This window comes from Bradyrhizobium sp. WSM2254, from assembly GCF_000472645.1.
Classification (GTDB): domain Bacteria; phylum Pseudomonadota; class Alphaproteobacteria; order Rhizobiales; family Xanthobacteraceae; genus Bradyrhizobium; species Bradyrhizobium niftali.
On sequence record NZ_KI421446.1, the window covers coordinates 263,916 to 320,074 of the forward strand.

54 protein-coding genes and 1 tRNA gene (1 of these 55 only partly in view) are annotated in these 56,159 nt (G+C 65.1%); 29 read left to right on the forward strand and 26 right to left on the reverse strand.

Going from position 1 to position 56,159, the window contains the following annotated elements; translation table 11 throughout:
• Positions 1-59: 59 nt before the first annotated feature.
• A complete protein-coding gene (locus A3M7_RS0142025; RefSeq protein ID WP_027549269.1) occupies positions 60-632 on the forward strand; it encodes a hypothetical protein in 573 nt (190 codons plus the stop codon).
• Positions 633-668: 36 nt separating this feature from the next.
• On the opposite strand, the gene A3M7_RS0142030 is transcribed toward A3M7_RS0142025, so the two are convergent.
• Entirely contained in the window at positions 669-2,534 is a 1,866-nt protein-coding gene (locus tag A3M7_RS0142030; protein WP_027549270.1) for an alkaline phosphatase family protein, read from the reverse strand.
• Between the two features lie 712 nt (positions 2,535-3,246).
• Between A3M7_RS0142030 and A3M7_RS0142035 the strand changes: the two genes are divergently transcribed.
• Positions 3,247-4,233, forward strand: a complete 987-nt coding sequence (locus tag A3M7_RS0142035; protein WP_027549271.1) for an ABC transporter substrate-binding protein — start codon at positions 3,247-3,249, stop codon at positions 4,231-4,233.
• 249 nt (positions 4,234-4,482) lie between these two features.
• On the opposite strand, the gene A3M7_RS0142040 is transcribed toward A3M7_RS0142035, so the two are convergent.
• From A3M7_RS0142040 to A3M7_RS0142055, 4 genes are read right to left on the reverse strand one after another with little or no spacing between them, the layout of a single operon-like run.
• Positions 4,483-4,800 carry a response regulator transcription factor gene (locus A3M7_RS0142040; RefSeq protein WP_027549272.1) on the reverse strand — a complete coding sequence of 106 codons (318 nt, stop codon included), beginning with the start codon at positions 4,798-4,800 and terminating at the stop codon, positions 4,483-4,485.
• 51 nt (positions 4,801-4,851) lie between these two features.
• Entirely contained in the window at positions 4,852-6,075 is a 1,224-nt protein-coding gene (locus A3M7_RS0142045; RefSeq protein WP_027549273.1) for an ABC transporter permease, read from the reverse strand.
• Positions 6,072-6,797 carry an ABC transporter ATP-binding protein gene (locus tag A3M7_RS0142050; protein ID WP_027549274.1) on the reverse strand — a complete coding sequence of 242 codons (726 nt, stop codon included), beginning with the start codon at positions 6,795-6,797 and terminating at the stop codon, positions 6,072-6,074. Before A3M7_RS0142050 ends, A3M7_RS0142045 begins: the two co-directional genes overlap by 4 nt.
• A complete protein-coding gene (locus A3M7_RS0142055) occupies positions 6,794-8,224 on the reverse strand; it encodes an efflux RND transporter periplasmic adaptor subunit (RefSeq protein ID WP_027549275.1) in 1,431 nt (476 codons plus the stop codon). The genes A3M7_RS0142050 and A3M7_RS0142055 overlap by 4 nt, the downstream gene beginning before the upstream one ends.
• Positions 8,225-8,822: 598 nt before the next feature.
• Between A3M7_RS0142055 and A3M7_RS0142060 the strand changes: the two genes are divergently transcribed.
• From A3M7_RS0142060 to A3M7_RS0142095, 7 genes are all read left to right on the forward strand, one after another.
• A complete protein-coding gene (locus tag A3M7_RS0142060) occupies positions 8,823-9,482 on the forward strand; it encodes a response regulator transcription factor (RefSeq protein ID WP_027549276.1) in 660 nt (219 codons plus the stop codon).
• Positions 9,483-9,648: 166 nt separating this feature from the next.
• Positions 9,649-10,050: a hypothetical protein gene (locus tag A3M7_RS0142070; RefSeq protein ID WP_027549277.1), complete on the forward strand. Its 402-nt coding sequence runs from the start codon at positions 9,649-9,651 to the stop codon at positions 10,048-10,050.
• 118 nt (positions 10,051-10,168) lie between these two features.
• Positions 10,169-10,561, forward strand: a complete 393-nt coding sequence (locus tag A3M7_RS0142075; protein WP_027549278.1) for a curlin — start codon at positions 10,169-10,171, stop codon at positions 10,559-10,561.
• 26 nt (positions 10,562-10,587) lie between these two features.
• Positions 10,588-11,010, forward strand: a complete 423-nt coding sequence (locus A3M7_RS0142080) for a curlin (RefSeq protein WP_245284455.1) — start codon at positions 10,588-10,590, stop codon at positions 11,008-11,010.
• Between the two features lie 65 nt (positions 11,011-11,075).
• A complete protein-coding gene (locus A3M7_RS0142085) occupies positions 11,076-11,516 on the forward strand; it encodes a curlin (RefSeq protein ID WP_305728055.1) in 441 nt (146 codons plus the stop codon).
• 12 nt (positions 11,517-11,528) lie between these two features.
• Positions 11,529-11,813: a hypothetical protein gene (locus A3M7_RS0142090; protein WP_027549281.1), complete on the forward strand. Its 285-nt coding sequence runs from the start codon at positions 11,529-11,531 to the stop codon at positions 11,811-11,813.
• Between the two features lie 205 nt (positions 11,814-12,018).
• A complete protein-coding gene (locus tag A3M7_RS0142095) occupies positions 12,019-12,477 on the forward strand; it encodes a hypothetical protein (RefSeq protein WP_027549282.1) in 459 nt (152 codons plus the stop codon).
• Between the two features lie 86 nt (positions 12,478-12,563).
• Here A3M7_RS0142095 and A3M7_RS0142100 read toward each other — a convergent pair whose 3' ends face one another.
• Positions 12,564-13,406, reverse strand: a complete 843-nt coding sequence (locus A3M7_RS0142100; RefSeq protein WP_027549283.1) for a GNAT family N-acetyltransferase — start codon at positions 13,404-13,406, stop codon at positions 12,564-12,566.
• 100 nt (positions 13,407-13,506) lie between these two features.
• Between A3M7_RS0142100 and A3M7_RS0142105 the strand changes: the two genes are divergently transcribed.
• Together A3M7_RS0142105 and A3M7_RS0142110 are read left to right on the forward strand one after the other, a co-directional pair.
• Positions 13,507-14,211, forward strand: a complete 705-nt coding sequence (locus A3M7_RS0142105) for an SDR family oxidoreductase (protein ID WP_027549284.1) — start codon at positions 13,507-13,509, stop codon at positions 14,209-14,211.
• 272 nt (positions 14,212-14,483) lie between these two features.
• The gene (locus tag A3M7_RS0142110) at positions 14,484-15,320 is read left to right on the forward strand and encodes an outer membrane protein (protein ID WP_027549285.1); all 837 of its coding nucleotides are present in this window, start codon (positions 14,484-14,486) and stop codon (positions 15,318-15,320) included.
• Positions 15,321-15,391: 71 nt separating this feature from the next.
• Here the strand turns inward: A3M7_RS0142110 and A3M7_RS0142115 are convergent, their stop codons facing one another.
• Positions 15,392-16,447, reverse strand: a complete 1,056-nt coding sequence (locus A3M7_RS0142115; protein WP_027549286.1) for a serine hydrolase — start codon at positions 16,445-16,447, stop codon at positions 15,392-15,394.
• A gap of 323 nt (positions 16,448-16,770) precedes the next feature.
• On the opposite strand from A3M7_RS0142115, the gene A3M7_RS0142120 reads away from it, so the two are divergent.
• The 3 genes from A3M7_RS0142120 to A3M7_RS0142130 all read left to right on the forward strand — a co-directional run bounded on the left by A3M7_RS0142120 (position 16,771) and on the right by A3M7_RS0142130 (position 18,718).
• Positions 16,771-17,178, forward strand: coding sequence for a helix-turn-helix transcriptional regulator (locus tag A3M7_RS0142120; protein WP_027549287.1), 408 nt, complete (start codon positions 16,771-16,773; stop codon positions 17,176-17,178).
• Positions 17,178-17,669: an SRPBCC family protein gene (locus tag A3M7_RS0142125; protein WP_027549288.1), complete on the forward strand. Its 492-nt coding sequence runs from the start codon at positions 17,178-17,180 to the stop codon at positions 17,667-17,669. The genes A3M7_RS0142120 and A3M7_RS0142125 overlap by 1 nt, the downstream gene beginning before the upstream one ends.
• Positions 17,670-17,875: 206 nt before the next feature.
• A complete protein-coding gene (locus A3M7_RS0142130; protein ID WP_027549289.1) occupies positions 17,876-18,718 on the forward strand; it encodes a hypothetical protein in 843 nt (280 codons plus the stop codon).
• A 3-nt stretch (positions 18,719-18,721) separates the two neighbouring features.
• On the opposite strand, the gene A3M7_RS0142135 is transcribed toward A3M7_RS0142130, so the two are convergent.
• From A3M7_RS0142135 to A3M7_RS0142150, 4 genes are all read right to left on the reverse strand, one after another.
• A complete protein-coding gene (locus tag A3M7_RS0142135) occupies positions 18,722-19,933 on the reverse strand; it encodes an ABC transporter substrate-binding protein (RefSeq protein WP_027549290.1) in 1,212 nt (403 codons plus the stop codon).
• 46 nt (positions 19,934-19,979) lie between these two features.
• Entirely contained in the window at positions 19,980-20,831 is an 852-nt protein-coding gene (locus A3M7_RS0142140) for a fumarylacetoacetate hydrolase family protein (RefSeq protein ID WP_027549291.1), read from the reverse strand.
• Between the two features lie 26 nt (positions 20,832-20,857).
• Positions 20,858-22,366, reverse strand: coding sequence for a bifunctional 3-(3-hydroxy-phenyl)propionate/3-hydroxycinnamic acid hydroxylase (locus A3M7_RS0142145; protein WP_027549292.1), 1,509 nt, complete (start codon positions 22,364-22,366; stop codon positions 20,858-20,860).
• Positions 22,367-22,441: 75 nt separating this feature from the next.
• Entirely contained in the window at positions 22,442-23,233 is a 792-nt protein-coding gene (locus A3M7_RS0142150; RefSeq protein ID WP_027549293.1) for a DNA-binding transcriptional regulator, read from the reverse strand.
• Between the two features lie 146 nt (positions 23,234-23,379).
• Between A3M7_RS0142150 and A3M7_RS0142155 the strand changes: the two genes are divergently transcribed.
• Entirely contained in the window at positions 23,380-24,363 is a 984-nt protein-coding gene (locus A3M7_RS0142155) for a VOC family protein (RefSeq protein ID WP_027549294.1), read from the forward strand.
• 31 nt (positions 24,364-24,394) lie between these two features.
• Here the strand turns inward: A3M7_RS0142155 and A3M7_RS0142160 are convergent, their stop codons facing one another.
• Together A3M7_RS0142160 and A3M7_RS0142165 are read right to left on the reverse strand one after the other, a co-directional pair.
• A complete protein-coding gene (locus A3M7_RS0142160) occupies positions 24,395-25,057 on the reverse strand; it encodes a response regulator transcription factor (RefSeq protein WP_027549295.1) in 663 nt (220 codons plus the stop codon).
• Positions 25,054-26,436, reverse strand: coding sequence for a HAMP domain-containing sensor histidine kinase (locus A3M7_RS0142165; protein WP_027549296.1), 1,383 nt, complete (start codon positions 26,434-26,436; stop codon positions 25,054-25,056). Before A3M7_RS0142165 ends, A3M7_RS0142160 begins: the two co-directional genes overlap by 4 nt.
• Before the next feature lie 191 nt (positions 26,437-26,627).
• Between A3M7_RS0142165 and A3M7_RS0142170 the strand changes: the two genes are divergently transcribed.
• Positions 26,628-27,491, forward strand: a complete 864-nt coding sequence (locus A3M7_RS0142170; protein WP_027549297.1) for a DUF3280 domain-containing protein — start codon at positions 26,628-26,630, stop codon at positions 27,489-27,491.
• 70 nt (positions 27,492-27,561) lie between these two features.
• Here A3M7_RS0142170 and A3M7_RS0142175 read toward each other — a convergent pair whose 3' ends face one another.
• Genes A3M7_RS0142175 through A3M7_RS0142185 form a run of 3 tightly spaced genes read right to left on the reverse strand, consistent with a single transcriptional unit; the run spans position 27,562 to position 30,601 of the window.
• Positions 27,562-28,593, reverse strand: coding sequence for an L-idonate 5-dehydrogenase (locus A3M7_RS0142175; protein WP_027549298.1), 1,032 nt, complete (start codon positions 28,591-28,593; stop codon positions 27,562-27,564).
• A gap of 28 nt (positions 28,594-28,621) precedes the next feature.
• Positions 28,622-29,389 (reverse strand): SDR family oxidoreductase, encoded by a 768-nt coding sequence (locus A3M7_RS0142180; RefSeq protein WP_027549299.1) that lies wholly within the window; start codon positions 29,387-29,389, stop codon positions 28,622-28,624.
• A gap of 12 nt (positions 29,390-29,401) precedes the next feature.
• Entirely contained in the window at positions 29,402-30,601 is a 1,200-nt protein-coding gene (locus A3M7_RS0142185) for a mandelate racemase/muconate lactonizing enzyme family protein (protein WP_027549300.1), read from the reverse strand.
• A gap of 174 nt (positions 30,602-30,775) precedes the next feature.
• Between A3M7_RS0142185 and A3M7_RS0142190 the strand changes: the two genes are divergently transcribed.
• Both A3M7_RS0142190 and A3M7_RS0142195 read left to right on the forward strand, forming a co-directional pair.
• Entirely contained in the window at positions 30,776-31,543 is a 768-nt protein-coding gene (locus A3M7_RS0142190) for a GntR family transcriptional regulator (RefSeq protein ID WP_027549301.1), read from the forward strand.
• A 24-nt stretch (positions 31,544-31,567) separates the two neighbouring features.
• A complete protein-coding gene (locus tag A3M7_RS0142195; RefSeq protein ID WP_027549302.1) occupies positions 31,568-32,932 on the forward strand; it encodes an MFS transporter in 1,365 nt (454 codons plus the stop codon).
• A gap of 50 nt (positions 32,933-32,982) precedes the next feature.
• Here the strand turns inward: A3M7_RS0142195 and A3M7_RS0142200 are convergent, their stop codons facing one another.
• From A3M7_RS0142200 to A3M7_RS0142220, 5 genes are all read right to left on the reverse strand, one after another.
• The gene (locus A3M7_RS0142200; protein WP_027549303.1) at positions 32,983-33,219 is read right to left on the reverse strand and encodes a hypothetical protein; all 237 of its coding nucleotides are present in this window, start codon (positions 33,217-33,219) and stop codon (positions 32,983-32,985) included.
• Between the two features lie 124 nt (positions 33,220-33,343).
• A complete protein-coding gene (locus A3M7_RS0142205; RefSeq protein WP_027549304.1) occupies positions 33,344-34,594 on the reverse strand; it encodes an arsenic transporter in 1,251 nt (416 codons plus the stop codon).
• Between the two features lie 33 nt (positions 34,595-34,627).
• Positions 34,628-35,896: an MFS transporter gene (locus tag A3M7_RS0142210; protein WP_027549305.1), complete on the reverse strand. Its 1,269-nt coding sequence runs from the start codon at positions 35,894-35,896 to the stop codon at positions 34,628-34,630.
• Between the two features lie 5 nt (positions 35,897-35,901).
• Positions 35,902-36,342 (reverse strand): EamA family transporter, encoded by a 441-nt coding sequence (locus tag A3M7_RS0142215; RefSeq protein ID WP_027549306.1) that lies wholly within the window; start codon positions 36,340-36,342, stop codon positions 35,902-35,904.
• A 226-nt stretch (positions 36,343-36,568) separates the two neighbouring features.
• A complete protein-coding gene (locus tag A3M7_RS0142220; RefSeq protein WP_027549307.1) occupies positions 36,569-39,046 on the reverse strand; it encodes a PAS domain S-box protein in 2,478 nt (825 codons plus the stop codon).
• A gap of 221 nt (positions 39,047-39,267) precedes the next feature.
• Between A3M7_RS0142220 and A3M7_RS0142225 the strand changes: the two genes are divergently transcribed.
• The 4 genes from A3M7_RS0142225 (at position 39,268) to A3M7_RS0142240 (ending at position 43,884) form a co-directional block, all read left to right on the forward strand.
• Positions 39,268-40,350: a putative zinc-binding metallopeptidase gene (locus tag A3M7_RS0142225; protein ID WP_027549308.1), complete on the forward strand. Its 1,083-nt coding sequence runs from the start codon at positions 39,268-39,270 to the stop codon at positions 40,348-40,350.
• 197 nt (positions 40,351-40,547) lie between these two features.
• The gene (locus A3M7_RS0142230) at positions 40,548-42,563 is read left to right on the forward strand and encodes an acetyl/propionyl/methylcrotonyl-CoA carboxylase subunit alpha (protein ID WP_027549309.1); all 2,016 of its coding nucleotides are present in this window, start codon (positions 40,548-40,550) and stop codon (positions 42,561-42,563) included.
• A gap of 158 nt (positions 42,564-42,721) precedes the next feature.
• The gene (locus A3M7_RS0142235) at positions 42,722-43,588 is read left to right on the forward strand and encodes an oxaloacetate decarboxylase (RefSeq protein WP_027549310.1); all 867 of its coding nucleotides are present in this window, start codon (positions 42,722-42,724) and stop codon (positions 43,586-43,588) included.
• On the forward strand, positions 43,585-43,884 hold the full coding sequence (locus A3M7_RS0142240; RefSeq protein ID WP_027549311.1) for an acylphosphatase: 300 nt from the start codon (positions 43,585-43,587) through the stop codon (positions 43,882-43,884). Before A3M7_RS0142235 ends, A3M7_RS0142240 begins: the two co-directional genes overlap by 4 nt.
• A gap of 50 nt (positions 43,885-43,934) precedes the next feature.
• On the opposite strand, the gene A3M7_RS0142245 is transcribed toward A3M7_RS0142240, so the two are convergent.
• Positions 43,935-45,455, reverse strand: coding sequence for a PAS domain-containing sensor histidine kinase (locus tag A3M7_RS0142245; RefSeq protein WP_027549312.1), 1,521 nt, complete (start codon positions 45,453-45,455; stop codon positions 43,935-43,937).
• 153 nt (positions 45,456-45,608) lie between these two features.
• On the opposite strand from A3M7_RS0142245, the gene A3M7_RS0142250 reads away from it, so the two are divergent.
• From A3M7_RS0142250 to A3M7_RS0142260, 3 genes are read left to right on the forward strand one after another with little or no spacing between them, the layout of a single operon-like run.
• Positions 45,609-46,166, forward strand: coding sequence for a GbsR/MarR family transcriptional regulator (locus tag A3M7_RS0142250; protein WP_027549313.1), 558 nt, complete (start codon positions 45,609-45,611; stop codon positions 46,164-46,166).
• Between the two features lie 16 nt (positions 46,167-46,182).
• Complete coding sequence (locus A3M7_RS0142255; protein ID WP_027549314.1) at positions 46,183-46,848, forward strand: DUF4166 domain-containing protein; 666 nt, start codon at positions 46,183-46,185, stop codon at positions 46,846-46,848.
• A complete protein-coding gene (locus A3M7_RS0142260; RefSeq protein WP_027549315.1) occupies positions 46,845-48,281 on the forward strand; it encodes a TIGR01777 family oxidoreductase in 1,437 nt (478 codons plus the stop codon). The genes A3M7_RS0142255 and A3M7_RS0142260 overlap by 4 nt, the downstream gene beginning before the upstream one ends.
• A gap of 12 nt (positions 48,282-48,293) precedes the next feature.
• Here the strand turns inward: A3M7_RS0142260 and A3M7_RS0142265 are convergent, their stop codons facing one another.
• Positions 48,294-49,145: a LysR substrate-binding domain-containing protein gene (locus tag A3M7_RS0142265; protein ID WP_027549316.1), complete on the reverse strand. Its 852-nt coding sequence runs from the start codon at positions 49,143-49,145 to the stop codon at positions 48,294-48,296.
• A 113-nt stretch (positions 49,146-49,258) separates the two neighbouring features.
• Here A3M7_RS0142265 and A3M7_RS0142270 point away from each other — a divergent pair, with 113 nt between their 5' ends.
• On the forward strand, positions 49,259-49,681 hold the full coding sequence (locus A3M7_RS0142270) for a 4-oxalocrotonate tautomerase family protein (RefSeq protein ID WP_027549317.1): 423 nt from the start codon (positions 49,259-49,261) through the stop codon (positions 49,679-49,681).
• A 347-nt stretch (positions 49,682-50,028) separates the two neighbouring features.
• Here the strand turns inward: A3M7_RS0142270 and A3M7_RS0142275 are convergent, their stop codons facing one another.
• Both A3M7_RS0142275 and lipB read right to left on the reverse strand, forming a co-directional pair.
• Positions 50,029-52,665 carry an autotransporter domain-containing protein gene (locus A3M7_RS0142275; RefSeq protein ID WP_245284457.1) on the reverse strand — a complete coding sequence of 879 codons (2,637 nt, stop codon included), beginning with the start codon at positions 52,663-52,665 and terminating at the stop codon, positions 50,029-50,031.
• A 463-nt stretch (positions 52,666-53,128) separates the two neighbouring features.
• Positions 53,129-53,878, reverse strand: a complete 750-nt coding sequence (gene lipB, locus A3M7_RS0142285; RefSeq protein ID WP_027549320.1) for a lipoyl(octanoyl) transferase LipB — start codon at positions 53,876-53,878, stop codon at positions 53,129-53,131.
• 67 nt (positions 53,879-53,945) lie between these two features.
• On the opposite strand from lipB, the gene A3M7_RS0142290 reads away from it, so the two are divergent.
• Together A3M7_RS0142290 and A3M7_RS0142295 are read left to right on the forward strand one after the other, a co-directional pair.
• A complete protein-coding gene (locus A3M7_RS0142290; protein WP_011088012.1) occupies positions 53,946-54,188 on the forward strand; it encodes a FliM/FliN family flagellar motor switch protein in 243 nt (80 codons plus the stop codon).
• 191 nt (positions 54,189-54,379) lie between these two features.
• Positions 54,380-54,464, forward strand: a tRNA-Leu gene (locus tag A3M7_RS0142295).
• A gap of 370 nt (positions 54,465-54,834) precedes the next feature.
• Here the strand turns inward: A3M7_RS0142295 and A3M7_RS0142300 are convergent.
• Entirely contained in the window at positions 54,835-55,743 is a 909-nt protein-coding gene (locus A3M7_RS0142300; RefSeq protein ID WP_245284458.1) for a LysR substrate-binding domain-containing protein, read from the reverse strand.
• A 164-nt stretch (positions 55,744-55,907) separates the two neighbouring features.
• On the opposite strand from A3M7_RS0142300, the gene A3M7_RS45755 reads away from it, so the two are divergent.
• Positions 55,908-56,159, forward strand: the beginning of a protein-coding gene (locus A3M7_RS45755; protein ID WP_084303007.1) for a YcnI family protein. Its footprint extends 372 nt past the window's final position; the window shows 252 of its 624 coding nt (coding positions 1-252); its start codon is at positions 55,908-55,910; its stop codon lies off the right edge, out of view.

Below are 56,159 nucleotides of genomic sequence, written 5' to 3' on the forward strand. Positions count from 1 at the left end.
CCACCCCTTTACGCCCGCATGAAAATGCTGGTCGATCAGAAGAAATCTGGAAGTGAACTATGTCTGCCGCAGTGCCGAAGTCTGTTGAGTTGCCGTCCCTCGAACCGTCCTGCCGCGATACCGCGGCTCATGCTCTCTCCGTCGTGCGCGACGGCGTGATCACGGGCGAAGGCCCGACCACCAAGGGCCGGGTGCACTTTTCGCGTTCGCTCGATGCCGATGACACCGCCTGGTGCACGCGCATCCTGACCGCCACCGCCGTCAACGACCAGCCGGTCAGCCGCGCCGAAGCCGAGGCGCTGTTCGAGATCAACGAGGCCGCGACCGAGCGCGCCGATGGCGGCCGGTTCGACGACCTGCTTGCCAAGGCCGTGGCTCACTACGCCGCAAGCGCCTCGGGTCTGAAGGTGCCGCCGCGCAGCGTCGCGCTGTCGGCCGACACCGAGATCGAGAGCTGGGCGCCGTCCTATGCCTCCAAGGTCAACAGCGAGATGCTGGAGTGGATCGCCGGCCAGATGCGCGGCAAGCGCCAGACCAACCGTCGCCTGATGGCGATGGTGGCGACCTTCCTGGGCGCCACCGCGCTGCCTCTGGCGGGCCAATTGCCGAACGTGTTCGACATCGGCATGTAGATTTGCGTCTCTTGAGAGCGCGAAGGAGCGGCGGGGCTATTTCCCCGCCGTTTTTTGTTTGCCGGTGTCCGGCTCGAGGCCGAGCGTGCGGCCCGGGAAGCCGGCGGCATCGAAATAACGCTGGCTGCCGACGCGCTGGACGTTGAGCACGGTCTGAAGACCGTTCTCGGACATCTTCGACTTCTCGACGCCCTTGAATGCCTTCGGCACGATGCCGTTGGGCAGGGCCTCCGACATCACGCGGCCGATCAGGCCGCCATTGTGTGCGCCGCGCAGGCCCATCAGCTGGGCGGCGGTCATGCCGACGTCGGCATTGCTGACCGGGATCACGTCGGCATAGCCGGCTTTGAAGTCCGGACCGATCGCCGCCATGAAGTTCATGGTGTCGCCGCGGCTGAAGCTGCCATGCATGCCCTGGCCCTGGCGCAGCACGGTGTCGGCGACCTGCACCGAGCAGTTGGTCGGCGCCTCGCCGCAATCGCTGGCATAGGAGCGGAAGTTGACGACGATCGCGGGCGTCGGCGTCGCCGCCTTGCCGCGCAGATTGATGCGCGACAGCGGCAGCGTGCCGGGGAAGCGGCCGAGCGAGTCGTCGACGAACAGGCCGGAGACGTAGTCCTGCTCGAGCAGGGCCTTGATCGTTTTCGCCGCCAGCTTCTTGTCATTGCTCGGCAGATAGACCAGGTCCGAGCCGCCATTGGTCGCGACGACGAGATCGGGCTTCTCGGGATCCTTGCCGAGCACGCCGTTGCCGGCCTTGGGATGCTTGTTGCCGTCGATCTTCGCGTTCTTGTCGTTGGGGTCGAACAGCGGCAGGTCGAGCGCCTTGGCAAGGTCGAGCGCCAAAAAGCCCATCGGCAGGAAGTCCTTCGGCGTATCGTCATAGCTGACCTTGGCCGAGGGGCTGGTCTTGCTTTCCTTGGAGATCGTCGAGAAGCCGTGGTCGGCGGAGACGATGATGTTGGTCGAGGCGGCGAGCCCGAGCTCGTCGAGCGCCTTGCGGAGCTGGGCGAGGTTGTTGTCGGCATTCTTGATGCCGGCCATCGAGGTCGGCCCGTTGATGCCGGGCAGGATCTGGTTGAGGCTGTCGCCGGTGTTGTGCTGGCTGCCATCAGGATCGCGCGACCAGAACACCAGGACGAACGGCTTGTTGCGCGCCTTGAACATCGGCAGCACCACCTTGGCGGCGACGTCGGCGAAATAGGCCTGCTGCGCGACGTTGGCGACGGTGGTGCCGGGCGTCTTGGCATCGCCGGCCTTGCTGTTGTCGCCGCGCGGGGGCGTGGCGAGCGGCAGGCCGGCCTTGGTCAGCGCCGCCTTCACCTCGTCCGACAGCGCCACGCCGTTCTTGCCGCCGGTGGAGTCGTCGAACACGACCGAATGCTGGCCGGGCTTTTCGGGCTTGTCGGTGTGGTCGAACTGGTAGGTCGGACCGACCTTGCCGATCGCCGCCGTGCTCAGCCCCTTGTCGCGGGCCATCTTCAGAATGGTCTCTTCGTTGAGATAGTCGCCCTTGAAATGCTCGTCGATGTCGCCGAGCACGGCGTCGTTCTCGATGAAGGGGACCACGGTGTCGCCGGCGGGGACCGAGGTGTAGTTGGTCCAGATCGTGTTGGAGAACACGCCGGTGTCGCCGAGATAGTGGCCGGTCGACATCGCCGAGCCGTTGGCCATCGTGAAGGTCGGGAACAGGGAGTGCGGGTTCTTGAAGTTGACGCCCTTGTCGCGGACCTCGGCCATCGCGGGGGCCGTTTCAGGGGTGACCTTCAGCGCGCGCAGCCCGTCGGGGATGAACAGGATGAGGTTGCGGGGGGTGTTGTTTTGGGCGGAGGCAAGTCCAGTGGAAAGTCCAGTGGACAAGACGGTCAGTCCGGCGGACAGCAACACCAGTGAACGGCGCATCAGATCTCTCCTAACGGTGAGGCGGCATGGCCGCAACCGCGGCCCCGGCCTTCGTTTAGTTTCGCTGCATGACGGTTTTGTTACAAGACCCGTCGCCGATGCAAGAGGGCTGGGGATGGTGACGGCAATTGTCACTCCCGTGTCCCGGACGCGCTGCAACGCCCTTAGCGTTGCTGCGCAGAGCCGGGACCCAGGAGGGCGCACAAGCCGCAGTTGCATCATGGGCCCCGGCTCTGCAGCGCACCGCCGAACTGGACGATGCTTCGCATCGCCAAGCAAGCGCTGCGCTGCGTCCGGGGCACGAGATCGAGGGTTCGGTGTACAACTGCATCAACCCTGTCATTGCGAGCGCAGCGAAGCAATCCAGAATCCTCTGCGGAAAGACTCTGGATTGCTTCGCTGCGCTCGCAATGACGGAGTGTGAAGCGTCGCGCCCAATTTCAAATGTCGCCGTGCGCAGGTTCAAATGTCACCCCGCACGCTGCGGCGGTTCCAGGGCTATGAACTAAGGCGTGTATTCATAAAGGCGCAAACGCCAGCTTTTGGGATCTAAGCAGAAATTTTCTGCTCAATCAGCGTCTTGCCGGTTTTGACCCAATTTGGACATTGGGTTGCAGCGCCCAGGATCGACTGGCAGTCCTTTCTCACCCCACCGCCTCGTCGGAAAGTGTTAGGCTTGAGGCGTCGACGAGTTTTTCCCTGAGGGGGATGTATGCGACGCCGCGAGTTCATCACGCTTTTTGGTGGTACGGCAGCGGCGTGGTCGGCTACCGCGCGGGCGCAGCGACCAAAAGGGCGGCTTTACCGCGTTGGATATCTGTCGATGGGGACTGGGGAGCGCCTCTATTCCATGAAGGCGTTCGAAGAGGGCCTCCGCAAGCTCGGCTACCAACTTGGCGAGAATGTCGCCATCGAGTACCGCTTCGCCGACGGCGAGGTAGAACGACTGCCCGCGCTTGCGGCAGACTTCGTCCGGCTTCGTGTGGACATTATCGTCACCGGGTTCAATCCGCTCACGGAAGCGGCGATGAAGGCGACCACGACCATCCCGATCGTCATGACTACCGGCCTTGATCCGGTTCGCGCCGGGCTTGTCGCTAGTCTGGCGCGCCCCGGCGGGAATGTTACCGGGCTAGCCGTGGATGCGGGCGGCGAGATTTTGGCCAAGCGGTTTGAGATGCTGAAGGAAGCGCTGCCGGGCATCTCGCGTGTGGGTATTCTGTTTAATCCGGACGTTGCGGCTACTCGGACCCGGCTGACTGCGATGATGGAAATCGCCCCGACACTGGGGTTGACGACTATCCCCGCCGAAGCCCGTGGCTTGGACTCACTTGAACAGGCGTTTGCGCTGATGGTTCGGGAGCGCGTGCAGGCGTGCGTCATGCAGGGAGATAGTGTGTTATTCAACCACCGCAGCCAGATTGCAGAAATGGCCTTGAAGAATCGGCTGCCAGCCGTCTCTACCCAGAGAGAGTTGGCAGAGGCGGGCTTCCTTCTGACTTATGGGGCCGATGTTGGAGATCTCTATCGTCGAGCCGCCGCTTTCGTCGACAAGATTTTCAAAGGTGCGAAGCCGGCCGACCTGCCGATCGAACAACCGATCAAGTTCGAACTGGCGATCAATCTGAAGACCGCAAAGGCGCTTGGCGTCATCGTGCCGCCGCTGCTGCTCGCGCGTGCGGACGAGGTGATCGAATAAGGCTTGTCGCTTTGGCTTGTGGCCCTTCTCGAACCTCGTGCAATGTCCGCCCCAGCCAAACCGCGGCGCAAGTAAATTGTACCAGGCCATAGCAGACGATCGCGATACGCCCGTCTTCCCTGGGTCGGAGTGAATAATGTCTAACCAAATTCAAAATTCGAATAAATAGAATTATTTTGATGCTGGTCGCTTGACCCCGGTCTTGGGTGTCTTGCCCGACGGGCTGCCAAGGGATTGTGGCCGGGGCGGTTAGTCCGGCGCCGTCGGCACCCGCGGAGCCTGGGCGAGGGCCGGTGCCGGCTTGACGGCCGCCGGGTTGGCTACGCTCCTGGCCCGATCGGGCCGCAGCGAAAGCGGGACTGTCTTGAGCGCATAGATGATCGCGATCTGGGTCCGGTTCTGGAGGCGGTATTTGCGCATGATGTTGCCGATATGCGCCCGAACCGTGTTCTCCGAGATCTTGAGCTCGTAGGCGATGTTCTTGTTCTGCATGCCCCGCGCGATCAACATCATCAGCTCACGCTCACGCGGCGTCGGTGTAATCGAATCCTTCGGATCCGGGCTCATGACTGGCTCCTCGCTGGTCTTCTGGTTGATGCGGCCGCCCCCGGCATCTTCTCACTCCGTCTTGAGCGCCTCGATCGGGCTGAGTCTGGACGCCTTGTGGGCGGGGTAGAAGCCGAAGATCAGGCCGGTCGCGATCGAGAAGACGAGGGCAAGGCCGATCGCCTCGCCGTCGATCGAGGTGATCCATCCGGCCATGCGGGCGACGGTCATCGAGAGCGTGATGCCGCCGGCAACGCCGATGGCGCCGCCGAGCAGGCAGAGGACGAGCGCCTCGCAGAGAAACTGGAGGCGGATGTCCCGCATCCGCCCGCCAAGCGCGCGGCGAATCCCGATCTCCCGCGTGCGCTCGGTGACCGAGACGATCATGACATTCATGATGCTGATGCCGCCGACGAGCAGCGAGACCGAGGCGATGGCGACGAGCAGGAGCGCCACGGTGCGGATCGCGCCCTGCTGCGCTTCCATGGCGGCGGCCGGATCCTGGACCTTGAAGTCGTCCTCCTGGCCGGCGGGGATACGGTGGCGCTGCCGCAGCAGGCTTTCGATCTCCGATCGCGCGCCCGCCATCTGACCGTCCGCGGCCACCTTGGCAATGATGTAGGCGACCGAATCCCGGTTGATGTTGCTCGCGCTGCCGAGGAAGCGCAGCTTGGCCGTGCTGAGCGGCACGAAGGCGACGTCGTCCTGCGCCGGGCCCTTGCGATCGAGCACGCCGATCACTTCGAGCGGCACCTTCATGATCCTGATCTGCGCGCCGATCGGGTCGTCGCCCGGCGCGAACAGCTCGCGCGCGACCGTGCTGCCGAGGATCACGACCTTGCCGGCGCCGGCCTCCTCGGTGCCGGAGAAATAACGTCCGGCCGCGAGCTGCCAGTCGCGCACCATGAAGTGACCGGTCGTGGTGCCGTTGATGGTCGTATTCCAGTTCTTGCTCTCGTGGATGACCTGCGCCGTTCCGGCGATCGAACCGGCGGCGGCCTGGATCTCCGGAATCTGCTCGAGGATGGCCTGCACGTCGCTCTCGGTCATCGTCAGCTTGCTGCCGTCCTTGAGGCGCACGCCGCCCTGATAGACCGCGCCCGGCGTGATCATCAGCACGTTGGCGCCGATCGAGCGGATCTGCTCCTGGAGGCGAAGCTGCGCGCCGGACCCGATCGCGAACACCGTCACGATCGAGGCGACGCCGATCACGATGCCGAGCATGGTGAGGAAGCTGCGCAATGGGTTGAGGCGCAGGGCGTGCAGGGCGATCTGGAAACCCTGGAGCATCGTCATGACACCGCGCTCCGTTTCGGCAGCAGCGGAACCAGCGTCTCGTCGCTGACGAGCTCGCCGTCGTGCAGGCGGATCGTGCGCCGGCACTGCGTCGCGATGCCGGGGTCATGCGTGATCATCACGATGGTCTGGCCGGTCCGGTTGAGCGCGGCGAACAGCGCCAGGATCTCGGCGCCGGTGCGGCTGTCGAGCGCGCCGGTCGGCTCGTCGGCGAGCACGATCAGCGGGGAGGCGATCAGCGCACGCGCGATCGCGACGCGCTGCTGCTCGCCGCCCGAGAGCTGCCGCGGAAAATGATGGGCCCGGTGCAGCATGCCGACGGCCTGAAGGCTCTGTTCGGCGCGCGCCAGGCGCGCCTTGCGGCTGATGCCGCCATAAACCAGCGGCAGTGCGACGTTCTCGATCGCATTATGGCGCGCCAGCAGGTTGTAGGACTGGAACACGAAGCCGATGCTGCGGGCGCGCAAGGACGACCGGCGATCTTCCGAGAGCTCGGCGACATTCGCTCCCTCGAGATGGACCTCGCCCTCGCTCGGCAGGTCGAGCAGCCCGATCATGTTCATCAGCGTCGACTTGCCGGAGCCCGACGGTCCCATCACGGCGACGATCTCGCCCGGCGCGATGTCGAAGCTGACGTTGCGCACCGCCGCCACCGCGACCCCGTCGGTGCGATAGGTCCTGGATACGGACCGGAGACTGATGAGGGGATGGGGGGCAGTCATGATCCGAACCTGATTCCGAAAAACTCCATGCCCGCCGGCCGGATGGCCTGGCCGACGGCGACCTGGCTGCCTTCGACGAGGTCGCCGCTCTTGAGTGCGACCTGTTCGGTGCCGGCCGCGCCGACCGTCACCGCAACGCGCTGGAGCGAGCCGCCGGCAGTGCGCACCCACACGCCGCTGTGCGCGGTGGTCGGTTCCGGACGCGCGCCGGACGGCTGGAAACGCAGTGCGGCGAGCGGCACCTTCAGCACGTCGTCCTGCCGCTCGATCACGATCTTCACCAGGGCCGTCATGCCAGGCAGCAGGGCGCCGTCGAGATTGGAGGTCGACAGCACGACGGTGTAGGTGACGACGTGCTGCTGGTTCTGCGGCGCCTTGCGCACCTGCCGCACCACCGCCTCGAAGCGGCGGTCGGGGTAGGCATCCACCGTGAAATAGGCGCGCTGGCCGGAGGCGATGCGCCCGATATCGGCCTCGTCGACCTGGGCGTGAATCTCCATGTCTTCCAGGCGATGGGCGACCACGAAGGTGGTGCGCGACTCGAGGCCAACCGCGAGCGTCTGGCCCTCGTTGACGAACCTGCCGACGACGACGCCGTCGATCGGCGAGCGGATCACGGTGCGGTCGAGATCGGCCTGGGCCGCGGCGAGAACGGCCGCTTTCTCCGGCACCGCCATTCGGGCCTGTTGCAGCTCGGCTTCGATCCGGCGGACGTCGGCCTGCGCGCCTTCCACGGAGTAGGCGTTGAGCGACATGAGGACCTCGGCCTCGCGCTCCTGGGCCAGACGGGCCGTGAACTCGGTCTGTGCGTCGTCGACCGTCGTCGTCGCCACCACGTTTTGCGACTGGAGCGCCTGCTTGCGCTGCAAGGTCTTCTGTGCCGAGCTCTTGACCGCCTGGGCGCTCTCGAGCTTGGCGGCGAGCACGTCGCGGCTACCCTTTGCGTTCTGCAGATCGATCCTGGCGCGATCGAGCTTGGCGCGCGCGATGTCGACCAGGGAATTGGAGACCGCCAGGGAAGCCTTGGCTTCGTCGACCTTGGCCGCGAAGCTGCGCGGATCGATCAGGGCAAGCGGCTGGTCCTTGCTGACGGTGTCGTTGAAGTCGACATAGACCCGGGCGAGCTGCCCCGACAGCTGGGAGCCGACCTCGATCGTCTTGACCGGCTGTAGCGCGCCGGTCACGGTGATCGTCTGCTCGATGCTGCCGCGCTGGATCGCGGCATAGCGGAACATCGGCGTATCCGACCCGAAGGCCGAAGCTTCGCGCCTGCCGGGTACGAGCAGCCGTTTCGTCGAGTCATAGGCGTGAGCCGCCGTGTCTGCCGCGCTCCCGGCGGCGCCGGCGACGACGGCCGGCTCTGTGGCGAAGGCCGCGGCGAGGGCGCATGCAGCACCGAGCAAGGCAATAATTGGCACAAATCGCATATCAAAAACCCGCCTGCTTGAAATGGCTTCGTTGCCGGTGCGGAGCGAGATCGCGCTATGGTTGTAAATTGTCAAAATCGATATCGATACGTCAGTATGTCGTCGCGGCCGGGGCGTCGGTCGGGCGTGCTGAACGATCCAGAAGTAAAATGCGCGGGCGCGACCTTTCGTGATTTGCGTGAAGTGCATACCCGGCGTATTCCAGAGGTTGCGCGCGGTATCGAACTCGATAGCTGACTGAACGTCTCGTGTGGTTTGGCCCAACTGGCCGGCCGCCGGTGTTCGAGTTGGCGCATGAGTGGCGACACCATGACGCAGTTGGGCGATAGCTCGGTCGAGACGCCGAATTGCCGCATCCTCGATATGGCGTCTCGCGGTGACGCCGCCATCGGCGGCATCGAGACCTTTCCATCACGAAGCCCGATATGTGAACGCCTTCACTCGTCTCGGCCGGGTGTTGGCCTTAAGACGTCGAACCGACGGGCAGACGCGACTCGACCGGTTCTCGCCGGTGCATTCAAGAACCTTGTTATCGCTTGCAAGAACAATGGATGGCTCGTTGCTGGATCATCGAGGCCAGGTCCGGGAGTTTGATGCAATGGATTCAAATCAAGCTACAGTTTATGTCGTTGACGACGAAATCGAGATACGAAGCGCGATCGGCAGACTTTGCGAGGAGACGGGACATCAGGTGAGGCTGTTTGCCTCGACGGACGAATTCCTCAGGGAGAGCCTTTCCGACGGACCCTCATGCCTCGTGCTCGACGTCCGCTTTCCCGGCACGTCGCCGACCGGACTGGAGCTTCAGCGCAAGCTCGCCGAATCGGGCGTGCCGATTCCGATCGTTTTCATCAGCGGCCACTCCGACGTCCGTGTCTCGGTCGAGGCGATGAAGCGCGGCGCGGTCGAGTTTCTGCCAAAACCCTTTCGCGAACAGGAGATCCTCGATGCGATCAGGCATGGCATTGAGCGCGACCGCAGGCGGATGGAGCGCGAACGCGCCGTGCGCGAGGCCCGGCAGCGCGTCGAGGCGCTGACGTCGAGGGAGCGCGAGATCATGCTGCTGATGGCCGAGGGGCTTGTCGCCAAGCAGATCGCGGCGAGGCTTGGCGTGAGCGAAGTGACGGTGAAGGTCCATCGCGCCCGGATGATGCGAAAGATGGAGCTGCGGTCGCCGATCGAGGTGGCGCGGCTAATCGACAGCATGGGACGCGAAGCCGAGACGACGCGCGCCAGTGCGGGACAGCCGCAAATCTGAGGTTGCGAGTGGCGACATGCCGCGCAACGTCTAGTCCGTACCGATTAGCATGAACTGCAGTCTGTCGCGATTGCCGCGATCGGTTCAGAGTTATCCCACGATGTCGGTCGCATTCAGGACCAGCATCCGAAACCAGTCAGACAACTTGGCCAGAAAGGGATACTCCATGCGCAAATTGTTTTTTGCTTCCGTTGCCGTGCTCGCTCTGTCTTCCGCGGCCCAGGCCGCCAACACGTCCACCACGGTGCAGCTCGGCATCGTGAACTCCTCGAGCGTCACGCAGAACGGCCTCACCAACGACAGCTCGTCGACGACCCAGGTCGGCATCCTGAACGGTGCGTCCACCATGCAGGGCACCAGCTCGCCGTCGCTCAACAACACCAGCACCGTGAACCAGATCGGCGTGCAGAACTCGGCGACCACCGGCCAGGTGGCCTTCATTAACAACGGCAGCTCGATCACCCAGAATTCGTTCGGGCCGGCCGCACTCCAGAACAACTCCGCCAGCGTCGGCCAGCTCAGCGGCTTCGGCATCAACACGAGCACCGTCTCGCAGACGGCGCACTGAACCATCTCGTCGACCGGACGCGTCACAGCGCGGCGCGTCCGGCCCATTCTCGAAAGCACCGCCATCGGGCGGGCCGACCAGTCAGGGATCGCTCGCCTATTCTCGCGGAGGACATGACATGCGGATCACCTATCTCGTTGTGACGGCCATCGCGCTCAGTGCGCTCTCTGCCGTCGATGCAAAGGCCGGCAACTCGGCCAGCGTGCTGCAGTTCGGCACGACCAACAGCTCCTTCATCTCGCAGACCGGCTCAACCAGCAACAACGCCACGACGTTGCAATTCGGCGCGACCAATACGGCGACCACCTTGCAGATGGGCTCGCTGCTCACCGTCAACACCGCGGTGACCGGGCAGGGCGGCACCACCGCGACGGCGTCCAACACGGCGCTGACCGGCCAGGTCGGCGGCGCCAATTCGAGCCTGATCGGCCAGATCGGCGCGAACAATGTGGCCGGCGTCGGGCAGCTCGGAATCCTGAACGGCTCGACGATTCTCCAGCAGACACCGTGAGCAATTCGGAAGTGGTGAGGCACGTCATGAAACGTCTCTTGAAACGTCTCTTGGGAAGCGCGGGTGCCGCAACGCTCGCCCTCGGCTGCGCCGGCGCCGGATCGGCCGGCGCCCAGACCGCCGACATCAAGACCATCGTGTCGGTCGGCGGACCGCCGGTCGTGCTGAACCAGAACAGTCAGCTCAACATGGCGGGCGTGTTCATGATCGGCGGCAGCACCAGCGCGACCGTTGTGCAGCACGGCACCAACAATGCCACGGGCGTCCTGCAATTCGGCGGGACGAATTCGGCGTCGATCGGGCAGGTCGGGATGAACAATTTCGCCTTCGTCGGCCAGACCGGCCAATCGGCGACCAGTCTCGTGTCACAGCTCGGCGCCATGAACACGGGCACGGTGGCGCAATTCAGCAAGGTCAACACTTCGACGATCGTCCAGACCGGTCCGTAAGGACGCGCGAACTCATCGGCGTCGGGAACCAGCGGGGAAGCGCGATGCGGTGCGGCAGAGAGGCCTTGAAGCGGGTTCTGGCTGTGGCGGCGTTGCTTGTCGCCGTCGGCACGGCGACGCAGGCGCCGGCCGGATCGGTCCAGCGCAGCGTGACCAACCGGAACGTGAGCATCGAGACGATCGTGCAATTCGGCAACGACGTTCAACCTGTCACGATCGAGGAGAACAGCCGCATCAACATCGCGCGGGTGATCCAGATCGGCGGAACGGGAACGGTGGATGCGACCATCATCCAGAACGGCACGCGCAACTATGCTAATGTGATCCAGGTGGGCGGCACCACCAACGCTGCGATCGGTCAGTCCGGCCTCAGCAACACCGCCGACATCACCCAGATCGGCAATTCCACCAACGCGCTCCTGCTTCAGATCGGCGACATGAACTCGGGAGCGGTAAGGCAGTTCGGACGTTTCAACTGGCTGGCGATCTTTCAGTTCGGCCGATGATGGAGGTATGACATGAGGTTGCTCCTGCTCGCATCCGGAATAGGATTCATGAGCGTGGTTGCGATGGCGCCGGCCGGGGCCGGCGATGGCCATACCACGGTGGTCCAGGACGAAAACGGGACGGCGGCGATCACGCAAAGCGGCGATCCCGCGCAGGCCGAGGTCAGGATCGAGAAAGAGCCCGGGCGCACCACCGTGTACCGGCGCAGCGGCGGAAACACCGCGATCGTGACGCAGGGCACCGGCAATGCGCAGGACTTGCTCGATTGGCTGCGCAAGCACCAGCAAGACCACTGACACATCCGCTGTCGCAAGAAGGCCCGTCGTCCGTGACAGGACGACGGGCCTCGTTGCAAAGGCGGAATTCCGGGCGTTCTGCCGCACCGGGTTCCCCGTTAATCCCGTGTCTTAACCAATAATTAATTATACGTTTGCGGGTGGGCGACAGCCCGGCCTAGCGTGCGGTGGGGAGCCGCCGAAGCCAAACGAGTTGGTGCGTATCATGATGTCCAGATCACATGGCAGATCATATGGGGCGCTGTTCGCCTCGCTCAGCGCAGCCGCGCTACTCCTTTCGTCCAGCGACGGTTTTTCAAGGCCCGGCGGCGCCGCTCCGCATGGGTTCACTGCGGCGCCGCCGACTGCGGCAATGCGTCCGCCGATCGCGCCGGGTGCGCGGTTCCGCGGCCGCAACACGCCGTGGGTCTATTGGCCGGGCGGAGGCGGGTTCTTTTACGACGGCGCAGGCTATAGCCAGCCCTTCGCCGATGCCGGACAACCGCTCTCCACCGACGTGCGCTACACCTACACTTATGACGTTCCCTGGGACTGGACGCATCGCTTCCCGCCCAACGTGGTGCCGTCCGATCGGCCCTATGTGCCGAGCTGCCCGACGGAGCAGGTGACGGTGCCCGGCCGCGGCGGCGGCGATCACACCGTCAACATCATGCGCTGCTACTGAGCAGCGCGTTGCTTTTTGAGCATGATCTCTTCGGAAAACCGCTTCACGCTTTGCGCTAACGCGGCCCTTCGGGTCCGGATCATGCTCTAACCCAGCTCGAAGCTGGTCACGCCGAAGACACGGTCGAGCCGCAGCGGCGGGATCGGCCCCGTGTACATTCGCGCCGTCTCGAACACCGGCCTGAGGCCGAGCTGTTCCGCGAGCGCGATGGCCTCGCGATTGACGGCGGGGACATCGAGGAAGACTTCGCCACCGTCCGCGCTCGCCAGCAAGGCCTGCACGACCGCTTCGGCCGCCGCGCGATCGTCGGCGACGAGCGGGCCGATCTTGCGGCCGGTCCGGCACGGGCGGACCACGCCCCATGCGGCGAGCTTGCCGTCACGCAGCAGCGCGCGGCCGACATGGCCCGATGTCTTGATCCAGGTGCGCAGGAAGCCGCTGCGCCTGGCGGGGAAGACCGTTGCGTCGTCGGCTTCGACGAGCGCGAACGGGATCGTGTCGAGCGCGACGACGTCGGCGGGCGGCCCCGGCGGCGCGGCGACGGTGCCGCCGTAGCGGATATTGGCGTAGGCAAGCTGGAAGCCGGACTTTTTGTAGTTGTCCTGCTGCGCCACGACGCCGTCGAGGCCGATCACGCGGGGACGCGCATGCGCGATCGCCGCGTTCCAGATGCGCAGGCCGTGGCCTGAACCGCGGAGGTCCGCGCGCACGATGTAGAAGCCGAGAAAGGCGAAGCGGTCATCGTAATTGACGCAGGAGACGGTCGCGACCGGCTCGCCGCCGATCTCGCCGACGAAGAAGCCTTGCGCGTCGGGGATGGCGAAACAGGCGGCATCGGACAGGCCCGGATTCCAGCCCTCGGCTGCGGCCCAGTCGACGGCGATGGAGATCTCCTCGGGGCGCAAATTGCGGATCTGCAAATCGCTCATGGCGGATGCCTTCGACGGTGGACCTGCCGGCAAGTCTGGCGGTAGAAGGCCTCATGATAGGCCGGGCCCGCGGCCCGCCTCAAGACAGGGATGATCAGTCATGGCAACAGAGAAAGTCGCACTCGTCACCGCCGGCGGCAGCGGCATGGGGGCAGGGGCCGCGCGGCGGCTCGCGGCCGACGGCTTTCGCGTCGCGATCCTGTCGTCCTCCGGCAAGGGCGAGGCGCTGGCAGCCGAGCTCGGCGGGCTTGGCGTCACCGGCTCCAACAAGTCGAATGACGATCTGAAGCGCCTCGTCGACGGCGCGATGGCGAGGTGGGGGCGCATCGACGTGCTCGTCAACAGCGCGGGCCATGGACCCCGCGCGCCGATCACGGAGATTACCGACGAGCAGTGGCACACCGGACTCGATACGTATCTCCTCAACGTGATCCGGCCGACCCGGCTGGTGATGCCGGTGACGCAGGCGCAGAAGAGCGGCGCCATCATCAACATCTCGACCGCCTGGGCATTCGAGCCGAGCGCGATGTTTCCAACCTCGGCGGTGTTCCGCGCAGGCCTTGCCGCCTTCACCAAGATCTTCACCGACACCCATGCCGCCGACAACATCCGCATGAACAACGTGCTGCCGGGCTGGATCGACAGCCTGCCGCAGCTGGATACGCGCCGCGACAGCGTCCCGATGAAGCGCTACGGCACGGTCGAGGAGATCGCGGCGACGATCTCGTTCCTGGCGTCCGACGGCGCGGCCTACATCACCGGCCAGAACATCCGAGTGGACGGTGGGCTGACGCGCTCGGTCTGACGCCGGCAGATTCGCATCGCGTTCGCGCGGGCCTTGTCGTGATGCGACACGGCCGCGCGCTGTGCGCCGCCGATGAAGGACGAGGCGTGGCCGCTGGGTCACACTCCTCATCCGCTCGCGCGACGTGGGGCGCACACTACGTCACAGTCCCTATGAACTTCGTCGCAGCCCAAGACGGCATGGGGCCGGCAGCCTATGCCCGATCTGCGCCGGATGCCTCTCGCCCGCGCGCATTCGAAACGCGAGCTGATCGCGTGGGCATGGAGACTGGAATGAAGACGTTTTTGCTGGCGGTCGCTTCGGTTGTTTTGGGCACCGCATCGGTGCAGGCGGCCGACCTCGCGGCGCAGTACACCAAGGCGCCGATGATGGCGCCGGCCTACAACTGGACCGGATTTTACGTCGGCGGCAATGTCGGCGGGCAGTGGGGCAGCTCCGATCCCAGCACCTCGACCGTGTTTACTCCGGCTGGCTATTTCAACGCCAGCAGCGTCCCCGCCGTCAACACGGTCGGTGCCCAGGGCATCAACAGCTCCAGCGTGACCGGCGGCTTCACCGCCGGCTACAACTGGCAGGTCAACCATGCCGTGCTCGGCCTCGAAGGCGACATCAACTATTTCGGCTTCAAGGGTAGTGCCTCGGGCACGGCCCTGTATCCCTGCTGCGCACCGGACACCTTCACCGTCAATTCGTCGGTCTCGGCTGACTGGCTCGCCACCATCCGCGGCCGCCTCGGTTTCCTGGCGGCTCCGACCTGGCTGATCTACGGCACCGGTGGTGCCGCGATCTCCGAGGTGAAGGGCAACTTCACGTTCACCGACACCTTCCTCGGTGGTGCGGCCGAATCCCGAACGATCCGCGACACGCGTATCGGCTGGACCGCAGGCGTCGGCACCGAATATGCCTTCGGCGGCGGCTGGTCGCTCAAGGCCGAATATCTCTACGTCGATCTGGGCCGCGCTACGGCAACCAGCACCAACCTGGTCGGCTCCGCCGGCACGTTGCCTTTCCCGAGCAGCGTCTTCACCCACTCGGTGGACATCAAGTCGAACATCGTGCGTGTCGGCGTGAACTACAAGTTCGGCGGACCGGTCGTCGCCAGATACTGAGCTTCATCCCGTTCCGGATCTGGCGTGGAAAGCCCCGGCTCAGCCGGGGCTTTCTGTTTCGAGGGCCGGCTTCAGTGCGAGGCCACGAGCTTCGCCAGCGCCGGCAGGATCCTGTAGCGCGCGATCTCGTGCGGATATTCGCCGCGATTGGCCAGCAGCACGATGCCGATCCGCCGCGCCGGCACCAGGCCGAGATAGCCGGAGGCGTTGTTCAGGCCGCCCGGCTTGTCGACGACGGTGGCCTCGGGAAGATGCACCGTCTCCCAGGCCATGCCTTGCCCGAATTTCTCGTCGACGCGGAAGGCCTCGTGCTGGGTCATCCGCAGCGCCTCGCGCAAGTGCGGATCGACCGAGCGGCCATCGACGCAGGCCGCAACGAAGGTCGAAAGATCCCGCGGCGAAGAGAACACCTGGCCAGTGCCGGGAAAGTCAAAATAGCTCTGCTGGTTGCCGCGCGGCCCGATCGCCATGCCCTGATCCGAATAGCCCTGGACGACCCGCTGCATCCACGCTGCATCCATGACGGGGCGATTGTCCTCGCCGCGTTCGGGCACCGAGGTTGCGGTCATGCCCAGCGGCTTGAAGATGCGCTGTTCGAACTGGGTTGCGATCGGCGTGCCGTAACAGCGTTCGAGCACGAGCTGGAGCAGCACGTAGCCGGCATGGCTGTAGATGCGCTGCCTGCCGGGCGCTTCGCCAGCCCGCGGTCTCCAGGCGTTGAGCATCTCGATGAACTGTGCGCGCGAGAACTGCTCGTTGGGCCAGGGCGGATGGTCGGTCGGCAGCAGCAGTCCCGACGTGTGCGTGACGAGCTCGCCGACGGTGACGCGGCGGATGCTGTCGCCGGTGAGCTCGGGCAGGTATTTCGGCAGGGGATCGTCGATCCGCAGCTCGCCGCGAAGCGTGCCGAGCGCGACCAGCGTCGCCTCGAACGGCTTGCGCAGCGAGGCTAGGTTAAACAGCGTGTCCGATGTGACCGGCCGTCGCGTCGTGTCGTCGGCAAAGCCGTAGTTGAAAAACTCGACATGGCGGCCGGCATAGAGCGCGGCGGCGAGGCCGCCCGGTTGGTCCGGCGTCGCGGTCGGCGCCAGCTCGTTGGCGACGATGTCGCGCATCTGCGCGATCATGTCGGAATCCGCGGCCGCCTTGCGCGGGCTGATGAGGCTGATTGCGAGCGGAAGCAGGGCCGCCTTGGCGAAACCACGCCGGCTGATCGAAAGAGGTCGTGAGGTGACAAGTGGGGACACGCGCTTGATGAACAGATTGCCGTCGCCCCCGGCGTCAGTCGTACCTGCAAACCGCGTCCCGCCTCAATTCACAATCGCGCGCTGGAAGTTCCGCAGCGGACCTTCCAGCCGCCGATCCGCGTGCGGCCGCGCCGACGGATTTTACTTAGCTTGCCGGCTAACAATCGTTGACGTGGGTTCGCGGCGGGTCTATAGTTAGCTTCATGGCTAACCAATTGTCTCGACTGGACCAGATTTTTTCCGCGCTCGCCGACCCGACACGGCGGGCGATCGTGATGCGGCTATGCGCCGGCGAGGCCTCGGTCGGCGAGCTCGCCGAGCCGTTCGAGATGGCGCTGCCGAGTTTCATGAAGCACATCCACGTGCTGGAGCTGAGCGGACTGGTGCAGTCGGAGAAGTCCGGCCGTGTACGCACCTGCCGCCTCAGCCCCGAGGCGCTCGTCGGTGCGGAAGACTGGTTCCAGCACCAGCGCGCGATCTGGGAGGCGCGTCTCGACCGGTTCGAGGCCTATGTGATGAAGCTCAAGAAGGAGAGGGCGGCTGCCAGGCAGCCGTCCAGAACGACCGACAAGACAACCAACAAGCCAAGCAAACGGAAAGGTACTGAGTGATGACGAATGCTGCCAACGCCGCCCTGTCGCAATGGTCGATCGACCGCGAGATCGTGATGTCGCGCGTGATCGACGCACCGCGTGATCTGGTGTTCGAGGCGTGGTCCGATCCGAAGCACCTGCCGCAATGGTTCGGGCCGAAGGGATTCAAGATCGAGACCTTCGAGATCGACGTGCGCGTCGGCGGCGTCTGGCGCTTCAACATGATCGGTCCTGACGGCACCGTCTATCCGAACCGCATGCGCTTCCGCCGCATCGAGCGGCCGTCGCTGATGGAGATGGATCACGGCGTCGACCAGGACGACGATCCCAGCATGTTCCGCTTCACCCTCACCTTTGCCGAGCAGAGCAACGGCAAGACCGTGCTGATGATGCGGCAACTGGCCTCGAGCACCGAGCAGCGCGACCACATGATCGGCTTCGGCGCGGTCGAATACGGCTACCAGACGCTTGATAAGCTCGCGGCCTATGTGAGCGGGCTGAAGAAATAGAACGCCGGCGTGATACCGGGGGCCTCGAAGGAGCGCCCCCGGAATCAAACTCGGAAAACGCCCGGAGACGCCGTCGCCTTCGCGAATATGACAACGCGCGGGCCAATTATGACAGCGGCGCCACGCAGATTCTTGTCGCGCCGTGCTGCAGATTTATGACAGAATTGCTACCGTTGAATGTCAAGATGACTACAGCGGAGCGATTCATGTTGCAGTGGCAGGCGCGGTCAAATCCCCTCGCGTGGTGGTGGGGGTCGCTCACGCTCGTCAGCAGCGCCAACATTCTCGTCTGGTTCATGCTGTATCGCGAGTTCTATCCGACCGTTGCCGGCAGCGCCGGCGGCGGTTCGGATATCGGGCTGATGTTCCTGCTGTGCGCCGGCTATGTGTTCGGCTGCGCGTTCCGATCGTTCCTGCCGCGCGCCGACGTGCAGCGCATCTGTCTGTTCGACACCTGGCTCTCCAGCGTGTTCGTCGGCCGCACCGTCGCGACCGTGGCCGAACTGTGCTTCGTCGCGCAATGGGCGATCATCCTGCATCAGCTAGGTCACATGACGGGGGCGGAGACCGCGGTGAACATCGCGCTTGTGATCGTGCCCATCATCATCATCGCGGAGTGCTTCTCGTGGTACGCGGTCGTCACCACCAACTTCCTCTACAACGCGATCGAGAACTCGCTGTGGGCGGTGACGTTTTTCCTCGCCGGCATTGCGCTGTGTCGCCTCATGCCGGAATTCCAGGGCGTGGTGCGCTGGGCACTGATCGCCGGCATCGTCGGCATCGCCTGCTTCCTCGCCTTCCTCGTCACCGTCGATGTGCCGATGTATCTCAGCCGCTGGCGGGCTGGGCATGAAGAGGGCAACAGGCTGCTCGGCTTCCTCGAAGGCCTGCATGACGTCGCGACGCGGTGGGTGGTGACCCACGACATCGCGCACTGGAAGGGCGAGCTGACCTGGATGTTCCTGTATTTCAGCGCGGCGGTGTGGTCGAGCCTGGCGCTCTGCGCGCTCTATGCGATGGAAGGCTATCTCACGCGTTATCTCGCCTGAGCGTTACTTGCCGACCAGGCTGCACTTGCTGCGGTCGAGCGGGCGGAAGGCCTGGTCGGGCGGGATCGTCGCGACCAGCTTGACGAAATCCCACGGGCCTTTTGACTCTTCCGGCGTTTTGACCTGGACCAGATAGAGATCGTGCACCATGCGCTGGTCCTCGCGGATGCGGCCGTTGGTGGTGTAGGCATCCGACACCGGCGTCGCCTTCATCTTGGCCATCACGATCGCGCTGTCGTCCGAGTCGGTGTCCTTGATGGCCTGCAGATAGTGGCGTACGGCGGAATAGACCCCTGCCTGGATCTGCGAGGGCATCGCCTTGCGGCGCGCATGGAACGCATCGGAAAATTTCCGCGCCGCCGGCGAGACGTCCTCGAAGAACGAGGTCACGATAAGGTCGCCGCGTGTCGCCTTCAGGCCGACCGCTTCGATATCGACATTCTGGAACGACATCGGCACGATCTTCATGCCCTGCGCGGCGAGCCCGAATTCTTCGGCCTGCTTGATCGCGGTGGCGTTGTCGCCGGCGACGTTGATTGCGAGAATCTTTGCACCCGAGGACTGCGCCTGCAGCAGGAACGAGCTGTAGTCGGGCGTGCCGAGTTGGGCTTTCACGCTGCCGGCAACCTTGCCGCCGAGCTCGGTGATGCGGGCGCGCGCGGTCGCCTCGATCGAATGGCCGAAGGCGTAGTCGCCGGTGATGAAGAACCACGGCTCCTTGCTGGTCTGCATGATGCCGGAAACCACGGCGGTCGCGGTGGAGTAGGCGTCTTGGGTCCACTGCACGCTGGTTGGCGCGCAGGCCTCATCGGTGAGCTGGTTGGCGCCTGCGCCGGAGACGAGGAAGATCCTGCCGTTGCCGCGTACGAGCTCCTGCACCGCGAGCGCCGCGCCCGAGCTGCCACCGTCCGCGATCGCCTGCACGCCGTCGCTGAACCACTTTCGCGCGAGTGAGGCTGCGAGGTCCGGCTTGTTCTGGTGGTCCGCCTGCAGGATCTCGATGGGCTTGCCATTGATCTTGCCACCGAACTCCTCCGCAGCCATGCGCGCTGCCTCGGCCGAGCCCGGGCCCATGGCAGTGGCGAAGATCCCGTTCATGTCGGTGAGGACGCCGATCCGGATGGCTTCGCCCTTGATTTCGGCGCGTGCGGCGGTGCCTGCGAGCGCCAGCATGATCAGCAGGATGGCGGTGGAGGTCGTGCGGTGAATGGCCATGGCGTTTCCTGATTTGTTATCGTTTTGATTTGATCGAAGGCAGAGCTCACTCCGGTTCGGCGATGACCTTGTTGCGCAAGGTTCCGATGCCGGAGATCTCGACCTCGACGGTGTCGCCGGGGCGCATCCACAAAGGCGGGGTGCGCTTTGCGCCGACGCCGCCGGGCGTGCCCGTGACGATGACGTCGCCGGGGACCAGCGGGCAGATCGTCGAGATGTAGGCGATCAGCCCGGGGATGGCGGTGATCAGGAGATCGGTGGTGGTGTCCTGTACCACCGTGCCGTTGAGCCGGGTCCGCAAGGTCAACTTTGACGGATCGGGGATCTCGTCAGCCGTCACCAGCCACGGGCCGAAGCTGCCGCTCTCTGCAAAGGTCTTGCCGGAAAGGAACTGGCTGGTGTGGCGCTGCCAGTCGCGGATACTGCCTTCGTTGTAGCAGGAATAGCCGGCAATGTGGTCGAGCGCGCGGTGCGCGGGGATGTGGCGGCCTTCCTTGCCGATGACGAGCGCAAGTTCACCCTCATAGTCGAAATCGTCGCTGACTTTCGGCTTCACGATCGGCTGGAGATGGCCAACCTGGCTACAGGGAAAGCGCACGAACAGCGCCGGCTTCTCGGTGACGGTACGGCCGGTTTCGGCGACATGGTCGCGATAGTTCAGGCCGACGCAGATGATCTTGCCCGGATCAGGGATGACGGGTGCGAAGCTGATCTTGTCGAGGGCATGATCGGGCGTCATGGACGCGACGAGCTTTGCCGCCTCGGCAACGCGATCGGCTTCGAGCAGCTGCCTCAGTGTCCTGAGGCCTGCCATGCGTGCGCCGAGATCGACCACGCCGTCGTCCTTGACGGCCCCGAAGGAGGCGCGACCGTCGGCGATGAAAGAGAGCAGCTTCATGAGATATCCTTGGAAAGCGGGTTCGGTCAGGCCGCGGACGGCACGTGAGTTGGAGGAGTGACGGCGGCGACGAGCCGTTCGAGCTCGGAGTCGTTGCGAGCGGTGCCGCGCAAATAGCGGTCGGGACGGACCAGCGCGGCGATGATGCCGTGCTCACGCAGCCAGTGCCCGACGCCTTCGGCATCGTCGCCGGTCAGGATCGCGATCCCGGCCTGCGACAGGGTGAGCCGCGATGGCAGCGCGGCCGCGGTCTCGACGAGCAACACATGGTTATACCCGGTCCGGTCGTCGCTGCTGCGCCCGTCGCGCAACTCGAACTGCGGTGCGAGATGCCCGGCCAATGGCAGGCCGTCGAGCGCAAGCCCGGGGCCTAGCAGGGGCTTTTTCACCTCGAGCTTGACCGGCGCATTCGCGCGGGCTTCGCCGACCGCCAGGCCCGCTTCGATCGCCTTGGTGTTGATGACACCGCCAAGGCGGATGGCGAGCGCGATGAACTCGCGCACATGCGGTTGGCGCTCGCTCTGATAGGTGTCGAGCAATTCAGGCGCGGCGCCGTCGCGGATGATCGCGCCGAGTTTCCAGGCGAGGTTGGCCGCATCACGGATGCCGGCGCACATGCCCTGTCCGAGGAAGGGCGGGGTCTGGTGTGCGGAATCGCCCGCGAGCAGCAGCCGTTCGCTCCGCCATTGCTGTGCGATGACGGAATGAAACGTGTAGACTGCGGCGCGCTCGATCTCGGCGTCGTCGGGCGTGATCCAGCGCGACAGCAGCTCCCAGACCTTGGCCGGCTGCGCCACATCTTGCGAATCCTCGTCCGGAAGGATCGCGATCTCCCAGCGCCGCCGGGTGCCGGTGCCTCGGACATAGGTCGCCGGCCGCCGGGGATCGCAGTGCTGGATGCTGTAGTCGCCGAGGTCGCCGCGGTCGCGCTTGAGCAGCACGTCGATCACCAGCCAGCGCTCGTGAAAGCCGAGATCGTCCATGCCGGAGCCGATGAAGCGACGCACCAGAGAGCGGGCACCGTCGCAACCGATAACATAGCCGGCGCGGACCTCGCTGAGCTGTCCGTTGGAGAGATCCTCGTAGCGGACGCGCACGCCGGTCTCGTCCTGATCCAGTGCGAACACGTCGCAGCGGCTGCGCAAGGTGACGTGCGGCCAGCGCGCAAGGCCGCTGATCAGCACGTCCTCCAGATCAGGCTGGTGGAAGCGGTAGCTGAGATTCCAGCCCATCGGCGTGAGCGTCTGCGGGCGCGACCAGTCCAGCAGCATCCTACCGCCGGCGTCGAGAAAGAGCATCCCGGGGCTGAGGATGACATGCGGCAGGATCGCGTCGGCGAGGCCGATGGTCTGGAACACGCGCATGCATTCGTCGTCGAAATGCACCGCGCGGGGCAGGTGATAGGTCCGCGCCTCGCGGTCCAGCACTAGCGTCCGGACGCCGCACAGGCCGAGCAGATTGGCAAGTGTCGCGCCGACCGGGCCACGGCCGACGATCACGACATCAAACTCTTCGGGGGTGGATTTATCCTGCATGGGGCTATCTCTTCCCCAAGCCGCGCCGCGGCATCAATGCCGCTGCGCCAAGTGTCCGCCCAGCGGACGGACCCGCTAGACCTCGACCGGGATGGCCGACGCCGTCTCCCGAAGCTGTCCTGCAAACTGCGCCGCCGCCTCTTCGATCCCGAGAGCCGAGCGAATCCAGATGATGGAGATACAGCCGAATACGACGCCGTTCCGAACGATGGGCACGGCAATCGAGGCGGTCTTGGGGTTGTATTCGCCCTCGCTGCGGATCGCGTAGCCGCGCGCGGCGGTCTCCGCGATCATGCGGTCGAGGCGGGCTTCGTCGAGGAAGGGGCGATCGTCGGCCTCGTCGATGCGGCGGAGATGATTGACGATCAGGTCGCGCTCGCGCACAGGACAGGCGGCGAGATAGGCGCGGCCCGCGGACGTCCGCAGCATCGGCAGGCGCTTTCCGATCATGCCGCGGTCGATCGAGAGCGGACTGCGGGAATGCGTGGTTTCCTGTACCACCATCGCCGCGTTCTCGTATGTCGAGAGATCGACCGGCCAGACCAGGTTCTTGCTCAGTTGAGCCAGATAGGGCGCCGCCACCTGGCAGATCACCACGCCGGGATCGTAGCCGTCGCCGAGACTGAGCGCGCGCCGGGTCACGCGAAAGCGGTCGTCGCTGGCGCTGCGGGCGACATAGCCGAGTTCCTCCAGCGTCTCGAGCAGCCGGTAGACGGTCGGGCGAGGCAGGTCGAGTGCGCGGGCAACGTCGCCCGCGCGGATGCCGCCGGACCGGTTGACCTCGTGCAGCACGTCCAGACCACGCTTGAAGGCGCGGACGCCCTCCGACTGCCGAGGCGCTCCGGTCCGCGTCCGCTCCTTGGACACTTCGCATTTCCTCCCTTGTGCCGCTTCGCTCCGCGACTATCGTCATTGCAAACGCGAAGCGATCGCGGACGCTACCGTAGGATCGTGCGCGGCCGGTATCAAGTTCGCCGCAGTGCGGCGGGTGCGATGCCCTCGGGAGGACGTCGATGGAAATCACCGCGCTTGGTTATGTCGGGATCAATTCGTCGCAGATCGACCAGTGGAGCCGGCTGGCGACAACGCTGCTCGGCATGCAGCAGGTCGATCGCGGCGGCAAGATGCGGGCCTTCCGCATGGACGACCGCAAGCAGCGGCTGATCGTCGACGGCAGCAGCGATGCCGGGCTGGCGGTGATGGGCTGGGAAGTTCCCACACCCGCGGAGCTCGACGGGCTTGCCGGCCGGCTGGAGGGCCACGGCGTAAGAGTGACGTGCGGATCGCGCGCACTCGTCGACGAACGGCATGTGGCCGAGCTGATCACGTTCGCGGACCCTGCCGGCAACCGGCTTGAGGCCTTCTGCAAGCCCGAGCTTGCGACCGAGCCGTTCAAGCCGGGGCGGCCGATCTCGGGCTTTCGCACCGGCGCGCTCGGCATGGGGCACGTGGTGCTGAACGTCGAGGACGTCGAGCCGCTGTTGCCGTTTTACCGCGACGTGCTCGGCTTCCACGTCTCCGATTTCGGGCTCAAGCCCTATGGGCTCTATTTCTTCCACGTCAATGGCCGCCACCACAGCTTTGCGATGGTTGGTTCGGGACGCAGGGCGCTGCATCATTTCATGGTCGAGCTCGGGAGCCTCGACGACGTCGGGCAGGGCTATGACCTCGCGCAGCTGGATGACGGCCGTATTGCCTATACGCTGGGGCGACACACCAACGACCACATGACCTCGTTCTACGTGAATACGCCATCGGGCTTCTTCATCGAATATGGCTGGGGCGGTCGCATCATCGATCCCGAGACTTGGCAGCCGCACGAGACCTTTGACGGCCCGTCGTTATGGGGCCACGAGCGGCTCAACATGCCGGAGGAGCAGCGCAAGCGCTTGCGGGACATGAGGCTGGACGCAGCGGCCCGCGGCGTGCGCGTCGCCGACCCGCGTGTGCCGCCGCTGAACTGCGCATGGCTGGACGCAGTGGTCGCGCGCGAATGATCGACGGCCAAGCGGGATGGCGCGGGCTGCTTCAGGCCTCGCCGAGATCGACCTGCGTCAAAATTCCCTGGCGCAGTGCCAGGCGGACCAGCTCGATGTCGGAGTCGACGCCGAGCTTGTCCTTGATCAGTGAATGCAGGTTCGCCACCGTCTTCGGACTGACGTGGAGCGTCTCGGCGATCTCCTCCGTCGTGTTCTCGGCCAGCAGCAGCCGCAGCACCTCGAACTCGCGTGGCGTGAGGACGTCGGCGGCCGAGCTCTCGCCGCTGATGCGGCTCAGTGCGAGCTCGTGGTCGATGTCGGGACTGATGGCGATCTTGCCGGCGAGCACGTCCATCACCGCGCGCACCAGCGTTTCCGGCGGGCTCATCTTGGTGACATAGCCCCTCGCACCGGCGCGGATCGCCTGCACGGCGAAGCCCGCATTCTGGTGCATGGTGAAGACGAGGATTCTTGCGCCCTTGTCCCACTGCCTGATCCGCCTGACAGCCTCGATGCCGCCGATGCCAGGCATGCTCAAATCCATGATGACGAGGTCGGGTGCCTCGGACTTGAACAGACGGTAGGCCTCCGCGCCGTCGGCGGCTTCGGCGACGACGCGCAGGCCCGGTTGCTTCTGGAGCACCGAGCGATAGCCCTCGCGGACGACGGAATGGTCGTCGACCAGCAGAATGGTCGCGTCGGCCGCGCTCATGCCGCGTGCTCCAGCACCGGCCGATCGGCAGCGACAGGGATGGTGACGCGCAGCGCAGTGCCGCCATGCGGGCCGGCCTCGAAGCTCAGTCGGCCACGCAGGGCCGCGACGCGCTCGCGCATGCCGAGCAGGCCCATTCCGGATTTCGCGGCGGGGTCGCTCGACCGTCCGTCGTCGTCGATCGCAAGTACGATCTCGTCGGTACGCATCGTCAGTTCCAGGCTCACCTTGGTTGCGCCGGCATGCTTGGCGGCGTTGGTGAGGGCCTCCTGCACGATGCGATAGAGGCTGGCGCTGATCGCGGCCGGAAGGGTCTCGAAGGCGCCGTCGAACCGGATCGCAAAACGCGTCTCGCCGCGGCTGCGTCCGTTCCAGCCGGCGACCAGGCCTTCCAGGCTGGCAACCAGCCCGAGCTCTTCGACATCGGGCGGACGCAACCTGAACAGCGTGCCGCGCAGCATCTCCATCATGCCGGTAGCGGTCCGTGCGATGCCGTCGCATTCGGACAGCAGGGAAGGGCAGTCCTGCACGGCGGTCTGGCGGGCGGATGAGGCGAGCGCGCGGATGGCGGCCAGCGACTGGCCGAACTCGTCGTGCAGCTCGCGCGCGAGATGGCGGCGCTCCTCGTCCTGGAGCGCGATCAGCTTTCGCGTCAGCTCGCTGCGCTCGGCAAGCGCGGTGTCGAGGCTTTCGGCGAGATGGTTGAAGACGTCGCGGATGGCGGAAAGCTCGGCGAGATCGAACGGCGGCAGCCGTGCGGCGAGGTCGCCGGCTGCGATCCGCTCGAGGCCGGTGCGAATCATTCGGGTGGGGCGGAGCGCCCGCGCCAGTGCCGCATAGACCAGTGCGCAGAGCAGCGGCAGTGCGATCGCAAGCGCGATCATCAGGCGGCCGGCCTCGTGCCAGGCCTCCGCCGTCTGCACGGCCGGATCGACCGAGACCACGGTCTCGCCGAGCTTCGCTCCGCGTACGATCACTGGCCGCGCCGCCTCGCGGCCGGGGTCGAACAAGCTGCGATAGAAGGCCGCGAAGACCTGCGGCGGCGGGTTTGCCGGGGTAGGCGCGCCACTACAGAACCGCTGGAGTATGTCGCCGCTCGTGCCACGGAATGCCAGACACAGGCCGGGCGTCATCACGTAGGCCGATACGGGGTCAAGATTGGGGAAGTCCGAGCGCGGGCTTGCCACCCACTGGACCTTGCCCTGTTGCAGCTCCAGCGATTTCGCCACGATGGCGGCGATACCGTCGATGCGCGCGTGCGCCTCGCGGTCAGCCGTGACAAGGAAATAGGCTGATATCGCGGCGAAGCAGGCGGCCGATATTGCGGCCACGCGCAACGTCAGACGGACCTTGAGATCGGATCTCGGGCGGTTCCACATCGGCGGGCACCTGGCGCGAACGGGTTTGTTGCCTCCGCATTAAATGGCAGAACGCAAGCGGCGGAAAGCGCTGCACTCTACCGCACTGCAACGTCGTGAAATTTTCCCGGCACTCGCCGGGACGGACACGGGTGCATGGCCTGCGGCGACCATCCAGTTTTTCGGGCCGCTGCGTCACACGAGGCCTGCTCATGCACCTGTCCCGGTTGATCTTCGCCTTTCTCCTTATCGTCCTTCCGGCGGCCTATTCGCCGGCCGGTGCCGAGGCCGCCATCGGCGTTGCCATGGACGACTTCAGCTACACCGATACGTCGGCCGAGCCGGCCAACCAGACCGCCGCCCATGAGCGGCGGCTGTCGGCGTTCATGGCCGCGCTCAGGCGCGATATCAGTGCGGACGGTCGCTACCGGCCAGTGCCGTCGACGCAGGACGGCTCGGCCTTCAAGGTGATCGGCGGCATTCAGAAGATGAGCACGCTGGTGCAATGGGCCAAGGTCGCCGTGATCGACGTCGGCGCCAAGAAGATCGTGATGGACAAGCTCTACACCTTCCGCGGCGACAATGATGAATCATGGGAGCGCGCCGAGATCTTCGTGTCGCGTGAGGTCATGGCCGCGCTCGGCACACAAGCGCCGGTCGCGCTGGCGGTGTTCGATTTCGAGCTCGAGGACATGACCGCGGCGTCGGTGGGCGCCTCGGCCAGTTCGGATGCGTCGTACCTGGCTGAGGTCACCGGCAGCGTGCGCGAGGCGCTGGGCCAATCAGGTCGCTACCGCATCGTCGATGTCAGCGGCGAGGCGGTGAAGGCGCGTGCCTTGCGGGACTGTGGCGGCTGCGAGGCGGCGATTGCGCAAAAGCTCGGCGCCGACCAATCGCTGATCGGCGTGGTGCGGCGGGTCAGCCGCACCGAGTACACGCTCGGCTTCCAGGTCCGCGATGCCAGAACCGGCACCGTGGTGTCACGCGGCGACAGCGGCCTGCGCATGGGCGCGGACTATTCCTGGAAGCGCGGGGCGGTGCGGCTGGTCAGTGACCGTCTGATCGAGAGCCAATAGCGCCAACCATGACCTTGATTTTGAGCATGATCTTATCGGAAAACCGCAGCACACTTTTCCGGATCATGCTCTAGAACGTCAGCTGCACCTTCATCGACTGCGCGCGGTCGCTGGCAAGCTCGAAGGCGGCGACCGCGTTCTCGAACGGCATGGTGGCCGTAATCAGCGGCTTGACGTCGATCAGGCCTTCGCCCATCAGCCGCACTGCGAGCTCGAACTCGGGATCGAAGCGGAAGGTGCCGCGCAGCTGCAATTCCTTGGCGACGATGGAATTGATCGGCAGCGTCATCTCGCCGCCGAGGCCGAGCTGCACCAGCGTGGCGCCGGGCCTCAGCACGTCGAGTGCGATGCGCAGCGCGGCCTGGTTGCCGGAAGCCTCGAACAGCGTGTCGAACACGCCCTTGCCGGCGCGCCAAGGATCGAGCGCGGTGGCATGGGTCGCGACGTTGATGGCGTGGGTGGCGCCGAGCTTCTTGGCGACCGCGAGCGGCGCGTCGGCGACATCGGTCACCACGATCTCGGCGGCGCCGCCGAAACGCGAGACCAGGATCATGAGTGCACCGATCGGGCCGCAGCCGGTGATCAGCACGCGCTTGCCGAGCAGGGGGCCGGCCTGCTTGCCGGCATGAAGGCATACCGCGAGCGGTTCGGCGACCGCGGCCTCGGCCAGCGACAGCTTGTCCGCGATCGGCACGGCCTGCGTCGCATCGACCGTGAGGAACTCACGGAAACCGCCCTGCACATGGGGAAAGCGCATCGCGCTGCCGAGGAAGCGCATGTCGAGGCACTGGTTGCGCATGCCTTCCTGGCAATGCAGGCACTGGCCGCACGGCTTGCTCGGATTGACCGCGACGCGCGTGCCCGGCTTCACGCTGGTCACGCCGTCACCGACGGCTGCGACCACGCCGGCGATCTCATGGCCCAGCGCCATCGGCTGCTGGATGCGCACGACGCCGAAGCCGCCGTGATGATAGTAATGCAGGTCGGAGCCACAGATGCCGCCATTGGCGATCTTGACGCGGACCTCGCCCGGGCCGGGTGCCGGATCGGGGTAGCTGTCGATCCGCAGGTCTTTCGGGGCGTGAATGACGACGGCGCGCATGGGCTCGCTCCTCAATATGCTTCGCGGGTCACATCGCGGCGATCATGCCGCCATCGACATAGATGATCTGGCCGTTGACGTAAGTGGAGGCGTCCGACGCCAGGAAGATCGCCGCGCCGACCAGCTCGTCCGGCCGACCCCAGCGCTTCGAGGGAATGCGGCCCATCAGCCAGTTGTTGAAATCGGTGTTGTTGACCAGGGCCTCGTTCATGTCGGTGAGCATGTAGCCGGGGCCGATCGCATTGGCCTGGATGCCGTGCTGGGCCCATTCCACCGCCATCGAGCGGGTCAGGTTCTTGATGCCGCCCTTGGCGGCGGTGTAGGGCGCGATGGTGGGACGCGCGAGCTCGCTGCCGAGCGAGCCGATATTGATGATCTTGCCGTGCTTGCGCGGGATCATGCGCTTGGCCGCCTCGCGGCCGATCACGAAGGCGCTGGTGAGGTTGGTCTCGATCACCTTGCGCCATTCGTCGGTGGTGAACTCGACCAGCGGCTTGCGGTGCTGGATGCCGGCATTGTTGACGACGATATCGACGGCAATGCCTTGCCTGTCGAAGTCATTGAAGGCGGCAACGATCGCCGGCTCGTCCGTCACGTTGAAGGCTGCGCCCTCGGCCTGATGCCCGGCGGCGCGAAACTCGGCGACGGCCTGCTCGACGCGCTTGGGATCGACGCCGTTGATGATCAGCCTGGCGCCGGCCTTGGCCATGCCTTCGGCAATGGCGCGGCCAAGCCCGCGGGAGGAGCCGGTCACGAGCGCGGTGTGGCCGGAAAGGTCGAAAAGGGCGGTGCTCATCTCAAGAAATCCTCAGACGTTGGAACGGCGCACGGTGAGATCGCTGCGGTCGAATACCGCAGGCAGGAGGTCGACGCCAAGGCCGGGGCCTTCCATCGGGAAGACATAGCCGTCCTTGATAACAGGCATTGTGGTGACGAGCTCATTGTACCAGCCCTTGTAGAAGGCGCGCACCGATTCCTGGATCAGCGTGTTGGGCTGGCTGAACGACATGTGGATGGCGGCGATGAAGCCGATCGGGCCGATGCAATCATGAGGAGCAAACGGCCGGTGATAGGTCTCCGCCATCGCCGCGATCTTGCGGCCTTCGGTGAGGCCGCCGGTCCAGCACAGATCCGCCATCACCACATGCATGGCGTCGCGGTCGAGCATGTCCTTGTAGGGGAAGCGCGAGCCCAGCGTCTCGCTGGCACAGACCCAGACGTCGGTCGAGCGCGCATATTCGGCGAGCGCCTGCGGCGAGTTCATGCGGATCGGGTCTTCGTACCAGGTCGGCTTGTAGGGTTCGAGCGCGCGCGCGATCTGCTTGGCGGTCGGCAGGTTCCAGAGCGAATGGAGCTCGACCATGATCTCCATCTTGTCGCCGACGGCTTTCCGGATCTTCTCGAACGGTTCGATCGCCCGCTTCATCTGCGCCGCGGTGATGTAGAGACCCTTGTTCTCCTGGGCAGCGGGATCGAACGGCCAGATCTTCATCGCTGAGATGCCGCTCTCCAGAAGGCTTTCGGCGAGCGCGTCGGCGTGGTGCATGAAACCGTCGAGATCCTCATAGGGACCCCTGGAGGCGCCGAGATTCCAGTTTGCGACCGGGCTGATATTGGTGGAGCGGACATATTGCGTGCCGGCGCAGGTGTTGTAGATGCGCTGCTTGTCGCGGCAGAGGCCGCCAAGCATCTGGTGCACCGGCTGATTGCAGACCTTGCCGAACAGGTCCCATAGCGCGATGTCGATCGCGGATGCCGCGCGATACTCGACGCCGGTCGAGGACTGCGCCATCGGCAGGTTCAGCATGTCGCGATGGATGGCTTCGATGTGCAGGGGATTGCGGCCGAGCAGGCGGCCGGCAAACGTATCGTGGATCTGCGCTTCGACCGCGCCCGCGCCATAGAAGGTTTCGCCGAGACCGATCATGCCCGTGTCGGTGTGGACGCGCACCCAGATGACGTTGGAAAATTCCTCGGTGCGCAGCGTCTCGATCGACGTGATCTTCACGGCAACAATCCTCCCATCACAGACGCCTCGCGCCTCAAGTCTCATTTCGCACTGCAACATGTTGCAGGTCGCGCGGAAGTCTTACGCCTGCTTGTAATATATCACAACATGTTTTAAGGGTCCCACAAATAGGGCGCCACCCAGCAATGAGAGCGCGGCTGACAGGAGGACGACATGGCACGGCGCAAGCGCGCGCTCGAGGTGGTGAGAAACGAGGACGACGGCGAGGGCAAGCCCTCCCGGCGCAACCGGCTCAACTTCTTCGAGCTGGCCTATCAGAAGATCGAAGAGCTCCTCGTCCACTGCGAGCTCAAGCCCGGACAATTCATGACGATGCTGGAATTGCAGCAGATCACCGGCTTCGGGCGCACACCGGTGCACCACGCCGTCAATCGTCTGTCCGCCGACACGCTCATCATCATCCGTCCGCGCCACGGCCTGCACATCGCGCCGATCGATCTTGCGCGCGAGCGGATGCTGCTGGCCTTGCGCCGTGACATGGAGCGCTTTGTCGTCCGCCTCGCGGCGGATCGCGCCAGCCTGTCGCATCGCAATCAGGCGCTGCACATCGAGCGCCTGCTGCGCGAGCGCCGCGCCAGCCTGACCCTCGACGAGTTCAACCACATCGACCGCCGCATCGACGCGCTGGTGCTGGAGGCGGCCGGCGAGCCGTTCCTGGTGCACACGCTGCGGCCGCTGCACACGCTGTACCGCCGCATCGGCTACATCCACCACCGCTTCATGCCGGGCCAGGCCGATCTTTCCGGCACGATCGACCATCATCTCGCCATTCTCGCAGCCGTCGCCGGCCGCCGCGTCGATGACGCCGTGAAGGCGAGCGATGCGCTGATCGACTACATGGGCGAGATGTTCACGGGCATGGAGGCGGGGATCGACCCGCGCCTGCTCGACTGCAGCATCGAGCCGCTGCTCGGCGCGTAAAGAGTTCTGAAGAAAGGAAGAAGAATGTCGACGATGGCGATGCCACAACCGACCGCGAGCGAAGCCGCGGTCCGCTACCTGATCACGAACTACAGTCCCAAGGGTAACAAGGTCGGCTGGCTGATGATGGCCTCGATCCTGGTCGAAGCCTGGGATCTCTATTCGATCGCCTTCGTGCTGATCTTCATCAAGGAGCAATACAATCCCGATCCGCTGATGCTGGGCCTCGCCGCGGCCGGCACGCAGGGCGGCGCCCTCATCGGCGCGTTGCTCGGCGGCTGGCTCTCCGACAAGATCGGCCGCCGCGTCATGTTCCTGGTGACGATGGTGCTGTTCATCGTGCTGGCGCTGGCGCAGGCCTTCGTGCCGAACGTCACCTGGCTCATCGTGATCCGCTTCCTGCTCGGCATTCCGCTCGGCTCGGATATTTCGACCGGCTACACCTACATCATGGAATCCATGGCCAAGGGTGAGCGCGAGGTCATGGGCAACCGCTGGCAGTTCATGTTCGCGGTCGGCGAGGTCCTCACCATCGGCGTCATCGTGATCTTCCTCCTGATCGACATGCAGCACGAGATGCTGTGGCGGGTGACGCTCGGCCTCGGCGCGGTGCCGGCGCTGATCATTCTGATCATGCGTCACGACGTGCCGGAGACGGCGGTGTGGCTGGTGCAGAAGGGACGCTACCGCGAGGCCAAGCAGGTCGCGCGCGAGATGTTCAACGACAATCTCGACATGCTGCCGAACCATGACGTGGAGGTGCCGAAGGTCTCGACCCGTGCCTTCCTCGCCGACCTCAAGCAGGATCCGATCCGCTGGCGAGCGACTGTCTACGGCTGGATCGCCTGCTTTGCGCAAGGCAGCGAGTTCTCGACCTTTGCGTTCTACCTGCCGGTGCTCTTTGTCATGGTCGGCGTGTCGAGCGTGCTCGGCATCAACCTGGTGACGATGGCGCTGTTCTGCTTCGCCGCCTTGTCCGGCTGGGTCGGTCCGCTCCTGACGCCGAAGATCGGCCACCGCGGCATCGCGATCGCCGGTTTCAGCATCGTGCTGGCCTCGCTGCTGGTCGCGGCTTTCGCGCTCTACACCGACAACAAGATCCTGCTGCCGTTTGCAGCGGCCGCCATGTTGTGGGGCCATTATTGGGACGCGTCGAACTGCATGACGATCCCGACCATGGTCGCCAAGCCGAAGTACCGCGGCACCGCCAGCGGCTTCGCCTACATGTTCGTGAAGCTGCCGTCGTTCCTGGCGATCTTCCTGTTTCCGACGGTGTTCGCTGCGATCGGGCAGGCGAATGCCACGCTGATGGTCGCGATCTTCCCGATGATCGGATTGCTCGCTGCGATCTTCATCCTGCCGGAAGTCTACGGCTACGAGAACGACTGAGGACGCACTGCCCGGTCGCGGCCGTTACGGCCGCGATCGGGCTTCTCCCGCTACGGGCTCAGGAAGACGGGATCGATCCCGGTGCCCTGGCTGAGCAGGCCGATCGCCTGAAGCTGGGCGGCGTGCAGGTCGATTTCGACGATGGCGAACAGGGCCAGCAGCGCCACGACGGAGAAGACGAGCAGGGGATGGGATGTCTCCCCTCGGCCTTCAGCGGGCGCGATGAAGCTCTGGATTTCGCGACGCAGGGAAAAGCTCTGCGGCAGCGCCTTTGATTGAATCTGCATGATGAACCTTCCTTGCCGCGGCATGTCTGAATCACGCGACAAGTGAACTCTAGCCGCGGTAGCCCCGCCGGCATTGATGCACCGCAAATAACTGCACTTGATTGCCCGGCGCGTTCGGCCGCGGCTACCTGATCGCGGCAGCCAGCGCGGCGATCAAAGCGGGCGGCGTCACCAGCAGACCGAGCTTGAGGAACGGCCAGGCGCCGACCTCGATCTTCTCCCGCCGCAGCGCGACCAGCCAGAGGATGGTGGCAAGCGACCCCGTTACCGACAGATTGGGGCCGAGGTCGACGCCGATCAGGATGGCGCTGACGACAGGCGCGGGCAAATGATCGCTGGCGGCGACCGAGCCCGCGACGAGGCCGACCGGAAGGTTGTTGGCAATGTTGGTGGCGAATGCGGTTGCGATGCCGACGCTCCAGGCCGCCTTGGGGACCGATTGCGCGACGGCTTGATGCAGCAGCGCGCTGAGTTGCCCGATCACGCCTGTTTTCACCAGTGCTTCCACCATCACGAAGAGCCCGCCGACCAGCGGCAGCACGCTCCACGACACGCCCCTCAGCACGGGCAGCGGCGATTGCCGGCTCAGCAGCAGCACGATCGCGGCCGTCGCCACGCCGCAGATGAAGGTCGGCAGGCCGAGTTGCTTGTCCAGCGCCGAGGCCGTCACCAGCACGACGCCGATCGCGACGATGCCCACGGCTGTGAGCTTGCCGCCGCGGCTGAGCTTCGGATGCGGCACGCTGCGCGCGATGGTCTCTTCCTTCAGCGCGCGGTGCTGGGTCAGGCGCAGCACGACATAGGTGAGCAGGATCGATGCTGCCGAGGGCAGGGCGAACAGGCGCAGCCATTCGGTCAAATGCGGCATGCGCGCGCCGAACACGACGAGGTTGGCCGGATTGGAGATCGGCAGCACGAAGCTTGCTGCATTCGCGATGAAGGCGCAGACGAAGAGATAGGGCAGCGGCTTGGCGCCGGCCGCGCGCGTCGCGGCATAGACGGCGGGTGTCAGCACGATCGCGGTGGCATCGTTTGAGAGCAGCACGGTGACGAGGGTGCCGACGAGATAGATCAGCAAGAACAGCCGCTGCGGCGATCCGTCTGCATATTCCACCGCGAGCGCGGCGAGGTAGTCGAACAGGCCCTCGAGCCGCGCCAGTTCTGCGATCAGCATCATGCCGATCAGGAAGAGATAGACATCGACGCCCTTCTCGATGCCGACAAGCGCATCCGGCCACGGCAAGAAACCGAGCAGCACCAGCGCGGCAGCGCCGATCACGGCCCAGATCGCCTCGGGCAGGCGAAAGGGCCGGATGATGACGCCTGCGGTCGCAGCGACGATGATGCTCCAGGCCCAGATGGCCTCATGCGGCACGGTCGGCAACTTCAATCCTTGAGGTGGAATGGTTCATCTGGCAGCGATAACCGATGTCGGCGGCGCTGTCTTCCCCTTCGGCCGCAGGGTTCCACGCCGCGTCTCGGGCAAGGCGACAAGGCAGACGATCGCGCCGATCGCTGCGACCGCGCCGAGCGTGATGAACGCCGCGCTGTAACCCGCGCCGACAACGACGAGGCCCGCAAGCGTCGTCGACAGCGCCGCGCCGATGCTCTGCGCGGTGATGACCGCGCCCTGCGCGACGTTGAAACGGCCGGTGTTGCGCATGAGGTCGGCGACAATGACGGGGAAGATCGCCCCGAAGATGCCGGCGCCGACGCCATCGAGAAGCTGCACGCCGACCAGCCAGAACGGATTGTCGGAGAGCGTGTAGAGCGCTCCCCGAATGGGCAGTATCAGCAGCGCAGCGAGGAAGAAGCGCTTGTGGCCCCAGCGGTCGGCTCTCGCGCCGACCAGCATCGCGAACGGCACCATCACCACTTGGGCCGCGACGATGCAGGCCGACATCAGGCTGGTGCCCATGTTCTTGTCCTGGAGCGCGAGCTTCTGGCCGACCAGCGGCAGCATTGCCGCGTTGGAGAGATGGAAGAGCAGGACGCAGATCGCGAAGACGAGCAGGGGGCGACAGGTGAGGAGCACCGCGAGCCCTGACGGCTGTTCGCTCCGTGTATCGCCGTCGTCCAGGCCGCGGGCGAGGTCGTGGTCGATGGCCCGTTCGGGGATCGCAAGAATGCTGACAAGGCTTGCGATCGCCATGGCGCTGAGAAGGTAGAACACCACGGTCGGGCCAAACCAATAGGCGGAGAGGCCGGCAAGACCCGCCGCGACCGCGTTGCCGGCATGGTTGAAAGTTTCGTTGCGGCCGATCCGCCTGGTGAAAGCGGCATGGCCGAAGATGCCGAGCGAGACGGCGGCGATCGCCGGTGGAAAGACCACGGCGGCGGCCTGCGCGATGCCTTGCGAGATTGCGACCGGCACGAAGCCGGGGAACAACGGCAGCGACAGCGATGCAAGCGTCACCATGATCGCGGCGACAACCATCACCAGCCGCTTCGCCCGCGTCGCATCGACCAGCGCGCCGGCCGGTGTCTGCGCCACGATACCCGCGACTGTGGCAATCGACATCACGAGGCCGATGCGCGCCTCGTCCCAGTGCTGTTCGGTGAGGAGATAGACGGCAAGATAGGGCCCAAGTCCGTCGCGGACGTCGGCGAGGAAGAAGTTGGCCGCATCCAGCGCACGGCCGGCCCGCCTTGCCTGATCGGGGTCTTGGCTCGGCATCCGCTTCAGAACTTCACCGCGAGCAGCACTGCGCCGGCGCCGATCATGGCGATCCCGGCCCAGCCCTGCGCCGTCGGCCGCTCCCCGAGAAAGGTGAACGCGAAGAGAGCAACCAGAACGACACTGAGCTTGTCGATCGGCGCCACCAGCGTGGCGGGGCCAAGCTTCAGCGCGCGAAAATAGCACAGCCAGGATGCGCCGGTCGCGAGCCCCGACAGCACCAGGAACAGCCAGGTCCTGGACGAGATCGCCGAGGGCACGGCGAATTGCCCTGTGAAGAACAGCAGCACCAAAAAGGCGAGCAGCACCACGATGGTGCGGATGAAGGTCGCCAGATCCGGATTGATGTTCTCGACGCCGACCTTGGCGAAGATCGCGGTCAGCGCGGCGAAGCAAGCGGACAGCAGCGCCCAGGTCTGCCAGGCGGAGAGGAGGGCGGGTTTCATGGGCTTCCTGATGGGCGCGCGGTTAAGTCGTCGTGATGTGGCTAGCTGGAGTCTAACACTCGGTGTCGTCCCGGCGAAGGCCGGGACCCATAACCACGAAAAGGTGTTTGGCGAAGACTGCCAATGACCATCTCGTGTCAAACGTCTCCCTGGGAGTATGAATCCCGGATCGGCGCGCGCTTGAGGCGCGCTTGTCCGGGACGACAGCGGTTTGCTTGGTTCACACTCACCGCGCCACCGACAACTTCTCCGTGATCGCCTTGCGCAGGATGCGCGACAGCGATTCCACCGAATACGGCTTCTGGATCAGCTCGAAGCCGCGATGGGCGTTCTCGGCGAGCACGTTGCTGTAGCCGCTGGTGAGCACGACGGGCAGGCCCGGATAGCGCTCGCGGATGAGGCCGGCGAGCTCGACGCCGTTCATGCCGGGCATGATGACGTCGGAGAAGACGAGATCGACGGCAAATTCGTTCTCGCCGAGGATGGCGAGCGCCGCACTGGCGTTGGCGACGCGCCGGACGACATAGCCGAGGTCCTCCAGCAGCTCGGTCGAGAACTGGCCGACGTCGTCATTGTCCTCGACCACGAGCACGCGGTAGCCGCGCCCGGTGGTCGCGGCCTCGCTGGTCAGCGCTGCGGCTTCGCGCTCGGCGGCCGGGCTCTGCGCCTGCGGAAGGTAGATCGTGAAGGTCGCGCCTTTGCGAGGTGTGCTCGTCACCGCGATGTCGCCCTCGGACTGCTTGGCGAAGCCGAACGCCTGGCTGAGGCCGAGGCCGGTGCCCTTGCCGACCTCCTTGGTCGTGAAGAACGGCTCGAAGATGGCGTCGATGTACTCAGGCGCGATGCCGCTGCCGGTATCCGCGACCGAGATCGCGACATAGTCGCCGCCACGCGCCGATTGCGCGCGCAGGCTCGGGATGCCCTGCACCTTGCGCACCGCGATGGTGAGGCGGCCTTCGCCGTCCATGGCGTCGCGGGCGTTGATGGCGAGGTTGATCAATGCCGTCTCGAACTGCGCGACGTCGGCGACGGTGAAACAATCCGTATCCTGAACCTCGACGCTGATCTCGATGCGGCCGCCGACCAGCGGCCGGACCAGTTGCGCCACGCCCTCGACCTGGCTGCCGACATTGAAGATCTGCGGCTTCAGCGGCTGCCGTCGCGCGAAGGCCAGAAGCTGCGCGGTCAGCTTCGAGGCGCGCTCGACGGTGTCGGAGATGGCGTCGACATAGCGGCGGCGGCGCTCCTCCGGCAACTCGCGCCGGCGCAGGAAGTCGGTCGCCGAGCGGATGATGGTCAGGAGGTTGTTGAAGTCGTGCGCGACACCGCCGGTGAGCTGCCCGATCGCCTCCATCTTCTGCGACTGCCGCAGCGCCTCCTCGCCGCGGCGGCGCTCGGTGATGTCGACGGCCTCGGGCACTGCGCCGGTGATGTTGCCGTGGCGGTCGAGCACGGGGCGCATGCCGAACTCGAAATCGCGCTCGCCGGCCGGCAGGCGCAGCCGCATCTCCATCCGCACCGCTTCGCCCCTCAGCACCGTCTCAAAGGCCTCGCGCGCGACGTCGCTCATGCCCGGGGTCCCGGTGAACCACGGCGTGTCCCAGAACGGCTGGCCGATGACGTCCCGTGCCTCGGCGCAGATGCCGGCGAGCGTGGTCTTGTTGGCGTAGAGCAATTCGCCCTTGAGATTGACCAGCCCCTGATACTGGTTGCTGGTCTCCAGGATCGCGCGGAGCCGGGCCTCGTTGGATTCGAGCTCGACGGTGCGCTCGACGATGCGCTCTTCCAGCGTCTCGTTGAGCCGCCGCAGCTCGATCTCGGCCTGCTTGGCGGCGGTGATGTCGTGGGCGACGCCGATGAAGCCGATATGCTTGCCGGTCGGATCCCAGCGCGGCTGGGATTCGGAGCGCAGCCAGCGCCATTCGCCGCTGGCGTTCTTGTAGCGTGCTTCCAGCACGAAGGGCTTTAGCGACGCTTCACCCTGGACGGATTGCTGGAGCACATGCGGCAGGTCGTCCGGATGCAGCACCTTGCGCCAGTCGAAATCGATGGCCTCCTCGTAGGGCAGGCCGACGAAGTCGACATAGGCCTGGTTGGCGAAGGAACGCTTGCGGTCGAGTTTTGTGACCCAGATCGGTACCGGCGCGCTGTCGGCGATCAGCCGAAACCGCTCCTCGCTCTCGCGCAGCGTCTCACGGGCGAGCATCTGGTCGGTGATGTCGATATGGGCGCCGACGAGGCGGATGGCGCGCCCGTCGCTGCCACGCTCGATCTTGGCGACGACACGGATCCAGCGGGTCTCGCTGTCGCTCGGACGGATGATGCGGTATTCGGCGGTATAATCCTCGCTGGTCCCGGCCAGCGCATCGAAGAAGTGTGTCACCGCGGCGTCGCGGTCATCGGGATGGATGCGGCCGACCCAGTCCTCGTGCGATTCGTCGGCGGCCTCGGGAGGCAGGCCGTGGATCATCAGATATTCCGGCGAGCGACGGTTCTTGAAGCCCTCGCGGAAGTCGACCTCGAGGCCGCCGACCTTGCCGATGCGCTGGATGCGCGCGAGCTCGGCCTCGCGCTCCTGGAGCGCGCGATAGGCATTGTCGCGCTCGCGCGCGACGTCTTCGAGGTGCTGGCGCAGCCTCTCGGCGGCGATTGTCTCTGGCAAAGGATCGTTCAAGGCGTCGGCCGTTGTGATGCGTGTGCGCACGTGCCGGACCAATATTCACACAGACAAAGCGTGATAGCCATTGCTCAAAGGGGATAGATGGTCGGAAAGGCCCGCGGCCAGCCTGAACGCGGAAAAGTCCGGTCAGCTAACGGCGGGGCTGGCTATTTGTTCCGAAGATTGGAACGATGCGTCTGCGGACGCGTCTTTGCGAGGCGCCACGACGCTCATTCATAAAACTCCGTTTTCGAAGAGGCTAAATCTTGAAGCTCTTTGTCTGCCAGTCCTGCGGCAACGTTCTCTATTTCGAGAACCGCGCCTGCGGACGTTGCGGTCACCGCGTCGCCTTCCTCCCGGAGAAGGAGACGATGTCGGCGCTCGAGCCGGACGGCGAGGCTCAGGCGGTGTCCTGGACGACGCTGGCCGACAAGGGCAGGGGACGGATGCTCTGCCGCAATGCCGAGTACGATGCCTGCAACTGGCTGACGGATCCGGGCGATACCAACGGATATTGTCGCGCCTGCCGCCACAACGGCATGGTGCCTGATCTCTCCGATCCGGCTCAGCTCGCTGGCTGGCGCGAGCTGGAGGTGGGGAAACACCGGCTGTTCTATTCCCTGATCCGCTGGAAGCTGCCGCTCCAGAACCGGCAGGACAATCCCGAGCACGGCCTGATCTTCAACTTCCTCGCCGACGATCCGAACAGCGGACAGAGGATCATGACCGGCCATGACAACGGCCTGGTCACGATCGCGCTTACCGAAACCGACGGTATCGAGCGCGAGCGGCGCAGGCTGGAGATGGGCGAGCCCTACCGGACGCTGCTCGGGCATTTCCGCCACGAGGTCGGACATTATTTCTGGGATGTGCTGGTCCGCGCGGGCGGCAAGCTCGACGCATGCCGTGCTGTCTTCGGCGACGATTCGGCCGATTACGGCCAGGCCTTGCAGCGCCATTATGCCGAAGGCGCGCCGCCGGACTGGCAGCAGAACTATGTCTCTGCTTACGCCACGACGCACCCCTGGGAAGATTTCGCCGAAACCTGGGCGCACTACCTCCATATCGTCGACACCCTGGAGATGGCCTCCGAGTTCGGTATGGAGGTGCGGCCGCGGGTCGATCGCGACGGAGAGTTGTCGACGCGGCTCCGGTTCAACCCATACGAGGCGCGGGACGTCCAGACGCTGGTCGACGCATGGCTGCCCTTCACCTTCGCCCTGAACAGCGTCAACCGCGCCATGGGCATGCGCGACCTCTATCCGTTCATCCTGTCGCAGGCGGTGGTCGCCAAACTGGACTTCATTCACGCCCTGGTGCGGGGCGTGGCCAAGGTCGGGAAGCCGTAGGCCGCCCCGGGGCTCGCCAAGCCCGTTGCCCAAGCCGTAGCCCAAGTCCGTTTTGGTCTTGCGCTGGTACGCCAGAGGGGCCGGATTTTGACCGTTGCCTCCGGCCTATTTTGATGTACCACGGGGCCACACGGCCCGTCCCAGAGGCCCCAACGGTCGGGGAAGGGTCCCGCCCAAGGTCGAGACTCAAGAAAAGCATGTTCAAACGCATCCTGATCGCCAATCGCGGCGAAATCGCCTGCCGGGTCATCAAGACTGCCCGCCGGATGGGAATCGAAACGGTCGCGGTCTATTCCGAGGCCGACCGCGATGCCCTCCATGTCGAGATGGCCGACGAGGCGGTGCTGATCGGCCCGCCGGCCGCCGCCGAGAGCTATCTGGTGATCGAGAAGATCGTCGAGGCCTGCCGCAAGACGGGCGCCGAGGCGGTGCATCCCGGCTACGGCTTCCTGTCCGAGTGCGAGGCCTTTCCGCGCGCGCTGGAAGCCGCCGGCATCGTCTTCATCGGCCCGAACCCGGGCGCGATCGCCGCGATGGGCGACAAGATCGAATCCAAGAAGGCGGCCGCCAAGGCAAAGGTCTCGACCGTGCCGGGCTATCTCGGCGTCATCGAGGACGACAAGCACGCGGTCCGCATCGCCGACGAGATCGGCTACCCCGTGATGATCAAGGCCTCCGCCGGCGGCGGCGGCAAGGGCATGCGCATCGCGCATTCGAAGGGCGAGGTCGCCGAGGGCTTCAACCTCGCCAAGGCCGAGGCCAAGGCCTCGTTCGGCGACGACCGCGTCTTCGTCGAGAAGTTCATCGTCGATCCCCGCCACATCGAGATCCAGGTGCTGGGCGACAAGCACGGCAACGTCATCTATCTCGGCGAGCGCGAATGCTCGATCCAGCGCCGCAACCAGAAGGTCATCGAGGAGGCACCGTCGCCGCTGCTCGATGAAGCCACCCGCCGCAAGATGGGCGAGCAGGCGGTCGCGCTGGCCAAGGCCGTGAACTACGATTCCGCCGGCACCGTCGAGTTCGTCGCCGGCCAGGACAAGAGCTTCTTCTTCCTGGAGATGAACACGCGCCTGCAGGTCGAGCATCCCGTCACCGAGCTCGTGACCGGCATCGACCTCGTCGAGCAGATGATCCGGGTTGCCGCCGGCGAGAAGCTCGGCCTTGCGCAGAAGGACGTCACGCTCACCGGGTGGGCCGTGGAATCCCGCCTCTACGCCGAAGACCCGTTCCGCAACTTCCTGCCCTCGATCGGGCGCCTGGTGAAGTATCGTCCGCCGGCGGAAGCCAGCCAGGACGGCATCACGATCCGCAACGACACCGGCGTGCAGGAGGGCGGCGAGATCTCGATCCATTACGATCCGATGATCGCCAAGCTCGTCACCCACGCACCCTCGCGCGCGGCCGCGATCGAGGCGCAGGCGACGGCACTGGACTCGTTCTATGTCGACGGCATCAGGCACAACATCCCGTTCCTGTCGGCGCTGATGCACCATCCGCGCTGGCGCGAGGGCCGGCTCTCGACCGGCTTCATCGCCGAGGAATTCCCCAAGGGCTTTGCGGTGCGCGTGCCCGAGGGCGAGGTCGCCCGGCGGATCGCCGCGGTCGGCGCCGCCATCGATCACGTGCTCGGCGAGCGCAAGCGCCAGATTTCCGGTCAGCTTGGCGGCCGCGTCGTGCAGCGCGAGCGCCGCCGTGCGGTCTGGCTCGATCGCCAGGAGATCGGGCTCGAGGTCGCGCGCGAGGGCGAGGCGATCGCGATCCGCTTCGTCGATGCCGACGGCAAGGCCGGCAATGCGCATCTGTTGCAGTCGCCGTGGAAGCCGGGCGATCCGGTCTGGCAGGGCACCATCGACGGTCACTTCGTCGCGGTGCAGACGCGCCCGGTTCCCAACGGCATCCGTCTTGCGCATCAGGGTGTCGAGGTGCCGGTCTATGTCTGGACCGAAGCCGAAGCCGCCTCGGCGCGGCTGATGCCGGTGACCACGGCCTCCGACACCGGCAAGAAGCTGCTCTGCCCGATGCCCGGGCTGATCGTCTCGATCGCGGTGAGCGAGGGGCAGGAGGTCAAGGCCGGCGAGACGCTCGCGGTGGTCGAAGCGATGAAGATGCAGAACGTGCTCCGCGCCGAGCGGGACGGCACCGTGAAGAAGATCCACGCCAGCGCCGGTGCCACGCTCGCGGTCGACGCACTGATTTTGGAGTTTGCGTAAGGAGTGCGAGTGGGGTCCTAAGCGGGCTCCACGCGCTTCGTCATTGCGAGCGCAGCGAAGCAATCCAGACTGCCTCCGTGGAAAGATTCTGGATTGCTTCGCTGCGCTCGCAATGACGGAGTATGTTGCGACGGAGTTGCACCGACCGAGACAGCACCATGGCCTTCCGTTCCCGCCGCGAAAAATTGCGATCGATCCTGTCGGGTCCTGCCTGCATCCATCCCGGCTCGGTCTATGACGCCATCTCGATCCGCATCGCCGATGATCTCGGCTTTCCGCTCGGCATGTTCGGCGGTTCGGTGGCCTCGCTCGCCGTGCTCGGCGACCCCGATATCACGCTGATCACGCTCACCGAGCTCGCCGAGCAGATGCGGCGGATGTCGCGCGCCTCCGCGCTGCCGGTGCTGGTCGATGCCGATCACGGCTATGGCAATGCGCTCAACGTGCGCCGCACCGTGCAGGAGCTGGAGACGGCGGGGGCGGCCGGCCTCACCATCGAGGACACGCTGCTGCCGGCCGCCTTCGGTGAAGCGAAGACGCAACTGATCTCGCTGGAGGAGGGCGTCGGCAAGATGAAGGCGGCGCTCAGCGGTCGCAGCGATCCCTCGCTCGTCATCATGGGCCGTACCGGCGCGGCCGCGATCACGTCGCTCGAAGATACCATCCGGCGCGCGCGGGCATACGAGGCGACCGGCGTCGACGCGCTGTTCTTCACCGGCATCAAGTCGCGCGCGGAGCTCGAGGCCGTCGCGTCCGCCACGCATCTTCCGATCGTGCTCGGTGGTGCGCCGGAAGAGTTGAATGCGTCCGATTATCTCGTCTCCCAGCGCGTGCGCATCGCACTCCAGGGCCATGCGCCGATCGCGGCTGCGACGCAGGCCGTCTACGACACGCTGAAGGCGCTGCGCGAAGGCACCCCGCCCAAAGCGCTCAAGGGATTGGCGTCCGCGGAATTGACCAGCCGTGTCATGCGCGAGGCCGAGACGAAGGCGCGCAGCGCCGATGTGCTCGGACTAAAAGAATGAGCCGGGCGATCCTCCAGGTCATGATCCGCGGCCGCGTGCAGGGCGTCGGCTATCGTGCCTGGGTCGAATACCAGGCCACCACGAGCGGGCTCGAAGGCTGGGTCCGCAATCGCCGCGACGGCAGCGTCGAAGCGCTGTTCGCGGGCGCGCCGAACCACGTCGCCGACATGGTGGCGCTGTGCCGCCATGGTCCGCCATCCGCGCGCGTCGACAGCGTCACCAGCGAGACCGCCGGCGCGGACGAGCTGGACCTGCGCAGGGCAGGGGAGAAGTTCTCGGTTCTGCCGACGGTGTAGCTCTTCTCCCTCGCCCCGCTTGCGGGGAGAGGCGAAGTGGCAGCCGAGAGTCACCTCGGCAGCTTCGCGATCGCCTCGCTCAGCTCGTGGATCTCGTAGGGCTTGCGCAGGATCGGGAAGTCGCCGCGCACGTCGGCGGCGGCCTCGCTGTAGCCGGTGGCGAGCAGGATCGGCAGGCCGGGGCGGATCAGGCGCAGATGATGGGCGAGGGTGAGGCCGTCCATCTTGCCGGGCATCACGATGTCCGAGAAGACGAAGTCGACGCCGTTGTGCTCGAGCTCGCGCAGCGCGGATTCCGCGTCGGGGACGCGGCGAACGCGGTAGCCGAGCTGCTCCAGCAGGCCGATGCTGACGACGGCGACATCCGGATTGTCCTCGACCAGCAGCACCGTGCCGCTGCCGCGGAACGGCACTGCCTGCGCAGCTTCCCGCGCCGGCACATCCGTTCCGCGCGGCAGCAGGATGCTGAACGTCGTGCCCTTGCCGAGCTCGCTTGTGACCTTCACCGTGCCGCCGGCCTGATGCGCAAAGCCGTGCACCTGGGACAGGCCGAGACCGGTGCCCTTGCCGATCGGCTTGGTGGTGAAGAACGGCTCGAAAATCTTGTCGACGACGTCGGCGGGAATGCCGAGCCCGGTGTCGGCGATGTCGATCGCCACGAACTCGCCGGCGAGCGGCGGCTCGTCCAGCACGACATTGCGGGCGCTGATCGTCACCGTGCCGCCGTCGGGCATCGCATCGCGGGCATTGATGACGAGATTGAGCAGCGCAGTCTCGAACTCCGAGACGTCGGTCCTGATCGGCCAGACCTCGCGGGTGATGTCGAAGGCGAGGCGCACGGCGCTGCCGACGCCGGCGTCGAGCACCTCGCGGATCGCCCCGATGCGCTCGGAAAAATCGATCGCCTGCGGGTTGACGCTCTGTCGCCGCGCGAAGGTGAGGAGCTGGTTGGTCAGCGCGGCGCCGCGCCTGGTCGCAGTCTCGATCGCCGAGATCGCGCGCTGGAGCTTGGCATCGTCGTCGGTACCCCGCTTCAGGGTGTGAAGGCTGCCGCTGATGATCATCAGGAGATTGTTGAAATCGTGGGCGATGCCGCCGGTGAGCTGGCCGAGCGCGTCGAATTTCTGGGATTCGGCGAGCTGCTTCTGCATCGTCTCGAGCTTGAGCTGCGTGTTGCGCCGCTCGGTGATGTCGCGCGTGATCTTCGCGAAGCCGATGAGCTCGCGGCCCTCGTAGATCGGGTCGATCACGACGCTCGCCCAGAAGAAGGTGCCGTCCTTGCGGACGCGCCAGCCTTCTTCCTCATAGCGGCCCTTGTCGCGGGCGATGCCGAGTGCGCGGGCGGGCTTGCCATTGGCCCGATCGGTCTCGGTGTAGAAGCGCGAAAAGTGCTGGCCGACGATCTCGTCGGCCGAATAGCCCTTGATGCGCTCGCCACCGATATTCCAGCTCGTGATGATCCCCTTGGGATCGAGCATGTACAGGGCGTAGTCGGCAACTCCTTCGACCAACAGCCGGAAACTGCGTTCGCTCTCGAACACGTCTCTCTGCTGATTGGACATTCTAACCATTTCGGACACCCTGCCTCGACCGGTGCAAACGCCGAATGGGCACCTTGGTTCCCGATCTCTGGGAAGTTTTTAGGCAAATGCAGCGGCCGGTATGCAGGGGGGAGGCCGCCGGGAGCACTTGACACTCAATCTCATTCGTCAGATATTTCTGTTATGACAGAAATAACCGGAAAGAAGAAACTCCCCGCCGCCGTCGAGCGCTTCATCCTGCATTGGGGTGACATGGGCGACGGGTGGGGCGTCAACCGCTCCGTCAGCCAGATCCACGGGCTGCTCTATCTCGCGGAGGCGCCGATGACCGCCGAGGACATCGCCGACACGCTCGGCATGGCGCGCTCCAACGTCTCCAACTCGATCAAGGAGCTGCTGGCCTGGAACCTGATCCGGCGGGTGCCGATCCTCGGCGACCGCCGCGATCATTTCGAAGCCGAGACCGATATCTGGGAGGTTGCGGCCCGGATCGCGGCGCGGCGCAAGGAGCGCGAGCTCGATCCGGCGATCACGGCGCTCAGGGCCTGCGTGTCCGATGCGGCCGACGATCCGACCATCAATCCGGTCGCGAGCAAACGGCTGAAGGAGATGCTGGCCTTCACCGAGCTCGCCGACCACTGGTTCATGCAGATGCTGAAGGTGCCGCGGCCGCAGCTGGTCGCCCTGATGCGGCTTGGCGAGAAGATCGCCAACCTGCTGCCGCTGGGCAAGGCCAAATAGCGCGAGGGAGGGTGCGATGACGTCGGCTCGATTATCAGGCTCCAGCGCATCTCTTCCCATTCACACCAAACTGCTCGACGACCGCCGCTTCCGTGCGCTCCTGTCGGACGAGGACTGGGGCCGCCTGCCGCTCGCGACCTGGCGGCGCTTTTCCAAACGCGTCGCCGACGGCGACAGTGTCGCGTATGTCGGCGTTGTCGACGAGGTCGCCTTCAGCGACGCCGGCTGGTGGTTGGCGCAACTCGTACGCCTGATCGGCGGGCCGTTGCCGACCGGCCGCGACACCGGCGTGCCGATGATCGTCACGGTCACCGAGGACGCCGCAAGCGGCGGCCAGACCTGGACGCGGATCTGCGCGCGCAAGCGCGGCTTTCCGCAGGTGATCCATTCCGCAAAACGCTTCGCCGGCCCGACCGGGCTCGAGGAATATGTCGGCTTCGGCGTCTCGATGGCGCTGCGCATCGCGGTCGTGGACCAGGTGCTGATCTTCCGCAGCGCTGCTTACGGCCTCCAGCTCGGACGCCTGTGGATCCCGTTGCCGCGATGGCTCGCGCCGGGCGACCTCACGGTGACGCACAGCGATCTCGGCGAGGGCGCCTTCCGCTTCACCCTTGATGTCACCCACCCGCGTTACGGCGCGCTGATCCACCAGTCCGCCACGTTCAGGGAGGCCGTATCATGACGCCGCTGTTGTGGATCCTCATCGCCGTCCAGATCGTGATGGGCGTGTTCGACACCTTCTATCACCACGAATTCACCCAGCGCCTGGCCTGGCGGGTGTCGCAGCGCTTCGAGCTGAAGCTGCACGGCGTCCGCAACGTGCTCTATGCGCTGCTGTTCCTCGTGCTCGGCTGGCTCGAGGTTCATGGCGTGCTGGCGCTCTTGATCGTGGCGGTGCTTGTTGCCGAGGTCGTCATCACGCTGATGGATTTCGTCGAGGAGGATCTGAGCCGGAAATTGCCGCCGAGCGAGCGGATCAATCACACGCTCCTGGCGATCAACTACGGTGCCATCCTGGTGCTGCTGCTGCCGGTGCTGGTCGATTGGGCGATGCAGCCGTTCGGCGTGACCGTCGTGTATCAGGGCCTGCTCAGCATCGCCGCGACCGCCTGCGCGGTCGGCGCGGCGCTCTGCGGCGGCAGGGATTTTGCGGCGGTGCGCCGGCTCGGCCGCATGACGTGCGTGCCGGCGGCCGGGCTCGTCGAGAAACTTCCGGGCCGCAGGACCGTGCTGATATCAGGTGCCACCGGCTTCATCGGCAGCCGCCTCGCGGCGAGCCTCAGCGGGGCAGGGCATCACGTCATCGCGCTCATTCGCAACCCGGCGAAGGCCGAGCTGCTGCCGCCGCCGGTGACGCTGATCACCAGCCTCGATCAGCTCGCCTCGGACATGCGTATCGACGCCATCGTCAATCTCGCCGGCGAGCCGATCGGCAACGGCCTGTGGACCGAGGCCAAGCGCGCCGAGATGCTGAAGTCCCGCATCGACATGACGGGCGAGGTCGTCAAGCTGATCGCGCGGCTCGACCACAAGCCCGACGTGCTCGTCAGCGGCTCCGCGATCGGTTGGTACGGCCTGTGGGCCGACCAGGTGCTGACCGAGTCGGCGAAATCGCATGCCTGCTTCAGCCATGAGCTGTGCGCGGCCTGGGAGCAGGCGGCGCGGCCCGCGGAAGAGCTCGGCGTGCGCGTGGTCTATTTGCGCATCGGCCTCGTGCTCGGCACCGAGGGCGGCTTCATCACGCGCATGCTGACGCCGTTCGAATTCGGCCTCGGCGGGCCGCTCGGCACCGGGCGGCAGTGGATGTCCTGGATCGAGCGCGACGATCTCATTCGGCTGATCGCCTATGTGATGGCGACCCCCGATCTCGCAGGTCCCGTCAACGCCACCGCGCCGATCCCGGTCACCAATGCAAAGTTCACCGAGGAGCTCGGCCGCCGCCTGCATCGGCCCGCAATGTTCCGCATTCCCGGTGGCCTCTTGCGCCGGATCGGTGGCGGCTTTGCCGACGAGCTGCTGCTCGGCGGCCAGCGGGTGCTGCCCAACAAGGCGCTCAGCCGCGGCTTCGTGTTTCGGCACGAGACGCTGCGCAGCGCGTTCGAAGCGATCTTGTGAGCTAGGGTCATGTCAGGCGGCGACGCTCTTGAACGTCGCCGCCACCGCACGCAGCGCCGCCAGCTTGGCGGGGTCGCTGACCTTCGAATGCAGCATGACCTTCGAGCTGCCGAGTTTCGGCAGCCTGTGTGCGGGGCCGATGTCGATGAGGCCGGGTGGCGCGATCCGCCGCGCCAGCGGCGCGATCGCAAGTCCGGCAAGTGCGGCCGCGACCACCGCCGTGACGCCGCCGCCGACAAAGCGCTCGCGCCAGGCGAGGCCGGCCTTGTCGAGCGCACGCACGGCGACGGCGCGGACGCCGCAGGGCGGGGCGAGCGTTGCGAGTGGCAGCGGCTCGCCCTTGGGCAGGGCGAAGCGGCGTGACGCGAACCAGCCGAATTCATCCTCGGCCAATTTCTCGCCGCCGCGGCGGCTGCCTTCCTGGCGAACGATCACCGCATCCAACTCGCCCGCGTCATAAGCGTCCTGCATCTCGCGCGAGAAGCCGATGGTGACGGCGAGCGTGAGATTCGCAGACATCGCGTGCAGCCGTTCGAGCAGCGGCACCAGTTCAGGGCCCGCGGCGTGGTCGGAGATGCCGAGCGAAAGCGACTGCGCGGCGGACGCCTCGCCGGACAGCGCGTGGTCATGCGCTTCGATCAGCGCGCGGGCGCGTTCGAGAAATGCTGCGCCGTCGGCGGTGAGCCGGACCGCGCGTGGCGAGCGCTCGACGAGCCGCTTCCCCAGCAACGTCTCCAGCCGTTGCAGCTTGAGGCTGACGGCCGCCTGCGTCGTGCCGAGCGCTTCGGCGGCGCGGGTAAAGCTCTGGAGGTCGGCGACCAGCAGGAAGGCCTTGATGGTGGCGATGTCGAGGGTGGCTGTCATTATGAATGGTTATCACTGGTATCAACAGAGATAAGATACCAAAATGACGAGGGGAGGTCTAGCTTCTCATCACCGCCGCGCAACGCCAGTGCGGCATCTTGAGGAGAACGACCATGCCCCTGATCACCGTGTCCTACACCACCTCCCGCCAGTCACCCTCGCTGAAGGCCGACATCGCGAATGCCGTGTCCGAGCTCACCGCAAAAATCCTGCACAAGGATCCCAAGGTCACCGCCATCATCGTGAAATCGGTCGATGCCGGCGACTGGTTCGCCGGCGGCAAATCGCTCGCCGAGCAGAAGCTCGCAAGCTACTGGATCGACATCCACGTCAGCGAAGGCACCAACACCAAGGACGAGAAGGCGGCCTATCTCGCCGCGATGTTCAAGCGCATGGCCGAGATCCTGGGCCCGCTGCACCCCGAGACGTACCTGCATGTCGACGAGGTCAAGGGCGACGCCTACGGTTTTGGCGGCCTGACCCAGGAGCGCCGCTACATCGCCGGCAAGCTCGAGGTTGCGCTGAAGGCGGCATGATGTTGCAGGCCGCGGGTGAACAATCCCACCCGCGGCGGCGATTTTGATCAGCGCGTCAATTGTCTTGCCCATTGTTTGCCTGCTCACCGGGATTCCGGCTGCCATTGCAATTTGGCTGAGCGAGAAGTTTCACATACGGTCGCTTTATTAGGCTTGCGTCGGCAGTGCGATCGGTGCCGCGAGTCAAACCGTGCTCTTCCGGTCGCTCACTCTTTTCAGCTTGCTGTTTGTCGTGGCTGGGTGTCTTGCCGGGCTTGACTATTGGTATGTCGCGGGACGCCACGCGGGCAGCGATCGTCCTGCAAGCTAGCAGTTGAGTGCTCGTGATCCCGTCCCTGCCGCCGTCCTTACCAAGTATAGCGCACGCTACCCTTACCGGCGTAGGAGCTGGTGACGTTGGAGAACTCGCCTTCAAACGTCGCCGCTGCCGACCAGCCATTTAGCCATTTCATCTCGATCGAGGCTGTGGTCAGGGCTGAATCGGAAGCTTGCGCCGCGCCATTGACGACGAAACTCGTGCCGGGCAACGACTGGAACGTCGCTGCGATCGAGCGATCCGGGTTGAAATCATGCGCCCAGGCCAGGCGGCTGCGAACAGTCAGTATGCCATTCGCGGCAGCGAACGACTTGTCGGTGCGAAGGCCGAGTTCGCTGCGCAGGTCGGTGACGCTCTTCGCAGCGTAGGCCAGCGCAAAGTTCTGCGTGCCCGTCACCACGCTCTCGGCGTAGGCCGGCAGGTCGAAGGTCGTAAACTGGCCGGCCGCGTAGGGTGTGATTCCGACGCCGCCCACCCATGGCGCAACGAAGCGATGACCGCCTTCGAGGCGTCCGGAATAGGCGTTCGCGTCGAATGCCGCGCGAAGATGATCGATTCCTGCTACCGTCACGCTGCGGTCGGTGGAGATGCTCTGCCAGCCGTAGGCGAGGGCAGCGGTGATGTAGGCGCTGCCCGCGGTATGGCGGACGTAAGCGCCGGCCTGGAAGAGGTCGGATCGGCCGCTGCCGAGATTGTTCACGCTGAAGCTCGTCCCGCCGCCGGCCAATGCGAAGCCCGCCAGCGTGTTCGGCGAAAACAGATAGTCCGCACCGACCGCCGTTCCAAAGATGCGGCTGGTGGTGTCGTTCGAGCCGACGACCGCATTGCCGGTCGTCGATTGCGAGCCGCCATAACCCGCGGCCCACACGGTCCAGCGCTGCACGAAGGTCGTCGTCGGCGCCTTGGTGAGCATCGCGAAGGCATCAGTCTTCCTGCGCGCGGCATACGCGCTCGCCTGGTCGCTCTCTGCCGCGTAGCCCGTCGGCAAGCTTGCGCCGTTGATGCCATTGCCTCGTCCCGCGGGGGGATCGGTGAGCAGGCCCATGAACTGACTCATGGCGGTGAACGTGCTCTGCTGCGATCCGGTCGCGCTCTCGCCTGATGCTTGCGTCAGGCCTGCGGCCGTCAATCCAGCAAATGTCAGGGGAATGCTGCCACCGCTATTGAAGTAATTTGAGATCGCGTTGCCGACCGCTTGCTGGTTGCCGTTGTTCCCCGGCGCAGCAAGAGCGAGCGAGAGGGTCAGGAACGCATCGTTGGCATCATAGCTCAAAGCCGCCTTGAAGGTAGACGGCAGGTTGGTGTTGACGGAACCGAAACTGCCGGTGACGCCGCCGCTTGCGGTCAGAATGGTGTACTTCTTGAAGACATAGCCGCCATTGGCGAGGTTGGCGTCGACGGTTGCGCCGCCAAGCTGGGCCGAGCCGGTTATCGTCGCAAAAGAGGCCGTCGAGGGATTGAGATAGACGGCGTAGCGCGCACCGGACGCGAAGGCCAGATTGCCGGCAACCGTCATCGAGGTGCCGGGAACGTTGATGGTGCCGGGCGCGAAAGTGCCGCCCGAATTGACCGTCGTGTCGCCGACCGATCCGGTGCCGGTCAGCAGACCTCCCGCATTGACCGTCGAATCGGATACCGAGCCCGTCACGTTGAGTGTGCCGCCGTTGACCGTCACGTTGCTGCTGGTGATGGCGCCAGTCACGCTCAGCGTGCCGCCACTGATCGTCGTCGCGCCAGTGTAGGTGTTGGTGGCGCTCAGGATCGTCGTTCCGTTCTCCACCTCAACGCTACCTGCGCCTGTGATCGTGGGCGCGAATGCGTAGCTGTTCGATGTGTGATTGAAGACGACCGATCCGGTGCCTGCGCCGAACGTAACGGTGGGCACATTTAGTGTGCCCGGCGCGGCGGCCGCTGTGCCGGGATCTCCGCCGATGACGATCTTCGACAAGGAGCCCGTCTGGCCGGCTACCGAAGCTGATGTTGCGGTGACCTGGCCTCCATTCCGCAATGTCAGTGTTCCGTCGCCCTGATTGCCGACCAGAAGTGCACCGCTAATGCTCCAGGCAGAAGATGCTCCCGTCACCAGAACGTCGCCAGTCGTGTGTCCACCGACGCCATTCACGCCGAGCATTGCGCCGCCCGATTGTACGAACCCTCCATTTTCGATCGTTAATTTGCCGTGCCCCAAGGCGCCGATTTGCATCGCGCCTGTAACCGTCCACGAAGACCCCGCACCTGAAACCAGCGCCGTCGCTGTCCCCATCGGCTGAATTGCGCTAGCGGCGACCACGAAATCAGCGGTGCCATTCGTGGTGACAGTCCCGCCGTTGCGGATGATGAGGTTAGCAGTGCTATTGATGCCTCCGAGTCTCATGTCAAAGCTGCTCGTGAAACTTGAACCCGGTCCGTCCACGATCAGATTGACGGTTGCACCCGCTGTGCCGATGACGTTGGCGACGTTGTTGGAGCTGACTGCAGCTCCATTCTCGATGGAGAGTGTGCCGTTGCGAAAGTCGGTGATGCCGTTGATCGACCAGGTTGTGCCGGCGCCAGTGGCGGTGATCAGTCCCTGACTTGTCGACGATCCCATGGTTGCTGCGGCTGAGTTCGCGGTGCCATTGATGACCGCCGGGTTGGGCGTCGTCGTGTCCACCGTGACGAGAGTCACCGCACTGGGGACCCCCGCGGTCCAGTTCGTCGCATCGAACCAATCTGTAGAGGTTGCCCCAGTCCAGGTCGACTGCGCCATTGCAGCTGACGACATCACGGTCGCGAGAGCGGCACTCGCGATCCAGACCAAGCGATGTCGAGCGATAGGCGATGAACTCTGCCGGGCGGACGTGATGATATTGGTTCGACCAGCGCGTACAGAAGAGCGGAAGCCGATGGGGCTCCCCGAAAAACCTGTCACCGATTATTCCCAACATGGCCGCCGGGTACGACCGACCATGCCCTTACCTGTCTTTGCAGCGGGAATTATATGAGGAGTGGCGCGAGCGGTACAACACTGGCGAGCTCGCGGCGCGCCGTGCTGCCACAATTCGCACCGCTATTTCGGGCACTGTAGCTCCCGGAACACACAGGCGCATCCCCTCGCGCGCGATCGCGCTGCACGGCCGCGAGGACAAAGCCTAGCTCGCCGCTTCCGGCACCAGCGCCTTCGTCGGCCCGAACAGCTCTTCGAACGCTTGCCGAAGCGCGACGTCGACATCGGCCATCGTCACGAGCTGGCCGAGATCGACCAGCGAGGTGACGCCGTAGCGCGCGTCAGTGACGCCGCAGGGGACGATGCCGGCGAAATGCGCAAGCTCCGGCTCGACATTGATGGCGATGCCGTGGAACGAGACCCAGCGCTTCAGCCGGACGCCGATCGCCGCGATCTTGTCTTCGTGCTCGGACCCCTTGTCGGGGCGCTTCACCCAGACGCCGACCCGGTCCTCGCGCCGCTCGCCGCGGACGTTGAAGGCGGCGAGTGTGCGCAGGATCAATTCCTCCAGGCTCGCGACATAGGCCCGCACGTCCGGCCGGCGCTGCTTGAGGTCGAGCATGATGTAGGCCACCCGCTGGCCGGGCCCGTGATAGGTCAGCTGCCCACCGCGCCCGGTAGCAAAGACCGGGAATCGGGAATCGAGCAGGTCGGATTCCTTGCCCGAGGTGCCGGAGGTGTAGAGCGGGGGGTGTTCGAGCAGCCAGACCAGCTCCGGAGCCTCGCCCGCCGCGATTGCGGCGACCCGCGCCTCCATGGCGGCGACGGCCTCCGGATAGGGCACCGGCGCGTCCGAGATCCGCCACTCCACGGGCGTGCCCGCGGAAGCGGAAAACGACGTCAAATCGAGGTCTTGACGCTGATCTTGGCGGGGGTTGTGAGGCGAATTAACCATTGGCTAACCATAACGTGGTGATGATTGCAGGCGCAAATGCCAGTCTCAAGTTGCGGCGGTCCTGACAGTGCCCACTCTCGATAAAGTCACCGTGGATCTCATGGTCGTCCTCGGGACGACCACCATGCCGATCCATCAGGTATTACGTCTTTCCCGCGGCGCCATCATCGAGCTCGACGCAACCGAGGCCGACGAGGTCAAGGTTTTGGCCAACAACCTGCCGGTCGCCTCCGGCGTCGTGCTGGTCGACCGCAACCGGATCGCGGTCGAGGTCAAGCAGATGCTGCCGCGCACGCCGGGCACGCGGTAGCGGCTGGGCACGCGGTAGCGGCCGGGACAGGCGGTCGCGGGCACCCGATAGGGCCGGACCGGGGCAGGGCGGAACTTTCTTCCCAAGCTTGTGGAATTCGGGGCCTTTGCAGGCTTGTACCCCTCTGATGGATTTGTTAGATCGGCGCCGTTGATCCGGCAGGCCTCAAGCCTTAAGCCGGCATCCCCAAAGCGCTCGTGGCGGAACTGGTAGACGCGCTGCCTTGAGGTGGCAGTGAGTAAAATCGTGGGGGTTCGAGTCCCTCCGAGCGCACCATAAGCCCACATTCCTATTGAAATGATTAGGCTTTTTTCCGGGTGCCACCCCGGGAATGTTCCTCCGTTCCCGTGCGGCGTTCGCAGGTTGTTCGCTTCGGGTGCCCGTAGGACGTCGTCGAGTGATCGGCTCTGATCGAACGCGACGATCTTTTCCATGCCGCTGACGCCGAACTTCTCTCGATTCGCCTGAGCGATGTAATGCGCGGGCATTTTCGGATCGTTGGAGTGTCGGTCGAGCCGACGTCGAACCGTCGCGTCATATCGGGAAGCGGCGAGTGCAGAAACGCCTGAGCGCGGTTGCACTTGAGTTCTCTAACTAGATCCAGCTGCCTACCGCGTTGGTACGCAGTGCGCTGAGTGGTAGCGCGCTAACGCCGCCGAGTAGGCTTCTGGGAGAGAAAGAGCGCGACATAGGCCAGAAGGTCTTCCATGAACTGCTTGGCCAAGCGCGATAGCGGGCGGTGTTGCGAGTGCACGACACGGTAGCCAATGTCGATGCTCGGCTTGAATGGGCGGATCGCGACTCCACGTCCCAAAAAGTCGCGGGCGCTGAAAGGGTCGACGATTGTCACGCCCGCGCCAGCCAGAACCAGCGAGCACGCGCTTGTAGATAGAGAAGCTACAATCATCCGCCGATATTGAATCGATCTAAGCGCTGTTTCGACGCCATGTCGAAGATCGCTGCCCGATCCAAGCATGATGATAGATTCGTTGACCAGATCCGAGGCTCGAATTGCCGTACACTTTGTGAGCCTATGACCGTTCGGTAATACGACAACAGCCGATGCCGTGATGCTGGAAAAGCTTACGGAGGATCGCTCCGCCGATGCCATACACACACCGATGTCATAGCGGCCGCCGGCGACCCGCTCTACGACCGAGTGTGAGGGGATCCCGTCGAGCTGAATGTCGACGTCCGGACGGTTTCGGCAGAAGTCAGCAATAAAGTGGGGCAGGAAATGGATCGCCATTGCAGGCATAGCGGCAATGCGGAGCGATCCGGAACGCTTATTTCGCAGATTGTCGGCATGGGCCGTTAAACGGTCCAGCCCGAGGAATGTGCGCTCGACTTCGGCCAATAGATCGATCGCTTCAGCAGTTGGAACGACTTGATTTCCCCGACGATGGAAGAGCGTTAGGTCAAGCACGTATTCAAGATCGCGGATCAAACGGCTCACGGCCGGTTGAGTGATGTGCAGCGTTTCGGCCGCGGCGGTCATCGCGCCGGTCAGCATCACCGCTCGGAAAGCTTCAACCTGCCGACTGTTAATCCTCACGAGCGCTCCACCATAACATTTTTGTATTTACGACAGGTACTTGTGAATTTGAAGCCTACGAAACACCTTGGTAGGCAGTCACATACTGCCCGATCGAGCACGGGTGGTCCATCGAGTCCAATCCGGCCGAACGCAAATCTGTCGGACAACCTTGAGGGGGAAAAATGAAGCTGTTGCACACGCCACGACCGGAGAGCCACGTGGCGGCCCATGCGTCTTCCAGCAGAATAACCGCGTTGCAATCTTTCTTTGCAGCTGTCGGCTTCGGTCTATTGGGGATCACGGCAGCATCGGCTCATGTCACCCTCGAGCCGCAGCAAGCGATCGTCGGATCAGCCTACAGAGCTGTTGTAATAGTCCCCCACGGCTGCGCTGGCTCTCCGACGCTTAAGCTCCGGGTCCAAATCCCGAACGGA

Bases quoted from the DNA above. Each gene is read 5' to 3' on its own strand.
- A3M7_RS0142025 (WP_027549269.1), top strand. From the start codon at position 60: ATGTCTGCCGCAGTGCCGAAGTCTGTTGAGTTGCCGTCCCTCGAACCG.
- A3M7_RS0142030 (WP_027549270.1), bottom strand. From the start codon at position 2,534: ATGCGCCGTTCACTGGTGTTGCTGTCCGCCGGACTGACCGTCTTGTCC.
- A3M7_RS0142035 (WP_027549271.1), top strand. From the start codon at position 3,247: ATGCGACGCCGCGAGTTCATCACGCTTTTTGGTGGTACGGCAGCGGCG.
- A3M7_RS0142040 (WP_027549272.1), bottom strand. From the start codon at position 4,800: ATGAGCCCGGATCCGAAGGATTCGATTACACCGACGCCGCGTGAGCGT.
- A3M7_RS0142045 (WP_027549273.1), bottom strand. From the start codon at position 6,075: ATGACGATGCTCCAGGGTTTCCAGATCGCCCTGCACGCCCTGCGCCTC.
- A3M7_RS0142050 (WP_027549274.1), bottom strand. From the start codon at position 6,797: ATGACTGCCCCCCATCCCCTCATCAGTCTCCGGTCCGTATCCAGGACC.
- A3M7_RS0142055 (WP_027549275.1), bottom strand. From the start codon at position 8,224: ATGCGATTTGTGCCAATTATTGCCTTGCTCGGTGCTGCATGCGCCCTC.
- A3M7_RS0142060 (WP_027549276.1), top strand. From the start codon at position 8,823: ATGGATTCAAATCAAGCTACAGTTTATGTCGTTGACGACGAAATCGAG.
- A3M7_RS0142070 (WP_027549277.1), top strand. From the start codon at position 9,649: ATGCGCAAATTGTTTTTTGCTTCCGTTGCCGTGCTCGCTCTGTCTTCC.
- A3M7_RS0142075 (WP_027549278.1), top strand. From the start codon at position 10,169: ATGCGGATCACCTATCTCGTTGTGACGGCCATCGCGCTCAGTGCGCTC.
- A3M7_RS0142080 (WP_245284455.1), top strand. From the start codon at position 10,588: ATGAAACGTCTCTTGAAACGTCTCTTGGGAAGCGCGGGTGCCGCAACG.
- A3M7_RS0142090 (WP_027549281.1), top strand. From the start codon at position 11,529: ATGAGGTTGCTCCTGCTCGCATCCGGAATAGGATTCATGAGCGTGGTT.
- A3M7_RS0142095 (WP_027549282.1), top strand. From the start codon at position 12,019: ATGATGTCCAGATCACATGGCAGATCATATGGGGCGCTGTTCGCCTCG.
- A3M7_RS0142100 (WP_027549283.1), bottom strand. From the start codon at position 13,406: ATGAGCGATTTGCAGATCCGCAATTTGCGCCCCGAGGAGATCTCCATC.
- A3M7_RS0142105 (WP_027549284.1), top strand. From the start codon at position 13,507: ATGGCAACAGAGAAAGTCGCACTCGTCACCGCCGGCGGCAGCGGCATG.
- A3M7_RS0142110 (WP_027549285.1), top strand. From the start codon at position 14,484: ATGAAGACGTTTTTGCTGGCGGTCGCTTCGGTTGTTTTGGGCACCGCA.
- A3M7_RS0142115 (WP_027549286.1), bottom strand. From the start codon at position 16,447: ATGATCGCGCAGATGCGCGACATCGTCGCCAACGAGCTGGCGCCGACC.
- A3M7_RS0142120 (WP_027549287.1), top strand. From the start codon at position 16,771: ATGGCTAACCAATTGTCTCGACTGGACCAGATTTTTTCCGCGCTCGCC.
- A3M7_RS0142125 (WP_027549288.1), top strand. From the start codon at position 17,178: ATGACGAATGCTGCCAACGCCGCCCTGTCGCAATGGTCGATCGACCGC.
- A3M7_RS0142130 (WP_027549289.1), top strand. From the start codon at position 17,876: ATGTTGCAGTGGCAGGCGCGGTCAAATCCCCTCGCGTGGTGGTGGGGG.
- A3M7_RS0142135 (WP_027549290.1), bottom strand. From the start codon at position 19,933: ATGGCCATTCACCGCACGACCTCCACCGCCATCCTGCTGATCATGCTG.
- A3M7_RS0142140 (WP_027549291.1), bottom strand. From the start codon at position 20,831: ATGAAGCTGCTCTCTTTCATCGCCGACGGTCGCGCCTCCTTCGGGGCC.
- A3M7_RS0142145 (WP_027549292.1), bottom strand. From the start codon at position 22,366: ATGCAGGATAAATCCACCCCCGAAGAGTTTGATGTCGTGATCGTCGGC.
- A3M7_RS0142155 (WP_027549294.1), top strand. From the start codon at position 23,380: ATGGAAATCACCGCGCTTGGTTATGTCGGGATCAATTCGTCGCAGATC.
- A3M7_RS0142160 (WP_027549295.1), bottom strand. From the start codon at position 25,057: ATGAGCGCGGCCGACGCGACCATTCTGCTGGTCGACGACCATTCCGTC.
- A3M7_RS0142165 (WP_027549296.1), bottom strand. From the start codon at position 26,436: ATGTGGAACCGCCCGAGATCCGATCTCAAGGTCCGTCTGACGTTGCGC.
- A3M7_RS0142170 (WP_027549297.1), top strand. From the start codon at position 26,628: ATGCACCTGTCCCGGTTGATCTTCGCCTTTCTCCTTATCGTCCTTCCG.
- A3M7_RS0142175 (WP_027549298.1), bottom strand. From the start codon at position 28,593: ATGCGCGCCGTCGTCATTCACGCCCCGAAAGACCTGCGGATCGACAGC.
- A3M7_RS0142180 (WP_027549299.1), bottom strand. From the start codon at position 29,389: ATGAGCACCGCCCTTTTCGACCTTTCCGGCCACACCGCGCTCGTGACC.
- A3M7_RS0142190 (WP_027549301.1), top strand. From the start codon at position 30,776: ATGGCACGGCGCAAGCGCGCGCTCGAGGTGGTGAGAAACGAGGACGAC.
- A3M7_RS0142195 (WP_027549302.1), top strand. From the start codon at position 31,568: ATGTCGACGATGGCGATGCCACAACCGACCGCGAGCGAAGCCGCGGTC.
- A3M7_RS0142200 (WP_027549303.1), bottom strand. From the start codon at position 33,219: ATGCAGATTCAATCAAAGGCGCTGCCGCAGAGCTTTTCCCTGCGTCGC.
- A3M7_RS0142210 (WP_027549305.1), bottom strand. From the start codon at position 35,896: ATGCCGAGCCAAGACCCCGATCAGGCAAGGCGGGCCGGCCGTGCGCTG.
- A3M7_RS0142215 (WP_027549306.1), bottom strand. From the start codon at position 36,342: ATGAAACCCGCCCTCCTCTCCGCCTGGCAGACCTGGGCGCTGCTGTCC.
- A3M7_RS0142230 (WP_027549309.1), top strand. From the start codon at position 40,548: ATGTTCAAACGCATCCTGATCGCCAATCGCGGCGAAATCGCCTGCCGG.
- A3M7_RS0142235 (WP_027549310.1), top strand. From the start codon at position 42,722: ATGGCCTTCCGTTCCCGCCGCGAAAAATTGCGATCGATCCTGTCGGGT.
- A3M7_RS0142240 (WP_027549311.1), top strand. From the start codon at position 43,585: ATGAGCCGGGCGATCCTCCAGGTCATGATCCGCGGCCGCGTGCAGGGC.
- A3M7_RS0142245 (WP_027549312.1), bottom strand. From the start codon at position 45,455: ATGGTTAGAATGTCCAATCAGCAGAGAGACGTGTTCGAGAGCGAACGC.
- A3M7_RS0142250 (WP_027549313.1), top strand. From the start codon at position 45,609: ATGACAGAAATAACCGGAAAGAAGAAACTCCCCGCCGCCGTCGAGCGC.
- A3M7_RS0142255 (WP_027549314.1), top strand. From the start codon at position 46,183: ATGACGTCGGCTCGATTATCAGGCTCCAGCGCATCTCTTCCCATTCAC.
- A3M7_RS0142260 (WP_027549315.1), top strand. From the start codon at position 46,845: ATGACGCCGCTGTTGTGGATCCTCATCGCCGTCCAGATCGTGATGGGC.
- A3M7_RS0142265 (WP_027549316.1), bottom strand. From the start codon at position 49,145: ATGACAGCCACCCTCGACATCGCCACCATCAAGGCCTTCCTGCTGGTC.
- A3M7_RS0142270 (WP_027549317.1), top strand. From the start codon at position 49,259: ATGCCCCTGATCACCGTGTCCTACACCACCTCCCGCCAGTCACCCTCG.
- lipB (WP_027549320.1), bottom strand. From the start codon at position 53,878: ATGGTTAATTCGCCTCACAACCCCCGCCAAGATCAGCGTCAAGACCTC.